Source organism: Streptomyces smaragdinus, assembly GCF_009604385.1.
Classification (GTDB): Bacteria; Actinomycetota; Actinomycetes; order Streptomycetales; family Streptomycetaceae; genus Streptomyces; species Streptomyces smaragdinus.
In genome coordinates this window covers 506,399-563,384 of record NZ_WEGJ01000001.1, presented here as the reverse complement: position 1 = coordinate 563,384, position 56,986 = coordinate 506,399, and the positions used below count along the sequence as shown (strand labels likewise).

At 74.1% G+C, this 56,986-nt stretch carries 52 protein-coding genes (2 of these 52 cut by a window edge); 32 read left to right on the top strand and 20 right to left on the bottom strand.

Going from position 1 to position 56,986, the window contains the following annotated elements; all coding sequences use genetic code 11:
- Positions 1-87 carry the 5' portion of a class I SAM-dependent methyltransferase gene (locus SRB5_RS02715; protein ID WP_153449713.1) on the bottom strand. 642 nt of this gene lie to the left of the window's left edge, so the window shows 87 of its 729 coding nt (coding positions 1-87); it begins with the start codon at positions 85-87; its stop codon lies beyond the left edge, outside the window.
- A 103-nt stretch (positions 88-190) separates the two neighbouring features.
- Here SRB5_RS02715 and SRB5_RS37375 point away from each other — a divergent pair, with 103 nt between their 5' ends.
- Entirely contained in the window at positions 191-1,075 is an 885-nt protein-coding gene (locus tag SRB5_RS37375; RefSeq protein ID WP_153449712.1) for a peptidoglycan-binding domain-containing protein, read from the top strand.
- Here the strand turns inward: SRB5_RS37375 and SRB5_RS02705 are convergent.
- Complete coding sequence (locus SRB5_RS02705) at positions 1,030-2,235, bottom strand: MFS transporter (RefSeq protein ID WP_153449711.1); 1,206 nt, start codon at positions 2,233-2,235, stop codon at positions 1,030-1,032. The genes SRB5_RS37375 and SRB5_RS02705 overlap by 46 nt on opposite strands.
- A gap of 68 nt (positions 2,236-2,303) precedes the next feature.
- Here SRB5_RS02705 and SRB5_RS02700 point away from each other — a divergent pair, with 68 nt between their 5' ends.
- On the top strand, positions 2,304-3,284 hold the full coding sequence (locus SRB5_RS02700; protein ID WP_323376886.1) for an ArsR/SmtB family transcription factor: 981 nt from the start codon (positions 2,304-2,306) through the stop codon (positions 3,282-3,284).
- Positions 3,285-3,385: 101 nt separating this feature from the next.
- Positions 3,386-4,624, top strand: coding sequence for a polysaccharide deacetylase family protein (locus SRB5_RS02695; RefSeq protein ID WP_323376884.1), 1,239 nt, complete (start codon positions 3,386-3,388; stop codon positions 4,622-4,624).
- Between the two features lie 3 nt (positions 4,625-4,627).
- On the opposite strand, the gene SRB5_RS02690 is transcribed toward SRB5_RS02695, so the two are convergent.
- Together SRB5_RS02690 and SRB5_RS02685 are read right to left on the bottom strand one after the other, a co-directional pair.
- Positions 4,628-5,719, bottom strand: a complete 1,092-nt coding sequence (locus SRB5_RS02690; RefSeq protein WP_228389689.1) for a sensor histidine kinase — start codon at positions 5,717-5,719, stop codon at positions 4,628-4,630.
- 37 nt (positions 5,720-5,756) lie between these two features.
- Positions 5,757-6,410 (bottom strand): response regulator transcription factor, encoded by a 654-nt coding sequence (locus SRB5_RS02685; RefSeq protein WP_153449709.1) that lies wholly within the window; start codon positions 6,408-6,410, stop codon positions 5,757-5,759.
- A gap of 87 nt (positions 6,411-6,497) precedes the next feature.
- Here SRB5_RS02685 and SRB5_RS02680 point away from each other — a divergent pair, with 87 nt between their 5' ends.
- Genes SRB5_RS02680 through SRB5_RS02665 form a run of 4 tightly spaced genes read left to right on the top strand, consistent with a single transcriptional unit; the run spans position 6,498 to position 10,058 of the window.
- Entirely contained in the window at positions 6,498-7,046 is a 549-nt protein-coding gene (locus tag SRB5_RS02680) for a hypothetical protein (protein ID WP_153449708.1), read from the top strand.
- Positions 7,043-8,176, top strand: coding sequence for a peptidoglycan-binding protein (locus SRB5_RS37010; RefSeq protein WP_323376881.1), 1,134 nt, complete (start codon positions 7,043-7,045; stop codon positions 8,174-8,176). The genes SRB5_RS02680 and SRB5_RS37010 overlap by 4 nt, the downstream gene beginning before the upstream one ends.
- Positions 8,173-8,859, top strand: coding sequence for an ABC transporter ATP-binding protein (locus SRB5_RS02670; protein WP_323376879.1), 687 nt, complete (start codon positions 8,173-8,175; stop codon positions 8,857-8,859). Before SRB5_RS37010 ends, SRB5_RS02670 begins: the two co-directional genes overlap by 4 nt.
- Entirely contained in the window at positions 8,856-10,058 is a 1,203-nt protein-coding gene (locus SRB5_RS02665) for an ABC transporter permease (protein ID WP_153449707.1), read from the top strand. The genes SRB5_RS02670 and SRB5_RS02665 overlap by 4 nt, the downstream gene beginning before the upstream one ends.
- 39 nt (positions 10,059-10,097) lie before the next feature.
- Here the strand turns inward: SRB5_RS02665 and SRB5_RS02660 are convergent, their stop codons facing one another.
- Positions 10,098-11,177, bottom strand: a complete 1,080-nt coding sequence (locus SRB5_RS02660; RefSeq protein WP_153449706.1) for a glycerophosphodiester phosphodiesterase family protein — start codon at positions 11,175-11,177, stop codon at positions 10,098-10,100.
- A gap of 109 nt (positions 11,178-11,286) precedes the next feature.
- On the bottom strand, positions 11,287-13,659 hold the full coding sequence (locus tag SRB5_RS36210) for a protein kinase domain-containing protein (protein WP_228389688.1): 2,373 nt from the start codon (positions 13,657-13,659) through the stop codon (positions 11,287-11,289).
- Positions 13,660-13,854: 195 nt separating this feature from the next.
- Between SRB5_RS36210 and SRB5_RS02645 the strand changes: the two genes are divergently transcribed.
- From SRB5_RS02645 to egtD, 6 genes are all read left to right on the top strand, one after another.
- Positions 13,855-14,412: an RNA polymerase sigma factor gene (locus SRB5_RS02645; RefSeq protein WP_323376876.1), complete on the top strand. Its 558-nt coding sequence runs from the start codon at positions 13,855-13,857 to the stop codon at positions 14,410-14,412.
- The gene (locus SRB5_RS02640) at positions 14,409-14,687 is read left to right on the top strand and encodes a zf-HC2 domain-containing protein (RefSeq protein ID WP_153449704.1); all 279 of its coding nucleotides are present in this window, start codon (positions 14,409-14,411) and stop codon (positions 14,685-14,687) included. Before SRB5_RS02645 ends, SRB5_RS02640 begins: the two co-directional genes overlap by 4 nt.
- Before the next feature lie 80 nt (positions 14,688-14,767).
- Entirely contained in the window at positions 14,768-15,985 is a 1,218-nt protein-coding gene (gene egtA, locus SRB5_RS02635) for an ergothioneine biosynthesis glutamate--cysteine ligase EgtA (protein ID WP_323376874.1), read from the top strand.
- Positions 15,982-17,283 carry an ergothioneine biosynthesis protein EgtB gene (gene egtB, locus SRB5_RS02630; RefSeq protein ID WP_153449703.1) on the top strand — a complete coding sequence of 434 codons (1,302 nt, stop codon included), beginning with the start codon at positions 15,982-15,984 and terminating at the stop codon, positions 17,281-17,283. The genes egtA and egtB overlap by 4 nt, the downstream gene beginning before the upstream one ends.
- The gene (gene egtC, locus SRB5_RS02625; protein ID WP_153449702.1) at positions 17,283-18,056 is read left to right on the top strand and encodes an ergothioneine biosynthesis protein EgtC; all 774 of its coding nucleotides are present in this window, start codon (positions 17,283-17,285) and stop codon (positions 18,054-18,056) included. Before egtB ends, egtC begins: the two co-directional genes overlap by 1 nt.
- The gene (gene egtD / locus SRB5_RS02620) at positions 18,053-19,054 is read left to right on the top strand and encodes an L-histidine N(alpha)-methyltransferase (protein WP_153449701.1); all 1,002 of its coding nucleotides are present in this window, start codon (positions 18,053-18,055) and stop codon (positions 19,052-19,054) included. The genes egtC and egtD overlap by 4 nt, the downstream gene beginning before the upstream one ends.
- Positions 19,055-19,075: 21 nt before the next feature.
- Here egtD and SRB5_RS02615 read toward each other — a convergent pair whose 3' ends face one another.
- On the bottom strand, positions 19,076-20,857 hold the full coding sequence (locus SRB5_RS02615) for a serine/threonine-protein kinase (RefSeq protein ID WP_153449700.1): 1,782 nt from the start codon (positions 20,855-20,857) through the stop codon (positions 19,076-19,078).
- A gap of 158 nt (positions 20,858-21,015) precedes the next feature.
- Between SRB5_RS02615 and SRB5_RS02610 the strand changes: the two genes are divergently transcribed.
- Positions 21,016-21,870, top strand: coding sequence for a hypothetical protein (locus tag SRB5_RS02610; protein ID WP_153449699.1), 855 nt, complete (start codon positions 21,016-21,018; stop codon positions 21,868-21,870).
- Position 21,871: 1 nt separating this feature from the next.
- Here SRB5_RS02610 and SRB5_RS02605 read toward each other — a convergent pair whose 3' ends face one another.
- Positions 21,872-23,314, bottom strand: a complete 1,443-nt coding sequence (locus SRB5_RS02605; RefSeq protein ID WP_323376870.1) for an IucA/IucC family siderophore biosynthesis protein — start codon at positions 23,312-23,314, stop codon at positions 21,872-21,874.
- Positions 23,315-23,365: 51 nt separating this feature from the next.
- Between SRB5_RS02605 and SRB5_RS02600 the strand changes: the two genes are divergently transcribed.
- The 3 genes from SRB5_RS02600 to SRB5_RS02590 all read left to right on the top strand — a co-directional run bounded on the left by SRB5_RS02600 (position 23,366) and on the right by SRB5_RS02590 (position 28,492).
- Positions 23,366-24,841 (top strand): IucA/IucC family protein, encoded by a 1,476-nt coding sequence (locus SRB5_RS02600; RefSeq protein ID WP_153449698.1) that lies wholly within the window; start codon positions 23,366-23,368, stop codon positions 24,839-24,841.
- 109 nt (positions 24,842-24,950) lie between these two features.
- Entirely contained in the window at positions 24,951-27,641 is a 2,691-nt protein-coding gene (locus tag SRB5_RS02595; protein WP_153449697.1) for an alpha/beta fold hydrolase, read from the top strand.
- A complete protein-coding gene (locus tag SRB5_RS02590; protein ID WP_153449696.1) occupies positions 27,638-28,492 on the top strand; it encodes an ABC transporter permease in 855 nt (284 codons plus the stop codon). The genes SRB5_RS02595 and SRB5_RS02590 overlap by 4 nt, the downstream gene beginning before the upstream one ends.
- Before the next feature lie 10 nt (positions 28,493-28,502).
- Here the strand turns inward: SRB5_RS02590 and SRB5_RS02585 are convergent, their stop codons facing one another.
- Together SRB5_RS02585 and SRB5_RS02580 are read right to left on the bottom strand one after the other, a co-directional pair.
- A complete protein-coding gene (locus SRB5_RS02585) occupies positions 28,503-28,952 on the bottom strand; it encodes an NUDIX domain-containing protein (RefSeq protein WP_323376868.1) in 450 nt (149 codons plus the stop codon).
- Positions 28,953-28,991: 39 nt separating this feature from the next.
- Positions 28,992-31,154: a hypothetical protein gene (locus tag SRB5_RS02580; protein WP_153449695.1), complete on the bottom strand. Its 2,163-nt coding sequence runs from the start codon at positions 31,152-31,154 to the stop codon at positions 28,992-28,994.
- A gap of 164 nt (positions 31,155-31,318) precedes the next feature.
- On the opposite strand from SRB5_RS02580, the gene SRB5_RS02575 reads away from it, so the two are divergent.
- Positions 31,319-32,122 (top strand): VOC family protein, encoded by an 804-nt coding sequence (locus tag SRB5_RS02575; protein WP_153449694.1) that lies wholly within the window; start codon positions 31,319-31,321, stop codon positions 32,120-32,122.
- A 3-nt stretch (positions 32,123-32,125) separates the two neighbouring features.
- On the opposite strand, the gene SRB5_RS02570 is transcribed toward SRB5_RS02575, so the two are convergent.
- Positions 32,126-32,518, bottom strand: coding sequence for an NUDIX domain-containing protein (locus tag SRB5_RS02570; protein WP_153449693.1), 393 nt, complete (start codon positions 32,516-32,518; stop codon positions 32,126-32,128).
- A gap of 47 nt (positions 32,519-32,565) precedes the next feature.
- Between SRB5_RS02570 and SRB5_RS02565 the strand changes: the two genes are divergently transcribed.
- The 6 genes from SRB5_RS02565 to SRB5_RS02540 all read left to right on the top strand — a co-directional run bounded on the left by SRB5_RS02565 (position 32,566) and on the right by SRB5_RS02540 (position 40,076).
- The gene (locus SRB5_RS02565) at positions 32,566-33,747 is read left to right on the top strand and encodes a S1 RNA-binding domain-containing protein (RefSeq protein ID WP_153449692.1); all 1,182 of its coding nucleotides are present in this window, start codon (positions 32,566-32,568) and stop codon (positions 33,745-33,747) included.
- 42 nt (positions 33,748-33,789) lie between these two features.
- Positions 33,790-34,797 (top strand): Gfo/Idh/MocA family protein, encoded by a 1,008-nt coding sequence (locus SRB5_RS02560; protein ID WP_153449691.1) that lies wholly within the window; start codon positions 33,790-33,792, stop codon positions 34,795-34,797.
- A gap of 102 nt (positions 34,798-34,899) precedes the next feature.
- A complete protein-coding gene (locus SRB5_RS02555; protein ID WP_323376866.1) occupies positions 34,900-35,904 on the top strand; it encodes a 2-dehydropantoate 2-reductase in 1,005 nt (334 codons plus the stop codon).
- A 102-nt stretch (positions 35,905-36,006) separates the two neighbouring features.
- Positions 36,007-37,218: an MFS transporter gene (locus tag SRB5_RS02550; protein WP_153449689.1), complete on the top strand. Its 1,212-nt coding sequence runs from the start codon at positions 36,007-36,009 to the stop codon at positions 37,216-37,218.
- Between the two features lie 155 nt (positions 37,219-37,373).
- Positions 37,374-39,617, top strand: coding sequence for a HelD family protein (locus SRB5_RS02545; protein WP_194292810.1), 2,244 nt, complete (start codon positions 37,374-37,376; stop codon positions 39,615-39,617).
- Between the two features lie 174 nt (positions 39,618-39,791).
- Complete coding sequence (locus SRB5_RS02540) at positions 39,792-40,076, top strand: DUF6401 family natural product biosynthesis protein (RefSeq protein WP_228389753.1); 285 nt, start codon at positions 39,792-39,794, stop codon at positions 40,074-40,076.
- 9 nt (positions 40,077-40,085) lie between these two features.
- Here the strand turns inward: SRB5_RS02540 and SRB5_RS02535 are convergent, their stop codons facing one another.
- Positions 40,086-40,883, bottom strand: coding sequence for a mechanosensitive ion channel family protein (locus tag SRB5_RS02535; protein ID WP_323376864.1), 798 nt, complete (start codon positions 40,881-40,883; stop codon positions 40,086-40,088).
- 289 nt (positions 40,884-41,172) lie between these two features.
- Here SRB5_RS02535 and SRB5_RS02530 point away from each other — a divergent pair, with 289 nt between their 5' ends.
- From SRB5_RS02530 to SRB5_RS02520, 3 genes are all read left to right on the top strand, one after another.
- Positions 41,173-42,264, top strand: coding sequence for an LLM class flavin-dependent oxidoreductase (locus SRB5_RS02530; protein WP_323376960.1), 1,092 nt, complete (start codon positions 41,173-41,175; stop codon positions 42,262-42,264).
- Positions 42,261-42,920 (top strand): FMN reductase, encoded by a 660-nt coding sequence (locus SRB5_RS02525; protein WP_153449685.1) that lies wholly within the window; start codon positions 42,261-42,263, stop codon positions 42,918-42,920. Before SRB5_RS02530 ends, SRB5_RS02525 begins: the two co-directional genes overlap by 4 nt.
- Before the next feature lie 76 nt (positions 42,921-42,996).
- Positions 42,997-43,338 carry a tetratricopeptide repeat protein gene (locus SRB5_RS02520; RefSeq protein WP_153449911.1) on the top strand — a complete coding sequence of 114 codons (342 nt, stop codon included), beginning with the start codon at positions 42,997-42,999 and terminating at the stop codon, positions 43,336-43,338.
- On the opposite strand, the gene SRB5_RS02515 is transcribed toward SRB5_RS02520, so the two are convergent.
- Positions 43,339-43,977 carry a LysE/ArgO family amino acid transporter gene (locus tag SRB5_RS02515; RefSeq protein ID WP_153449684.1) on the bottom strand — a complete coding sequence of 213 codons (639 nt, stop codon included), beginning with the start codon at positions 43,975-43,977 and terminating at the stop codon, positions 43,339-43,341.
- Positions 43,978-44,047: 70 nt separating this feature from the next.
- On the opposite strand from SRB5_RS02515, the gene SRB5_RS02510 reads away from it, so the two are divergent.
- Positions 44,048-44,947 carry a LysR family transcriptional regulator ArgP gene (locus tag SRB5_RS02510; RefSeq protein WP_153449910.1) on the top strand — a complete coding sequence of 300 codons (900 nt, stop codon included), beginning with the start codon at positions 44,048-44,050 and terminating at the stop codon, positions 44,945-44,947.
- 1 nt (position 44,948) lies between these two features.
- Here SRB5_RS02510 and SRB5_RS02505 read toward each other — a convergent pair whose 3' ends face one another.
- Entirely contained in the window at positions 44,949-45,536 is a 588-nt protein-coding gene (locus SRB5_RS02505) for a TetR/AcrR family transcriptional regulator (protein WP_153449683.1), read from the bottom strand.
- Between the two features lie 78 nt (positions 45,537-45,614).
- Here SRB5_RS02505 and SRB5_RS02500 point away from each other — a divergent pair, with 78 nt between their 5' ends.
- The 4 genes from SRB5_RS02500 to SRB5_RS02490 all read left to right on the top strand — a co-directional run bounded on the left by SRB5_RS02500 (position 45,615) and on the right by SRB5_RS02490 (position 48,878).
- The gene (locus tag SRB5_RS02500) at positions 45,615-46,790 is read left to right on the top strand and encodes an FAD-dependent monooxygenase (RefSeq protein WP_153449682.1); all 1,176 of its coding nucleotides are present in this window, start codon (positions 45,615-45,617) and stop codon (positions 46,788-46,790) included.
- 57 nt (positions 46,791-46,847) lie between these two features.
- Positions 46,848-47,459 carry a helix-turn-helix domain-containing protein gene (locus tag SRB5_RS02495; protein WP_153449681.1) on the top strand — a complete coding sequence of 204 codons (612 nt, stop codon included), beginning with the start codon at positions 46,848-46,850 and terminating at the stop codon, positions 47,457-47,459.
- Positions 47,456-47,593: a DUF6126 family protein gene (locus SRB5_RS35795; RefSeq protein ID WP_194292809.1), complete on the top strand. Its 138-nt coding sequence runs from the start codon at positions 47,456-47,458 to the stop codon at positions 47,591-47,593. The genes SRB5_RS02495 and SRB5_RS35795 overlap by 4 nt, the downstream gene beginning before the upstream one ends.
- A 208-nt stretch (positions 47,594-47,801) precedes the next feature.
- On the top strand, positions 47,802-48,878 hold the full coding sequence (locus SRB5_RS02490; protein WP_153449680.1) for a mechanosensitive ion channel family protein: 1,077 nt from the start codon (positions 47,802-47,804) through the stop codon (positions 48,876-48,878).
- 75 nt (positions 48,879-48,953) lie between these two features.
- On the opposite strand, the gene SRB5_RS02485 is transcribed toward SRB5_RS02490, so the two are convergent.
- The 6 genes from SRB5_RS02485 to SRB5_RS02460 all read right to left on the bottom strand — a co-directional run.
- Positions 48,954-50,699, bottom strand: a complete 1,746-nt coding sequence (locus tag SRB5_RS02485; protein WP_323376858.1) for a translocation/assembly module TamB domain-containing protein — start codon at positions 50,697-50,699, stop codon at positions 48,954-48,956.
- A 64-nt stretch (positions 50,700-50,763) separates the two neighbouring features.
- Positions 50,764-51,330, bottom strand: coding sequence for a DinB family protein (locus tag SRB5_RS02480; RefSeq protein ID WP_228389687.1), 567 nt, complete (start codon positions 51,328-51,330; stop codon positions 50,764-50,766).
- Entirely contained in the window at positions 51,323-52,525 is a 1,203-nt protein-coding gene (locus tag SRB5_RS02475) for an amidohydrolase (protein WP_153449678.1), read from the bottom strand. Before SRB5_RS02475 ends, SRB5_RS02480 begins: the two co-directional genes overlap by 8 nt.
- Positions 52,526-52,586: 61 nt before the next feature.
- Complete coding sequence (locus SRB5_RS02470; RefSeq protein ID WP_153449677.1) at positions 52,587-53,687, bottom strand: DNA glycosylase AlkZ-like family protein; 1,101 nt, start codon at positions 53,685-53,687, stop codon at positions 52,587-52,589.
- A 36-nt stretch (positions 53,688-53,723) separates the two neighbouring features.
- Positions 53,724-54,896 carry an NAD(P)/FAD-dependent oxidoreductase gene (locus SRB5_RS02465; protein ID WP_153449676.1) on the bottom strand — a complete coding sequence of 391 codons (1,173 nt, stop codon included), beginning with the start codon at positions 54,894-54,896 and terminating at the stop codon, positions 53,724-53,726.
- Positions 54,889-56,986, bottom strand: the 3' end of a protein-coding gene (locus SRB5_RS02460; protein WP_153449675.1) for a non-ribosomal peptide synthetase. Its footprint extends 6,689 nt past the window's final position; only the last 2,098 of its 8,787 coding nucleotides appear in the window; the start codon falls outside the window, past its right edge — the gene reads right to left on this strand; the stop codon is at positions 54,889-54,891. The genes SRB5_RS02465 and SRB5_RS02460 overlap by 8 nt, the downstream gene beginning before the upstream one ends.

The following is a 56,986-nucleotide window of genomic DNA, read 5'->3' as shown; positions in this document are numbered from 1 at the left end:
CGGGGCGAGCAGGTCGTAGCCGTGCTCGACGGACGACAGCGCCTGGACGGCGAGTTCGCGGAAGGTGGGGCCCTGTGGAGTGGACATCGGCGATCACGGTAGCGGGTGAGGGAGTCGTACGGGATTTCCGGAGGCATCCGTGGGTCCCGCGTTTCTCCACTAGAGTCCGATACGAAGGGGGAAAAGCCCGGTGGAGTCTGACATACGACGACCATGTGGCCGATGCCGTGCTATCGGCCCGTGCACCTGTGCCTGGTTCACCGACGAGGAGCGCCCGCCCCTGACCGTCCGCCCCTACGCGCCGCCCGCCGACACCCTCCCGGCCCCGTACGGCTCCTACCCGCCCCCCACTGCCGCCCCACCGCTCCCGTACGACGACGACCCCATCGACCTCGGCCTGTTCGCCCCCGACCGCCCGGATCCCCGCGAGCTCGGGCCGCCGCGCCCGTCCCGCCGCCGCTCGCACCGCGCCCCCACCCGCCGCCGCAATCTGACGGCCGCCCTCTTCGCCCTCGTCACGACCGCCGCCACGGCGGGCGTCGTCACCCTCGGCCTCAAGGCGTTCGACGACACGGACCACCCCACCCGCGTACTGCCCGACCCCACCCGCTCGGCCCCGGACCTGGCCCCGGACGACGAGGAAACCCCGACGCCGAAGCCCTCCGCGAAGAAGCCGAAGGCCTCCCCGAGCACCGAACCCCGCGCCGCGACCGCGACCCCGGCCCCGTCGCGCTCCTACCCGCCCTCCCGCTCCCCGCGCCCGGACCACACCGCCCCCGGCGGAGCCGGACGGCCCGCGCCGACCTCCCCGCCGCCCTCGAGCCCCGCCCCCAGCAGCCCTGCCCCGACCTCGGCCCCGTCCACCCTGCGCCGGGGCGACGAGGGACCGGAGGTGACCGAACTGCAGCACCGGCTGGGGCAGCTGAGGCTGTACGACAAGGACGCCGACGGCGTCTACGACCGCGACACCTACGAGGCCGTCCGCACGTACCAGAACGCCCGCGGCATCACCGCCGACCCGCCCGGCGTCTACGGACCCGCCACCCGTGAGGCCTTGGAGCGCGAGACCTCCTGAGCCGGGACCGGACGCAGCCCCGGCGCCAGCGCCAGCGTGACGGCGGCCGACGCGACGGCCATCACCGTGATCGCGGCGGCCGGCGACAGCAGTTGCGCGACCGTACCGGCCAGCGCCGCGCCCACCCCCTGCATGGTGAGCATCCCCGCCGTCTGCAGCCCCATCGCCTGACCGCTCAGCTCGGTGGGCGTCAGCCGCATCAGCTGCTCCTGCAGCAGCAGCGACGCCGCGAAGCCGGCGGACGCGGTGAAGGCGGCGAGCGCGCCCAGCGGCAGCGCGGGGTCGAGCACGAACACCAGGTACGGCACCGCGAGCAGCAGCCGCAGTGGTGCGGCCAGCCGGTCCCGCAGCCACGGCGGGATGAACCGGCCGACGACCGTGTCCCCGGCGAGCATGCCGGCCGCCGCGGCGGCGAACAGCACGCTCGCGTGGTCCGGGTCGTACGAGACGAACAGCGATTCGCAGCCGACGATCAGCCCGTTGGGCACCCACCCCGCCAGGAAGACGTAGCGGCGGGGCACCGACGACCACAGCAGGGTGTTCACCCGCCAGGTCTCGGCCACCGACGGCCGCCCCGACGCGCGCGGCGGCCGCCGGGTCAGCCCGAACCGGGTCACCCCGGCGGCGACGGCGAACAGCACCGCGCAGATCACCAGCGTCTGGCGGGGTGACAGCAGCTGCAGCAGTGCCCCGCTCAGCGCGAAGCCGCACACCTGCATGGTGCCGTTCGCCATGTTGAGCACCGACCGGCCCAGTACGAAGCCCTCCGGCGGCAGTACGTCGGTGAGCAGCCCGTACCGCACGCCGCCGCCGACCGAACCGACGATCCCCTGTGCCAGGATCACCACGAAGATCGCCCAGATCGGCAGCCCCGGCAGCGCGATGACCGCCGTGCCGAGGGCGAAGCACAGTGAGATTCCCGCCAGCGCCCCGCGCGGCGGCAGCCGGTCCGCCGCCGACATCAGCACCGTCGCGCCGACGACCTGTGCGAACGCGGCGCCGAACATGCTGAGGGCGGCCAGCAGCGGTGATTCGGTGGCCCCGTAGACGTAGGTGCCGAGGGCCAGTCCGCTCATGGTCATGGCCGCGCTCTGCACCACGGCGGTGGCGAAGAGCGAGGTGAACTGCGGTGTTTTGAACAACTCCCCGTAGGTACGCATGCGGGGGAGTCTCCGGCGGTCCGGCGGGCGTGCGTTAGAGTTTCGCGGCTGCGCGAAAGGAGTCCGGGGTGGGGCTGTGGCTGCTGGACACCGACACGCTGGCGGGCAGCCGGTTCAGCGTGTCCGCGCTGGCCGAGACGACGTCGGCGTTCCTGGCCCTCGACTACGGCGCGGGCGGGCATCCGGGCCACCGGGCGTGGCTGGCCCGCCATCTGCCCGCGTACCGCGCCCTGCTCGCCGCCGACCCGGCGCTCGGCCCGCTCACGGACGCGGTCGTGGGCCACCGGAACTGGCTGGCGGACTTCCTCACCCCGGCCTCCGCGTACGAGCCGGGGCGGTCCTTCGAGGAGGAACTGGCGCGCATCAGGGCCACCGCCCCGGACCGGGCCCGCGCCGACCTCGTGGTGTCCCGCCCGGGCCCGCTGCCGCCCGTACTCGACCGCGACGACCTGCCGGAGCTGCTGGCGGGCGTGCTGCGCTGGGTGTGGACCGAGACGGTGCTGCCGTACTGGCCGCGCCGCCGGCGGATCCTCGAGGCCGACATCGTCGCGCGCACCCGGCATCTCACCGAGGGCGGCTGGTCGGCGGCGCTGGACGACATCCGGCCGGGCATGCGGTGGCTCGGCGAGGGGCGGCTGCAGATCAACAAGCAGGACAACCCGCCCCGGGACATCTCCGGCCGGCGGCTGCTCCTCATCCCGGTGACCGCGGCCGAACGCGGCTGGGTGGCCTGGGACGACAGCGATCTGTACGCCCTCACCTACCCGTGCCACGGGGTCCTGGCGGACACCGACCGGACGCAGGCCGCGCCGCGCGCGCTGGGGCGGCTGCTCGGGACGCACCGGGCGGCGGTGCTGGCGCTGCTCGGGACGCCGATGAGCACCACCCAGCTGGTGGCGGTCACCGGGCAGGGGCTCGGTTCGGTGGGGCGTCATCTGAAGCTGCTGTACGACGCCCGGCTGATCGCGCGCCGGCGGTCGGGGCGGTCGGTCCTGTACTACCGCACGACGGCGGGGGACGTCCTCGTACAGGCGCAGTCCGGGGTCTGAGGGAGCGCGACACGCCCTCGCGGCGAACGGGTGAATAAGTCTGATTTGTCCAATTGTCGGGTTATCTCTCCATAGGTTCGGTCGACTGGAGAGGTGGCCCCGTGTACAAATCCCTGCGCCTGACGTTCGCAGCCTGCATCGCCGCGGCACTGACCGCGGCGGCGGGCTGTTCCAGCGGCGGCGACGTCGAGGCGAAGAACGACGCGAAGGCGAATCAGGCGCTTCCCGTCATCAGCAACGGCAAACCCCTGCGGCTCATCGGCGACGGCTCCACCGCCTGGACCGGACTGCAGCCGCACCAGCCGAAGTTCGGGAAGCTGAGGCCCGGTCAGAAGCCCCCGCAGTTCGTCGTCTTCTCCTGGGACGGCGCCGGCGAGGACGGCTCCGGGCTCTTCCGGCACTTCCGCGAGGTCGGCAAGAAGTACGACGCCACCATGACGTACTTCCTCAGCGGCCTGTACGTGCTCCCGGAGTCCAGGCGCGGCGACTACCACGCCCCCGGGCACGAGGCCGGCGCCTCGGACATCGGCTTCCTCAACGACCTGCACGTCAGGCAGACCATCGAACAGGTGCGCGCCGCGTGGCTGGACGGCAGCGAGATCGGCACCCACTTCAACGGCCACTTCTGCGGGCCCACCGGCGGCGACAGCTGGTCGGTGGCCGACTGGAAGAGCGAGATCGACCAGGCCAAGCGGTTCGTGAAGACCTGGAAGACCACCACCGGCCTCACCAGGGCCGCCCCGCTGCCGTTCGACTACGACAAGGAGCTCGTCGGCGCCCGCACCCCGTGTCTGGAGGGCCGCGACAACCTCGTGAAGGCCGCGGGCGAACTCGGCTGGCGCTACGACACCAGCGGCGTCAACCTCCAGGTCTGGCCCCGCAAGGAGCACGGCGTGTGGGACCTGTCCATGCAGACGGTGCCCTTCCCCGGCAGCGACCTGGAGGAGCTCACCATGGACTACAACTACAGCGTCAACCCGCGCGTGACCCCGGCCACCGCGGAGAACCAGATGTACCGCAGCCTGATGATGGGCTTCGACCGCTCCTACGCCGGCAACCGGGCGCCCCTGATCATCGGCAACCACTTCGAGCAGTGGGGCGGCGGCGCGTACATGCGGGCCGTGGAGCACACCATCAAGACCCTCTGCCCGCGCGCCGACGTGCACTGCGTGTCGTTCCGGCAGCTCGCCGACTGGCTGGACGCCCAGGACCCGCAGGTGCTGGACAAGCTCCGCGGCCTGGAGGTCGGCCAGGCGCCGGCGGACGGCTGGGCGAGGTATCTGGCCCCGCCGCCCCCGGCCCGCGACCGGAACGACCGGGGCGACCGGAACAAGGCGTGAGCCTCAGGGGAACCTGACCCGGACGTCGAGGCCGCCCCGCGGGCCGGGGTCGGCCTCGACGTCCGCGTCGTGCGCCGCGGCGATCGCGGCCACGATGGACAGCCCGAGACCGTGTCCCGGCGGGCCGGCCGTGCGCGGGTGCAGCCGCTGGAAGGGCTGGAACAGGCGGTCGATGTCCGCCGCGTTCACCACCGGCCCGCTGTTGACCACCCGCAGTTCGGACCGGCCGTCCCGGACGCCGGTCGTCAGCCGGATCCAGCCGCCGGGGCGGTTGTGGCGGCGGGCGTTGTCGACGAGGTTGCCGACCAGCCGCTCCAGCAGCCGCGGATCGCCGGTGACCGGCGCCGGCCGCAGCACCGCCTCGACCGGCAGCGCGTCCGGCGGCGAGGCGAGCAGCACGTCTCCGGCCGGCCCGGCGAGGTCGGTGGGCTCGCGGTGCTCCGGACCGCGCTGGCTGCTCGACAGGGTGAGCAGCGCCTCGATCAGCCGCTCCTGCTCCTCGCCGGCGGTCAGCAGCCTCTCGCACAGCTCGCGCAGCGTCGCGGCGTCCGCGTCCGGGTCGCCGAGGGTGACCTCGATCATCGCCCGCTGGAAGGTCAGCGGGGTGCGCAGCTCGTGCGAGGCGTTCGCGACGAAGCGCTTCTGCGCGTCGAAGGCGCTGTCCAGCCGGGCCAGCAGACCGTCGAACGTGTCGCCGAGGTCCTTCAGCTCGTCGTCCGGTCCCGTGACCGCCAGCCGTTCGTGGAGGTTGCGTTCGGAGATCCGGCGGGCCTTGTCGGCCATCGTCCGTACGGGCCGCAGCACCCGCCCGGCCATCACCCAGCCCAGGGCCACGGACACGGTGGACATCAGCGCCAGGGCGACCGCCGAGCGGTTGAGCAGTTCGCTGAGCCGGCGCGCCCGGTCCTCGGCGGCGTGGGCCCGGCCCCACGCCTCCAGCGCCTCACGGTCCAGGGCGGGCAGCGGCAGGTCGCCGGGCGCCCGCTGCCGACTGATCACGAACTTCGGCCCGTCGGCCGTGGCGACCAGCAGATACGTGATCCCCAGCAGCGCGACCCCGGAGACCAGGAACAGCCCGCCGTACAGCAGCGTCATCCGCAGCCGGACGGTCCATCGCAGACCGCGGCCCCGGTCAGACGCGGTAGCCCGCATACGGCACCGTCTCGATCACGGGCGGCTCGCCCAGTTTGCGGCGCAGCCGGCTGACCGTCACCTTCACCGTGTTGGTGAACGGGTCCGCCGCCTGGTCCCAGGCCCGTTCCAGCAGCTCCTCCGCCGACACCACCCGGCCCTCGGCCGCCAGCAGCAGCTCCAGTACGGCCAGTTCCTTGGGGGAGAGATCCAGACGCCGCCCGCCGCGGCGGGCGATCCGCTGCCCCGCGTCCAGCACCAGGTCGCGGTGGGTGAGGACGGGCGGTACGGCGGGCCGCGAGCGGCGGGCCAGCGCCCGCAGCCGGGCGATGAGTTCGGCGAACGCGAACGGCTTGGGCAGATAGTCGTCCGCGCCCAGGCCCAAGCCGTCCACCCGGTCGGCGATCGTCGTCGCCGCGGTGAGCATCAGCACCCGGGCCCGCCCGCCGCGCGCGACCAGCGCCCGGCAGACGTCGTCGCCGTGCAGCCGGGGCAGATCGCGGTCCAGCACGATCACGTCGTAGTCGTGCAGGTCCGCCAGATCCAGGGCGTCCTGCCCGTCGAAGGCGAGGTCCACCGCCATCCCGTCCCGGCGCAGCCCGGTGGCCACGGTCCGGGCCAGCTCGCGATGGTCCTCCGCTATCAGCACGCGCATGGGGGACAGTCTGCGGCAGCGGGCATAACAGCGCCGTAACAGCGCGCGTTCCCCTCGTGTAACCGGCGGGCGCGTTGGCTGCGGGGCATGACCCATACGCAGAACGCGGCACGTGTCCGCGCCCTCCTCGCCCTCGCACCGGTCCTGCTGGCCGGGGCCCTCCTCACCGGCTGCTCGGGGGACGGCGACGACACCTCCGGCGACAGCGCCTCCTCCTCGAAGCCGACCGATCCCAAGGACAAGGCCCTCGCCTTCTCCGAATGCATGCGCGAGAACGGGGTGGAGAACTTCCCCGACCCGACCGACGGCGGCATCAAACTCACCCCCGACAGCGGCATCGACATGAACTCCGACACCTTCACCCAGGCCCAGGAGGCCTGCCGCGACCTCTCCCCGCAGGGCGACGCCGGCCCCGGCGGACAGCTCGACCCCGCGAAGGTCGCCGTCTGGGCCGACTGCATCCGCGCCGAGGGCCTGAAGGACTTCCCCGACCCCGAGGTGAAGAACGGGGCGATGGAGATCGACATGAGCAAGCTCGGCGTCGAACCCGACAGCGACGAGTTCCAGGGCGCCATGCAGGCCTGCCGGGACAAGAGCCCGGGCGGCGGCATCATCATGAAGGGCGCGCCCAAGTGACCGAACAGCCCGACACCCCACGGGACGAGCCCCGCCGCCGCAGGCCGGTGCGCGCCCTCCTCATCTCCCTCGCCGCGCTCACCGTCGCCGGTACGGGGGCGGCCGCCGCGACCGGCGTCCTCGGCACCGACAGCGAGGCCACCGCCGGCGCCGCCCCCTCCGGCCCCGCGAAGACCGCGAAGGTCGAACGCACCACGCTCACCCGCACCGAGACCGTCGAGGGCACCCTCGGCTACGGTGAACCGGCGCCCGTCCAGGCGGGATCCCCCGGGCGATCCGGCGCCGGCATCCTCACCCAGCTCCCCGGTGAAGGCGCGGTGATCGAACGCGGCGAGACGGTCTACAGCCTCAACGAGGAACAGGTCCCCCTGCTGTACGGCACCACCCCCCTCTACCGCGCCCTGGACACCGGCGCCGAGGGCAAGGACGTCGCGATGCTGGAGAAGAACCTCGCCGCCCTCGGCTACACCGGCTTCGACCCCGACGACACCTACACCTCGGGCACCGCGACCGCCGTCCGCGCCTGGCAGGACGACCTCGGCCGCGAGGAGACCGGCACCGTCGCCCCCGGCGACGCCGTCGTGGCCGCGGGAGCCCGCCGCGTCGCCGAGGTCACCGCCGCCATCGGCACCGCCCCCGCCGGCGGGATCCTCACCTGGACGGGCACCCACCGCCTGGTCACCGTGGACCTCGAGGTGCGCTACGAGGACCTGGTCCGCGAGGGCACCACCGCCTCCGTAGAGCTGCCCGACGGCACCGAGGCCGCCGCAGAGGTGACCGACGTCGGCAACGCCGCCACCGCCCGCCCCGACGCCGGCGGCGAGGGCTCCGCGGACGCGGCGGACGCCACCGTCCCCGTCGAACTGACGGTCACCGACCGGAAGAAGCTCGGCCGCTACCAGGCCGCCCCCGTCGACGTGACCCTGAGCGCCGACAAGCGCGAGGACGTACTCGCGGTGCCCGTGCAGGCGCTGGTGGCCCGGCCCGACGGCGGCTACGCGGTGCAGGCCGTCGCCGCCGACGGCACGGTGGCGTACCGCCCCGTCGAGCTCGGCATGTTCGCCGGCGGCCGGGTCGAGATCACCGGGGACGGCATCACCGAGGGGCTGACCGTGGGGGTGCCCGCGTGATCCCGCCCGTCGTCGAACTGCGCGGCGTGTCCAAGACGTACGGCGAGGTCACGGCGCTGGCCGGAGCGGACCTGGTCGTCGAACGCGGCGAACTGCTCGCGATCGTCGGCCCGTCCGGGTCCGGCAAGTCCACCCTGCTCAACATCATGGGCACCCTCGGCCGCCCCACCGCGGGCACGGTGCTCGTCGACGGCCATGACATCGACGGCCTCGGCGACCGCCGGCTGTCGGCCCTGCGCGCCGGGCACATCGGCTTCGTCTTCCAGTCCTTCCACCTCGCTCCCGGCGTCCCCGCCCTGGACGCCGTCGCCGACGGACTGCTCTACGGCGGCCGGCCCCGCGCCCGGCGCCGCCGCCTCGCCGAGGAGGCGCTGCGCCGGGTGGGCCTGGGCCACCGGCTGTACAACGAGCCGCACCAGCTCTCCGGCGGCGAGAAGCAGCGCGTCGCCATTGCCCGGGCGGTGGCCGGCGAGCCGGCGCTGCTCCTCGCCGACGAGCCGACGGGGGCGCTCGACTCCCGCTCCGGCGCCGCGGTGATGGAGCTGCTGCGCGAGCTGCACGGCGGCGGCACGGCCGTCGTCGTCATCACCCACGACCGGGACATCGCCGCGTCCCTGCCCCGCGAGGTGCGGATCAAGGACGGCCGCATCGCCCACGACTCACGGCTCGAGGTGGTCGTATGACCGTCGCGGCAGCGCCCCCGCGGCCCGCCCGGCTGAGCCCCGCCGACGTGCTGCGCGTCGGCGGATCGGGGCTCAGGTCGCGCCCGATGCGGGTGTTCCTCTCGGCGCTGGGCATCGCCATCGGCATCGCGGCGATGACCGGCGTGGTGGGCATCTCCACCTCGTCCACGGAGGAGCTGAACCGCCGGCTCGACGAGCTGGGCACCAACCTCCTCACCGTCTCGCCCGGCACGTCGTTCACCGGCGAGGCCGCGCATCTGCCGGCGGAGTCGGTGGAGATGGTGGGCGCGCTGGACGGCGTCACGTCGGTGTCCGCCGTCGGCCTGACCGGGGCCAAGGTCTACCGCAACGACCACATCCCCGTGCAGCAGACCTCCGGCCTCGGCGTCTACGCCGCCCGTACGGACCTGCCGCGCACCGTCGGCGGCGAACTGGTGGCCGGCGGCTGGCTGAACTCCGCCGGCGGGCGCTACCCGACGGTCGTCCTCGGCTCGCGGGCCGCCGCCGAGCTCGGGGTGTACGAGCCGGGGGCGCAGGTGTGGCTCGGCGGCCGGTGGTTCACCGTCGTCGGCCTCCTTGGCGCCAACGCCCTCGCGCCGGAGCTGGACTCCGCCGCCCTCGTCGGCTGGCGGGCGGCCACCGAGGAGCTCGGGTTCGACGGCTACCCGACGACCGTGTACACGCGCGCCGAGCCGGACGCGGTGACCGGGACGCAGCAACTGCTGGGCGCCACCGCCAACCCGGAGAACCCGGGCGAGACGCAGGTGTCGCGGCCGTCGGACGCGCTCGCCGCGAAGGAGGCCACCGACGACGCGCTGTCCGGGCTGCTGCTGGGGCTGGGCGCCGTGGCGCTGCTGGTCGGCGGGGTGGGGGTGGCCAACACCATGGTCATCTCGGTACTGGAGCGGCGCGCGGAGATCGGGCTGCGGCGCTCGCTGGGGGCCACCCGGGGGCAGATCCGTACGCAGTTCCTCTGCGAGTCGCTGCTGCTGTCCGCCCTCGGCGGGGCGGGCGGCGTCGTGCTGGGCATCGGGGTCACCGCCGGGTACGCCGCCTACCAGGGCTGGCCCACGGTCGTACCGCCGTGGGCGATGGCCGGCGGGCTGGCGGCGACGCTCGTCATCGGCGGGCTCGCGGGCTTCTACCCGGCCCTGCGTGCCGCCCGGCTGCCTCCGACGGAGGCCCTGGCGGCGGCGTAGAGCGTCCCCGGGGGACTCGCTCCCCCGGGGACGGCCGGTTTACCTGTACCGCTTGGGCAGGTGGAAGCCGCGGTCCTTCAACACCGTGCGCAGCACGTCGGGGCGGTCGGTGATGAGGCCGTCCACGCCGTCGTCGATGAGCTTGTTCATGGTTGGCACGTCGTCGACCGTCCACGGGATGACCTTGATGCCGCGGGCGTGCGCCGACCGGACCATCTCCGCCGTGGTGTACGGGACGTAGTCCGGGTCGGTGATCTTCCCGGCCTGCGGGTCGCCGTGCACGGGCGACAGCGCGTCGGCGCCGAAGGAGTCGACCGCGGCGATCAGATCGCCGTCGAAGTCGTCGATGTCGATCCCGCCCAGCCACGGCGAGGCGCCCGGCTGCCCCGGCTGGAGGAACTGGTTGCCGTTGGTCAGCGCCACGATCGGCAGCTCGGGGGCCACCTCATGCATCCGCATCAGCGAGCCCCAGTCGAAGCTCTGGATCGTCACGTGCTCGCCCAGCCCCGACGCCCGCACCTGGCGCGCCACGATCCGTACGAAGTCCTCGCGCGGGGCGGTCTCCTGCGGGGCGCCCGCCTCGACCTTCGTCTCGATGTTCATCCAGACCTTCTCGGCGCCCTTGCTCTTCACCAGGTCGAACACCTCGGTGAGCAGCGGGATCCGGGCCCCGGGGCTGGGCCGCTGGCCCGGGAACTGGGCCTGGGGGAGCGAACCGCAGTCGAGCGTACGGACCTGGGCGAGCGTCAGGTTCGTGATGAACTTGCCGACGTACGGATACTCCGGGTCGCCGGGGAAGGCCGGTCCCGTGTCCAGGCACTTGGCGCCGGTGATCTTCCGGTCGTGGGTGACGACCGCCTGCTTGTCCTCGGTGATCTGGACGTCGAGCTCGAGGGTGGTCACGCCCACCGACAGGCCGTTGGCGAAGGACGCCAGGGTGGACTCGACGACCAGCCCGAGCCCGCCCCGGTGGGCCTGCAGGTCGAAGTCCCGGTGGCCCGGCACGGCGGCGGCGGTCGTCGCCGGCGCGAGCACGGCCAGTGCGGCGGACAGGGCGGTCGTCAGGGCGGTCGTCAGGACGGCGAGGCGGGTGCGGTGGACTGGTGCGGTCGCTCTCATGCGTTTCCCTCCGCGGGAATCTCGGTCGAGTCAACGCCCGCAATCTCGGCGACAGTTGTGACCGCGTCAATGCCGCCGGGCGAAAACGGGACCACCCCCCGGTGAACGCTCAGTCGTCGGGCAGCGACGCCTTCATCACGTCACGCGCGATCTGCGCCGCCGGCAGGCTGTCCTTCCCCTCCACGATCACCGCCACCGCGACCTTGCGCCCGTCCTGGTGCTCGGCGTACGAGACGAACCACTGGTACGGCGAGATCTGTGCGCCGTCCGTACGCTCCTGCACGCTCGCCGCGAGCCCGCCGACCTTCATGCCGGGGATCGCGGCGGGTGAGCCGGACTCCTCGACGGCGCCCTCCAGCGCCTCGCGCAGCACGGCGGCCGTGTCGTCGTCGACCGGCGAGTCCAGCTCGCCCGTCTCGAACCGCTTGATCACCGACTCGTCGGCGCGGCGCAGCTCCTGGACGAGATTGGGCTTCGTCATGAAGGTGCCGTCGGCGATCGCCGCGATGACCATCGCCATCTGCAGCGGCGTGGCCCGGGTGTCGCCCTGGCCGATGCCGGCCAGCACGTTCTGCGGCCGTCCGGCGTTGCCGGGGAAGGTGCTGTCCGCGGCGCGGACGGGGACGTTCAGTTCCTTGCCGAAGCCGTAGTCGCTGGCCTTCAGCAGCAGCTCACCGTTGCCCAGCTTGTCGCTGAGGTTCCCGAACACCGTGTTGCAGGAGTACGCGAACGCCGTGGTGAGCGACGCGTTCTCGCACGCGCCCGGCTGCGGGTTCCGCAGCTGGGTGGCGGACAGGGGCAGCGTGTACGGCTCGGGGGAGTCGGTCGCCGAACCGGCGTCCTTCACCAGCCCCTCCCGTACCGCGGACGTCGCGGTGACGAGGGAGAAGGTGAACCCTGGCGGGTAGGTCTCGTGCAGGGCGCGGTTCAGCAGCGGCTTGTCCGGGTCGTCGTTGAGCTCCTTCCACGCCGCCTCGTCCGCCGAGGCGTTGCCCGCGAACCGGGCCGGGTCGTACGACGGGGTGGAGGCCAGCGCCCGGATCTTCCCGGTGAGCGGGTCGAGGGCGACGACGGCCCCCTTGTGGTCGCCGAGGCCCTCGAACGCCGCCTTCTGGACGGCGGGGTCGATGGTGGTCAGCACCTGGTTGCGGCCCGTGGTGAGCTGCTTGCGGTAGACGGCCTCGAGCCCGCTGTCGCCGAAGGCCCGCGAGCGGAACCCGGTGACGGGCGCGTACAGCGGCCCGGCGGTGTAGGTGCGGCGGAACGGTTCGCCCTCGGAGCCGGTGACGGGCTTGTGGTCGACGTAGATGTCGCCGAGCCCCACCACCGCGGCGTGTCCGTCGTCGCCGGGGGGCGTGCCGCCGCCCTGCCCGCCGTCGTCGCCGAAGCGGTCGACGGCGAACACCGTTCCGCCGACCACGATCAGCGCCCCCGCCACGGCGCCCGCGATCCGCCCGGTGCGGCGCCGGCCGCCGGGCGCGGGGACGCGGGTGGGGGCGGCGGGGGAGGCCGGGGCGTGGGTCACCGCGGCCGGGTAGGAGGGCGCCGTGGGCTCCGGGTACACCGGCGGCGGGCCGAAGCCGGTCGACAGGGCGTCGAGGGGTTCGGGCACGGACGGCGGGGTGACCTGCGTACCGGCGAGCCAGCCCGGTCCGCCGAGGTCGAACAGCTCGCCCCCGGCCGCGCGCCGGCACAGGGCGACGACCTCGGCGGGCGCGGGGCGTTCGGCGGGCTCCTTGGCCAGACACCGGCCGACGAGGTCACGCAGCCCCGCCGGGGTGTCCGTGAGGTCGGGGTCCTCGGCGACGATACGATAGAGCATCGCCTCGCTCGCGCCCTCGCCGTACGGGTGCCTGCCCGTCGCCGCGAAGTGCGCCACCAGCCCCAGCGCGAACACGTCGATCGCCGGCCCCGGCTGCCCGCCGCCGCGGATCTGCTCGGGCGCCATGAACCCCGGCGTGCCCAGCCGCACGTCCGCGCCGGTGAGCGCCGTCGCGTCGGAGGCGCGCGCGATCCCGAAGTCGATCACCCGCGGCCCGTCCTCCGCGAGCAGCACGTTGGACGGCTTCAGGTCCCGGTGCACCACGCCCGCGGCGTGGATGGCGGCCAGGGCCTCCGCGACGCCGGCGGCGAGCTGCAGCACCGTCCGCAGCGGCAGCGGCCCGTGCTCGGACACCGCCTGGGACAGCGAGGGTCCCGGCACGTACGCCGACGCCAGCCAGGGCTGGGGGCCCTCGGTGTCGCTGTCGAGCAGCTGCGCGGTGTACAGCCCGTGCACCCGCCGCGCCGCCTCGACCTCCTGCGCGAACCGCCGCCGGAACTCGGGGTCCTGCGCGTACTCCCGCCGGATCACCTTCAGGGCCACCGGCCGCCCGGCCGGGGTGTTCGCCAGATAGACCGCGCCCATACCGCCGGCGCCCAGTCTGCCCCGCAGCAGGTAGCCGCCGATCTCCGTCGGATCGTCCGGTTCCAGCGGCTGCATACGGGCTCCCCCTAGCTGTGGCGACTGCGACAAGCGGGCCTAGCCTAAGGCGAGCACCAAGTGCCCTCGGTCACCGGCCCTGTTCAACCGGACGACGACTCCCGGCCATGTTCAAACGCCTGTGCGGTTTGGGTCGCGGAGAATGGAATCGTCCGGTGGGGTCACCGGGTTTCCGGCGCCGTGGAGGAGCGAGTGGTGTACTCGGCGAAGGACGCGGCACGTGGCGAGGCGTTCGCCAGATTCGTGGTGCCGGAGGTGGAGGTGCTGCTGCGGGCGGCCACCACCCTCACCCCCCAGCCCGCCGACGCAGAGGACCTGGTGCAGGAGACCCTGATCCGGGCCTACCGGTCCGCCGACCGGTTCGACGGCCGGCATCCGCGGGCCTGGCTGCTGACGATCATGCGGCGCGCCGAGCTCAACCGGCACCGGCGTCGCCGCCCTCATCTGCTGGACGACCCGGACGCCGAACTGGACCGGCTGACGCCCGCCCTGGGCGACGCGCAGCCGACGCCCGAGGCGGTGGTGCTCGGCGAGGTCTTCGACGAGGAGGTGGAAACGGCGTACAGCGGACTGCCGGTCAAGCACCGACAGGTGGTACGCCTGGTGGACATCGACGGGTTCAGCTACGGGGAGGCCGCGGAGCTGCTCGGCGTCCCCAAGGGGACGGTGATGAGCCGGCTGCACCGGGCCCGCGCCCGTATCCGCGAACAGCTGGCCGCCGTCGGGCTGGCCCCGAAGGGAGGCGTGTCATGAGGACCCCGCTCGGGCGCCGGCGGCCCATGGGCTGCTCCGAGGTCGCCCTGGTGCTCCAGTCCTACGTGGACGGCCAGACCCGGCCGCGGACCCGGGACCGGGTGACCGAACACCTGGGCTGCTGCGCCTGGTGCGCGTACGAGGCCGCCACCTACCGGGAGATCAAGAACGCGCTGGCCCGCCGCGACCCCGTGGACCGCGAGGCCCTCGCCCGGGTCCGGGCCTTCGCCGAATCCCTGCTGCGCGACGAACCGGACGGCACCCCGACGGCCTGACCCCCTCCGGCCGGGGCGGCGTGGAATACCCGCGCCGCCCCACCGGGTTCCTCTGGTCCCACCCGACCGGAGGAGGACCCGTGGAGGCACAGCTGGGCAAGCAGGACGCCGAGACGCGGATCGGCGGCATCTGCTTCAAGACCGGACCGCCCGGACGCACCGGCGCCGAACTGGAATGGCTCGTCCACGACCGCGCCCACCCCCGCCGCCCGCTCACCGAGCGCCGCCTGACCGAGGCACTCGCCCCCCTCACCGAACCCGGCGCGCTGCCCGGCGGCAGCAGCCTCACCCGGGAACCCGGCGGCCAGGTCGAACTGAGCTCACGCCCCGCCGATTCCGTCGCCGGCTGCGTCGAGGACCTCGCCGCCGACCAGGCGGCCCTCGACGAGGTCCTCGCCCGCTCCGGGCTCCTTGCCACGGGCCGCGGACTCGACCCGTTCCGCGTCCAGCGGCGCATCCTCGACGAGCCCCGCTACCGGGCGATGGAGCGGCACTTCGACCGCATCGGCCCGTGGGGCCGGGTGATGATGCGCTCCACCGCCGCCGTCCAGATCAATCTGGAGGCCGGCGACGACCCCGCCGCCTTCCGCCACCGCTGGATCCTCGCGCACCGCCTGGGCCCCGTCCTGCTGGCGGCCTTCGCCAACTCACCTCTGTGGCGGGGCCGGCCCACCGGCTGGCGCTCCACCCGCCAGGCCGTCTGGGCGCGCGCCGACCCGGACCGTACGAGACCGGCCGCCGCCGACGGCGGCGACCCGCACACGGACTGGGCGCGCTACGCCCTGGACGCACCCGTGATGTGCATCCGCCGCCCGCCGCCCGAGGAATGGACGGCACCGGACGGACTGACCTTCCGCACCTGGCTGGCGGAGCCGGCCGACGGCCGCGGCGCCGAACCCGACGACCTCGACTACCACCTCAGCACCCTCTTCCCGCCCGTCCGCCCGCGCGGCTGGCTCGAGCTGCGCATGATCGACGCCCAGCCCGGCCCCGGCTGGGCCGCCGCCGTCGCGGTGGCCGCCACCCTCCTCGACGACCCGTGCGCCGCCGAGGCCGCGTACGAGGCCACCGAACCCCTCACCGGCGGCGGCGAACTGCCGCCCCCGGAGCTCTGGCTGCACGCCGCCCGGCACGGCCCGGCGGACACAGCCCTCGGCAAGGCCGTACGCGCCTGCGTGAGCGCCGCCGAGGCCGCCCTCACCGGCGAACCGCGCCGCGCGGTCGCCCAGTTCGCCGAACGGTACGCCGAACGCGGCCGCTGCCCCGCAGACGATCTGCTGGAAGGAACCACCCGATGACGACCGACCTGCGGACCGACCTCCGCGACCGGGCCCGCACGGCGCTCGAACGCGCCCGCCGCCGCACCCTGGCCCTCACCGACTGCCTCGACGACGACGGACTCACCGCCCAGCACTCACCGCTGATGTCCCCGCTGGTCTGGGACCTGGCGCACATCGGCAGCCAGGAGGACATCTGGCTGCTGCGGGCCGCCGGCCGCGGCCCCGGCCTGCGCCCGGACCTGGACGACATGTACGACGCGTTCCAGCACCCCCGCGCCGACCGCCCCGCCCTGCCCCTGCTGACGCCCGCCCAGGCGCGGCGCTACCTCGGCGAGGTCCGCGACCGGGCGCTCGCCGTACTGGCCGGATCCGACCCCCACGGCGACGATCCGCTGCTGGCCGACGCGTTCGTCTTCGGCATGGTCGCCCAGCACGAGCAGCAGCACGACGAGACGATGCTCGCCACCCACCAGCTCCGCCGCGGCACCCCCGTCCTGCACGCCCCCGCACCCCCCGGCGGCCACCCGCTGCCCGACGAGGTGCTCGTGCCGGGCGGCCCGTTCACCATGGGCACCTCCACCGACCCCTGGGCACTGGACAACGAACGCCCCGCCCACACCGTCGAAGTCCCCGCCTTCCACCTCGACACCACACCCGTCACCAACGCCGCCTACCAGGAGTTCATCGCCGCCGGCGGCTACGACGAGCCCCGCTGGTGGCACCCCGACGGCTGGGCGCACGTCCGCCGCACCGGCATCCACGCGCCGCTGTTCCGGCGCCGCGACGGCGACGCCTGGCTGCGCCGCCGCTTCGGCCGCACCGAACCCGTACCGCCGGACGAGCCCGTCGTGCACGTCTGCTGGTACGAGGCCGACGCCTACGCCCGCTGGGCCGGCCGGCGGCTGCCCACGGAGGCGGAATGGGAGAAGGCCGCCCGCCACGACCCGGCCACCGGCACCTCCCGCACCTACCCCTGGGGCGAGGCCGAGCCCACCGCGCGGCACGCCAACCTCGGCCAGCGCCACCTCGCTCCCGCCCCCGCCGGCGCCTACCCGGCCGGCGCCGCGCCCAGCGGCGCGCGGCAGCTGATCGGCGACGTGTGGGAGTGGACGTCCTCCGACTTCACCGCCTACCCGGGCTTTGGGGCCTTCCCCTACCGCGAGTACAGCGAGGTGTTCTTCGGCCCCGGGTACAAGGTGCTGCGCGGCGGCTCCTTCGGCGCCGACCAGGTCGCCGTCCGCGGCACGTTCCGCAACTGGGACTACCCGATCCGGCGGCAGATCTTCGCCGGCTTCCGCACCGCCCGGGACGCCTGATGTGCCGTCATATCGCCTGGCTCGGCGAACACCCCCGCGGCGTGGCCGAACTGCTCACCGACCCGCCGCGCGGGCTGTACGAGCAGTCGTGGGCGCCGCGCCGGCAGCGCCACGGCACCGTCAACGCCGACGGCTTCGGCATCGGCTGGTACCCGCCGGCCGGACCGCCCGCCCGCTACCGGCGGGCGGTGCCCGTCTGGGCGGACGGCAATCTGCCGGACCTGGCCCGTACCCTGCGCACCACCGCCCTGCTGGCTGCCGTCCGCGACGCCACCGCGGGCACCAGCCAGGACGAGTCCGCCGCCGCCCCGTACACCTCGGGACCCTGGCTGTTCAGCCACAACGGTGCCGTACCCGACTGGGAACGGCTGCCCGCCGACGCCGGGCTCCCGCTCACCGCCGAGCGGCTGCTGCGGCTGGAGTCCCGCTGCGACGCCGCCCTGCTGTGGGCCGCCGCCGACGGTCAGCTCGCGGCGGGCGCAGAGCCCGACGAGGCGCTCGCCCGGGTCGTACGCGACACGGCGGCCGTACGGCCCACCGCCCGCCTCAACCTGCTCCTCACCGACGGCGACCGGATCGCCGCCACCCGGTGGGGCGACACCCTCTGGTACCGCGCCGGCGCCGGGGAGGTCCTCGTCGCCTCCGAACCCGACGACGCGCCCGGCGCCCCCTGGCAGGAGGTGCCCGACCACTCGGTACTCCTCGCCACCCGCCACTCCGTCACCGTCACCCCGCTGACCGCCCGCGTCCCGGAAGGATCCCTCCGTTCATGACCCGCCGCCCCAGCGCCCTCCACACCCCCGCACGCCCCCGGTTCACCCTCACCCGCCGCCTCGCCGCCGACCACGCCGCCCGTACCCTGCGCGCGGACGTCGCCGCCGGACTGACCGCCACGCCCAAGACCCTTCCGCCGAAATGGTTCTACGACGCCCGCGGCAGCGCCCTGTTCGAGGAGATCACCCGCCTCCCCGAGTACTACCCGACCCGCGCCGAACGCGAGATCCTGCAGGCCCGCGCCCAGGAGATCGCCGCGCTCACCGGCGCCCGAACCCTCGCCGAACTGGGCTCCGGCTCCTCGGAGAAGACCCGCCTGCTCCTCGACGCCCTCGGCCCGGGGCTGCGCTCGTACGCCCCGCTCGACGTCAGCGACAGCGCGCTGCGGGAGGCGGGGGAAGCCCTGATCCGCGACTACCCGCGGCTGGACGTCGCCGCGACCGTCGCCGACTTCGAGTCCGCCCTCACCCTGCCCGACACCCCGGGGCCGCATCTCCTCGCGTTCCTCGGCAGCACGATCGGCAATCTGGACGCCGGACAGCGGGCCGCGTTCCTCACCGCCGTCCGCGCCGCGCTGGGACCGGACGACGCGCTGCTCCTGGGCGCCGACCTGGTCAAGGACGCCGGCGTGCTGCGCCGGGCCTACGACGACGCGCAGGGGGTCACGGCGGAGTTCAACAAGAACGTGCTGCACGTCCTCAACCGCGAACTGGACGCCGACTTCGACCCCGACACCTTCACCCACCGCGCGGTGTGGAACGCCGTCGAGGAGCGCGTCGAGATGCATCTGCGCTCCGACCGGGCCCAGACCGTGAAGGTCAAGGCGCTGGACCTGGCCGTCGACTTCGAACGGGACGAGGATCTGCGGACCGAGATCTCCGTGAAGTTCCGGCGCTCCGCCCTCACCGACGAACTGGCCGCCGCCGGACTCACCGTACGCAGGTGGTGGACGGATCCGCAGGAGCGGTTCGCGCTGCTCCTCGCCTTCGTCCGGTGAACCGTCCCCGGGTCTCCCCGCTCAGCAGACGGGGAGGCCCGGGACGGGGGAGTCGTTCTCCCCGATGTCGATGTACACGTCGGAGATGTACACGTTCGCGTTGCCGCTGTCGTCGTCCGTCTTCGCCCACCAGACGTTCGTCCACTCGCCGTAGGTCTCGCGCCAGCCGGTCTTGACCTGGCAGTAGAAGTAGTTCGTGCCCGTGTACAGGACGCCGACCTTGCGATGCGCGGAGTCGTACGAGTCGGCGGTGCCCCACACCGTGCAGTTGTACTTGCCGCCGCCGATGGAGGTGCAGGAGGGCTTCGGGCTGGAGCCGCCGGTGCTGGAACCGGACGTGCTGCTGCCGTCCGTCGATCCGCCGTTCGTACTGCCCGTCCCGCCCGTGCTGCTCGTCCCGCCGCTGTCGCCGCCGTCGCCGGAGCCGCCGCTGCCGCTCGTACCGCCTGTGTCGCCGGAGCCGCCGTCCGATCCGCCGCCGCTGTCGCCGGACGTGCCGGCCGCGGCTGCGGGGGCCTTCTTCGACGCCTCGGCGGACGGCGATTCGGAACCCTTCGGGCGGTCGTCGGTTCCCTCGCTCGCGGCGCCGCCGCCCGCCGGCTGCTCTCCGGCGGTGGAGGCGCTCGGCGTGTGGGAGGCGGCCACCGGGCCCGTCGGGTCGTCGCCGTCGCGCCCGACGAGGTACGCCGCGCCGCCGCCCGCCAGCAGCACGGCCACCACCCCGGCGGCGATCAGCAGGGGGCGGAGCCGCCGCCCGGGCGAAGGCTCCGGCCCGGGGTGCGGGGGGCCGAACGTGCCGAGCGGGGCGGCGGCGTCGAGCTCGGTCCGCGTGTGCGGGGCCGCCGGGGACGGGGTCGTACGGACGGTCGGGACGTCCGCGACCACCGGGACCGCCGGGGAGGCCGGGGGCGCCGGGGCGCGCAGCCGTGTGGTGTCCGCGGCGGACGGCGGCAGCCCGGCGCCCCCCTCGGCGATCTCCGTGAGCATCCGCGCCGCCCCCGCCGCGTCCGGGCGGGCCGCCGGGTCCTTCGCCATCAGCGCGTGCAGCGCCGGGCCGAGCGCGCCCGCCCGCTTCGGCTCGGGCAGCGGCTCCACCACGATCGCCGTGATCGTCGACCAGGTGGACGTGCGGCGAAACGGCGCCGTGCCCTCGACCGCCGCGTACAGCGTCGCCCCGAGCGCCCAGACGTCCGCGGGCGCGTCCGGCGCGTCGCCGCGGGCCCGTTCCGGCGCCAGGTAGTCCAGCGAGCCGACGATCTCCCCGCTGCCCGTCAGCCGCGTCCCCGCGTCGTCGCCGGGATCGTCCATCGCCGCGATGCCGAAGTCCGTGAGCACCACCCGGCCGCCGCGCTCCAGCAGTACGTTGCCGGGCTTGACGTCCCGGTGCAGCACCCCCGCGGCGTGCGCGGCGGCCAGCGCGTCCATCACCCCGGCCCCGATCCGCGCCGCCGCCACGGGGTCCAGCGGGCCCTCCCGCCGCAGCACGTCGGCCAGCGACGGGCCGTCCACCAGCTCCATCACGATGACCGGCCGGCCCTCGTGCTCCACCACGTCGTGCACCGCGACCACACCGGTGTGCCGCACCCGCGCCGCCGCCCGCGCCTCGCGCTGCATCCGTACGCCCAGCGCCGCCAGTTCCGTGCCGTCCGCGTCGCTGTACGACCGGAGCTCCTTCACCGCGACCTCGCGGCCCAGGACCTCGTCCACGGCCCGCCACACGGTGCCCATGCCGCCGCGGCCCAGCTGTGCCACGATCCGGTACCGCCCGGCGAGCACCCGCCCGCCGCCGTCCCCCGTACCCATTGTCCGCCCCCGTGCCGTTCGTTCCCCGTACTGCCGTAACTGAGGCAGCGTAGTGGGTCCCCGGCCGCCCCTGCCGGACCTTGCGTGCGAACGCATGTCCGCCGGCGCCGCTAGGATCCCCGCACCGACCGCAGGCGCTCCCGAGGGGGGACGAGCAGATGAGTGACTCGCAGCAGGGGTACGGCAGTCCATCGCCGTACGGACAGCCGCCCGTCCCGCAGCAGGACCGGAACCCGTACGCGGCGCACGAGCCGACGCAGGTGAGCTACCAGCCGCCGCCCGCCCCGGCCGACCAGCCACCCACCGTCGCCGCCCAGTTCCCGCCCCTGCCCCCGACGCTCCCGCCCCTGCCCCCGTACGCGCCGCCGGGCCCCTACCCCCAGCCCGGGCCGTACGGCATGCCCCCGGCGCCTCCACGGCGTTCGACGGGCGTGCTGGTGGGGTGGACGCTCGCCGGCTGTCTGGTGGTCGCCGGGGCCGTGGCCGGAGTGCTGCTGCTGACGGACGACGACGGCGGAGGCGGCAGCACGAAGGGTGGCGGCGGAGGTGAGTACAACCTCACCATTCCGCCGGACCTCGAGGGCGGTGACCTCTTCCTCGACAAGGAGCTGACGGACGACGCGAAGAAGGACCACCCGTCGGTGGACACGGTCATGTCCGCCAAGTACGGCGCCGACACCCTCGGCAACGGCTGGGTCCGCTACGAGGGGCTGCAGGACGACGAGGACCTGGACGCCAAGGAATATCTGGCGGACCTGGCCGGCATCGGGGAGGTGAGCATCCAGCCCCGCGACGCCGGGGCGAGCGAGGGCGAGAAGTTCCTCTGCCAGGGCGCCACCGCCCAGGAGCAGGGCAACCCCGTGGTGCAGTACACGTGCGTGTGGTCGGACGGGGGCACGCTCGTGTCGTTCACGCTCACCAAGGCGTCCGTCTACCCCCTGGACTCGGAGATGGACGACTTCGCCGACCGCGCCGCGCTGATGCTGGACGAGGTGCGGCCCGACACCGTGTGAGTCAGCGCAGCGGGTTCGGGAGGACGGCCCACGCGTCGCCCGGCTCGTCCCGCAGCCGCATCAGCGTGAGCGCCTTCACCGGCAGCTCCGCCGAGCGCAGCGCCTCGGTGTCCGCGGACGGCGGGAGGGCGTCGACTACGGGGCCCACAGCAGCTGCCAGCGCCGGGCCGCTGCCCGCCAGCGGGCCGAGGGCGCCGGAGACGAGGGAGCCGAACAGCTTGCGGCGCAGCGCCACCGGGTCGTCCGTGACGATCCGGCCCGTGAGCGGCGGCACCGGGATGCCGTGGGCCGCGAGCCGGGCGGGGCTGATCCGGACGTCCGCGAGATCGCGGTAGACCAGCCGGCGCGGACGGCCGTCGGGCCCGACGACGGCCAGCAGGTTCTGGCCGTGGGCCTCCAGCGCGACGCCCAGCTCGAGCATCCGCAGCCCGACGGGCAGCGCCAGCCGGGCGAACTCCGCCACCCACGCCGGGTCCCGCCGCCCCAGCGCGGCGACCGGGATCGCCTCCTCCCCGGCCGACGCGTCGGCGTGGACGGACGGCGACTCCCGCAGCACCGCCGCCAGATCCGCCGACCCGCCGCTCGCCGCCGCCAGCGTCCGCGTGACGTGCAGCCGCCCGTCGAGCCGCCCCGCGACGTCCGCCAGCAGCCCCGACACGACGGCGGCGCCCCGTACGGAGTACTCCGAGATGTCCCGCACGGAGGACGTCAGCCGCGTACTCAGCGCCGTCTTCACATGCACCCCCGGCCAGGCGTCGGGCTCGAGGGTACGCAGCGCCATCAGCGGGCGCGCGTCGAACCCGCCTTGCAACTCACGCCCCGCCAGCACATGCTCCGCCTGCCACGGATGCACCGGCAGCAGCACCCGCCCGCCGTCCCGCAGCCGCTCGGGCCACTCCCCGGTGACCCGCGCGTCCGCCACCGGGGCCAGCGCGAGGCGGACCACCGGCCGGTGCTCCGGCGCGTACGCCAGCTCCTCGGCGACACTGAACCCCGGCCGGTAACGGCAGCACGGATGGTACGGATGCCCGTCCACCACCCGCTGCTCCCACGGCCCCGGCCCGGCCGGCGCACCCGCCCGCGACAGCGCCAACGACGCCACACTGCCGGCCAGTTCCGCCGCGAACCCCGCGAACCCCAGCGCCCGCATCAGCTCCGCCGGATGCGCGTACACCGACCCGTCCAGCTCCACCGCCTTGACCGGCGCGTCGGTGGCGAACGGATCGCAGACCGGCCCCGAGAGCCGCCGCCCGTCCGTCAACTCCAGCTCGCCGCCCGACCGCCGTGCCACCCACGGCAACGGGTCGTACGTCAATCCCCGCCACAAACGCCGCAGCACGGCCGCCCGCGCGTCCGGCAGCTCCGCCCCGTATCGTCCGGCCAGCTCGGGCCGCACATCGGACAGCTGCTCGGCAACGGCTCGTTCGGCGACGTTTTCCGGCACATTGCCCCCCACGTGTACGTGACGTGACGACGCCACCCATACTGATCTCTAATGGACACCATCTCAGCCGCCGCCGACGAACTGGCCACCGCCCCTCTGCTGGGCTGCCTCCTGCGCGAGGCCGCCGACCCCGCCGGCGACACCCTGCACCGCACCCGCGCGGGCGGACTGCTGCTGCGGGTGCCGCGCGAACACCGCCCCCGCACGGCGGACCTGCGCACCGACCACGGCTGGCAGCGGCTGAGCCACGCCGAGATCGTGAAACTCGTCGTCGACGAACTCACCCTCCTCACCGGCGTCGTCAACGACGCCCTCCCCGCCGAGATGATCGACAGCCGCGACGCGGTCGCCGCGATGCTCACCGCCCGGGCCCGCACCGCACCGCCCGCGGACCTGTGGCTGCGCTCCGAGCAGTCACTGGTCATGGGCCACCCCCACCACCCCGCGCCCAAGTCCCGCGGCGGCGCCCCCGCCGACACCTGGCTGCGCTACGCCCCCGAGGCGTACGCCGCCTTCCCCCTCACCCTGCTCGGCGTACGCGCCGACGCCGTCGCGGAGGAGGGCGACACGAGCGCGCTGGACGCCCTGGGCACCGCGCCCCCCGGGTATGTGCCGCTGGCCGCCCACCCGTGGCAGCTGGCCCTCCTCGAGCAGCACCCCGAGACCCGCCGGGCGTTCACCGACGGCCGCCTGATCACCCTGGACGCGACGACCGGACCGGCCGCCGCCACCGCCTCGGTGCGCACCGTGCATCTGGCGGAGGAGGACCTGTTCCTCAAGTTCAGCCTCGACGTGCGCATCACCAACGACATCCGCCGGCTGTGGCGCCACGACCTGCGCAAACTGCGCGCCACGGATACGCGGGTTGCCGCCGCCTTCGCCGGGGAGGCCGGGGTCTGGCTCTCCGACCGCGGCTACCGGACCGTGTCCGGGCTCCACGAGGAGTTCGCCGTCGTCGTCCGCGACGGACTGCGCCCCCACCTCCTCCCGGGCGCCCGGCCGGTCCTTGCCGCCGCGCTCGCCGAGGGCTTCGACGGCAACCCCCTGGACACCGCGCCGGACCCCCTGGCCTGGTGGACCGCGTATCTGAGCCACGTCCTGCCGCCCGCGCTGCGGGCGTTCGCCGGGCACGGCGTCGCGCTCGAGGCCCATCTGCAGAACTGCCTGATCGCCGTCGACCCCGACGGGATGCCCGTCCAGGCGATCTTCCGCGACGTCGAGGGCGTACGGACGGTGGACGCCGTCGGCCGGGCCAAGGGCTGGGAACGGCTCGTCTACACCCTCCTCGTCAACCACCTCATGGAGATCGCCGGAGCCCTCGCCGACCGGCACCCGTCCTGCGCGGACGCCCTGTGGCCCGCCGCGCGCCGCGAGTTCGCCCGCTGGGCCGGGGACGTACCGGAGGTGCACGCCCTGCTCGCCGCGCCGACCGTCCCCGCGAAGACGAACCTCCTGCTGCGCTGGACCTCCGCCGACGGCGCCGCCGCCCGCTACCGGCCGCTGCCCAACCCCCTGCGCGCTCCCTGAGCTACTCCATCGGGAGTAGGCGCGCGACCGCGGCTACCGCACCGGAAGGACACCCGCTTCCGTCCCGCAGCGGACAGCGCCGCCGCCGGGTGACCGTAGGGTTCACGGCATGGAACTCCGACTGCCCCGCAGGCGCCGCGTTCTCGCGGCCGTCGCGGCGGCCCTCGCCGTGCTGGCCGGTGCCGGCACCTGGACGGCCGTGGCCGACGACAGCGACCCGCCCGTGCACCGGACGGACGGCAGGTTCACCGTCCCCGGCGCGGTCCTCGACACGTCCTTCTTCACCGCCGGCGACGCCGGCCGCCGCCCCGCCGTGCTGCTGGCGCACGGATTCGGCGGCAGCAAGGACGACCTGACGCAGGAGGCGCAGGACCTGGCGCGCGACGGGTACGCCGTCCTGACCTGGTCGGCGCGCGGCTTCGGCCGCTCCACCGGGCGGATCGGCCTCAACGACCCGGACGCCGAGATCGCCGACGTCAGCCGGCTCCTCGACTGGCTCGCCGAGCGCCCGGAGGTACGGCTCGACGCCCCCGGCGACCCGCGCGCCGGGATCGCGGGCGCGTCGTACGGCGGGGCCCTCGCCCTGCTGGCCGCCGGGCACGACCGGCGGGTCGACGCCGTCGCGCCGCAGATCACGTACTGGAATCTGGCCGACGCGCTCTTCCCGGACGGCGTGTTCAAGAAACTCTGGACGGGTCTCTTCTTCACGACGGGCTCCCTCGACGCCGCGTCCCCCCGTCCGCCCGCCGGCGGCTCCTCGAACCAGCCGACCGCCGCCTCCGGCTGCGGACGGTTCACCGCCGAACTGTGCGCGATGTACGAACGCATCGCCGTCAGCGGCACCCCCGACGCCGACGCCCGCGCCCTGCTCGAGGCCCGCAGCCCCGCCGCCGTCGCGAAGGACATCGACGTACCGGCGCTGATCGTGCAGGGCCAGTCGGACTCCCTCTTCCCCCTCGGCCACGCCGACGCCATGGCGAAGGCGATCTCCGCGAACGGCGCGCCCGTCGCCGTCGACTGGATCCAGGGCGGCCACGACGGCGGCGACATGGAGAAGGACCGGATCCGGGCCCGTACCACCGCCTGGTTCGACCACTACCTCAAGGGCGAGAAGAACACCGGCACCGGACCCGCGTTCCGCGTCACCCGCACCGGCGGCGTGGACTCCACCGACGGCGCCGCCCAGCTGCGCGGCGCGACCGCCGACCGCTACCCCGGCCTCACCGCCACCACGCGCACGCTGCCCCTCGCCGGTCCCCCGCAGACCTTCGCCAACCCGCCCGGCGGCGCACCGCCCGGCATCTCCGCCGTCCCCGGACTCGGCGGTGCCCTCGGCGGGCTGTCGTCCTCCCTCGGCGTCGGCATCTCCCTCGACGTCCCCGGCCAGTACGCCCGCTTCGAGTCCGCCCCGCTGCCCGACACCGTGCAGATCACCGGGGCGCCCACCGTGCGCGTACGGGTCGAGGCCGACACCGCCGACGCGGTGCTCTTCGCCAAGCTGTACGACGTCAGCGCCGACGGACGCCAGCAGGTACTGCCCTCGCAGCTCGTCGCCCCGGTCCGGGTGACCGGCGCCGACCGGGGGCGGACGGTGACCCTCACCCTCCCGGCCGTCGACCACACCGCGCAGAAGGGGCACCGCCTGCGCCTGGTGCTGGCCGCCACCGACCTCGGGTACGCCTCGCCGGCCGCCCCCGCCACGTACACCGTCACCCTGGCCGGCGGCCTCGCCGTACCCACCGCCCCCGGCCTCGACACCCAGCCCGCGGCGCTGCCCGCCTGGATCTGGGCGCTGCCGCTGGGCGGCGTCCTGCTCGCCGCCGTCCTGCTGCTCACCGGCCGCCGCCGGGGCGGCACCCCCGCCCCCGACCCGGCGCTCGCGGACGTACCCCTGCAGATCACCGGGCTCGCCAAGAAGTACGCGCGCTCCGCCGACCGCTACGCCGTCCAGGACCTCTCCTTCCGGGTGGAGAAGGGCCAGGTCCTCGGCCTCCTCGGGCCCAACGGCGCCGGCAAGACCACCACCCTGCGCATGCTCATGGGCCTGATCGCACCGGACGCCGGCGAGATCCGCGTCTTCGGCCACGCCGTCCGCGCGGGCGCGCCCGTCCTGTCGCGCGTCGGCTCCTTCGTCGAGGGCGCCGGCTTCCTCCCGCATCTGACCGGACGCGCCAACCTCGAGCTCTACTGGCGCGCCACCGGCCGCCCCGAACAGGACGCGCACCTCGACGAGGCCCTGGAGATCGCCGGACTCGGCACCGCCCTGGAGCGTGCCGTGCGCACGTACTCCCAGGGCATGCGCCAGCGCCTGGCCATCGCCCAGGCCATGCTCGGCCTGCCCGACCTGCTGATCCTCGACGAACCCACCAACGGCCTCGACCCGCCGCAGATCCGCGAGATGCGGGAGGTGATGATCCGGTACGCCGCCGAGGGCCGCACCGTCATCGTCTCCAGCCATCTGCTCGCCGAGGTCGAGCAGTCGTGCACGCATCTGGTGGTCATGGACCGCGGCCGGCTCGTCCAGGCCGGTCCCGTGGCGGAGATCGTCGGTTCCGGAGACACGCTGCTCGTCGGCCACGTCGACACGGTCTCCGGGGAACTGGTCGCCAAGGTCGCCGCGCTGCCCGGCGTCGCCTCGGCGACCGCCGGCGCCGACGGTCTCGTCGTACGGCTCGACGGCACCACGCCCGACCGGCTGCTGGCCGAACTCGTCGGCCTCGGCATCCCGGTGACGTCCTTCGGCCCCAACCGGCGGCTCGAGGACGCCTTCCTGACCCTGATCGGAGGGACGACGCCATGACCGCGCTCGTCGACACCGCCGCCGGCTACCGTCCCGGCCGCACGCTGCCGCTGCGCGTCGAGGCCGTCCGCCAGCTGCGCCGCCGCCGCACGCTGGTGATGGCCGCCCTGCTGGGTGCGCTGCCGCTGGTGCTGGCCGGCGCCTTCGCGATCGCCGGGGGTCCCGGCGGGCGGCGCGGCGAGGTGACGCTGATGGACACCGCCACGGCGTCCGGCGCCAACTTCGCCGCCACGGCGCTGTTTGTGTCCGCCGGGTTCCTGCTGGTGGTGCCGGTGGCGCTGTTCTGCGGGGACACCGTGGCCTCCGAGGCGAGCTGGTCGTCGCTGCGCTATCTGCTCGCCGCCCCGGTGCCGCGGGGGCGGCTGCTGACGGTGAAGCTGGCGGTGGCGCTGGCGTTCAGCGCGGCGGCGATGCTGCTGCTGACCGTGACGGCCCTCGCCGTGGGGCTGGTCGCGTACGGGTGGGGGCCGCTGGAGCTGCCCACCGGCGGCTCCCTCGCGGCCGGGACGGCGCTGGGGCGGCTGGGGATCGCGGTGGCGTACATCTTCGTGTCGCAGCTGGTGACGGCGGCGCTGGCGTTCTGGCTGTCGACGCGCACCGACGCCCCGCTGGGGGCGGTCGGCGGGGCGGTGGGGCTGACGATCGTCGGCAACGTGCTGGACGCGGTCACCGCGCTGGAGGGGTGGCGGGACGTGCTGCCGGCGCACTGGCAGTTCGCGTGGGCCGACGCCCTGCAGCCCCAGCTGGAGTGGGGCGGGATGGCGCAGGGGGCGTCGGTGTCCGTGACGTACGCGGTGGTGCTGCTGGCGCTGGCCTACCGGGGGTTCGGGCGCAAGGACATCGTGTCCTGAGGGGCGCCCGTCACGGCTCGGCGTGGATGAGTTCCCGGTGCGAGGCCAGCAGCCCGTCCGGGAGCTCGTCCGGGGCGCACCAGCGGGCCTCGAGGATCTCGAACGGGTCGATCCTGAGGTCGCCGCCGACCAGCCGGGCCTCGTACGCGACTTCGGCGCGCAGCCGGTAGCCGCTGTTCAGCCGGACGAGCCGGCCGACCGTCACATCGAGGCCGGTCTCCTCCTTGACCTCGCGTATCACGGTCTCGGGGAACGACTCGCCCTTGTTCGCGCACCCCGTGGGCAGCCCCCACGGGGTGTCGCGGCGCCACAGCCGGTGGTGCAGTACGAGCACCCGCCCCTGGTCGTCGCGGACCACGCCGGTCACGCCGATCATGAACTTGGCGTGCGCCAGCCACAGGATCCGCCACTGGAACCGGCCGCGCAGCCGGTGCCACACGGCGGCCACGATTTTCTTCACGGGGCCTCCGATGCGGCGCGGGTGAGGGGTGCGTGAGTTCTACGATGCCGCATCGTCGTCCGCCTTCGCGCCGCGGGGGCGGTCGAACGCCTGGACGAGGGCCCGTACCCGATCCCTGAACCGCTCGTCGAGCACCACGAGATCGACGTCCGCCCCGGAGCGCACGACCCGCCGGTCCCGCTCCGCGAGCGCCGCGAGCCGCCCCAGCCGCTCCCCGTCCAGGGGGCCGAGTGCCTCCAGGGCATCCAGCACGGTCTCCGGCCGCCAGTGCACCTCGACACCGTCCAGCAGACGATCGGCCAGCAGCCCACCGTCCAGCTCCTCCCGGCGCAGCAGCCCGGCGAGACCCACGACAGCCGCCGGCACCTGCTCCGGCTTCTCCAGCAGCCCCTCCAGTACGGGACGCAGCCCGGCGGCCGGAGCCCCGATCCGCGCCACGAGACGGGCGGCGTGCACAGCCGACCAGGGGAGCAGCAGATCGTCCGCCGCCGGAAAGGCGGACCCCAGCAACCGCACCGCCCGCACCTCGTCGCCGTCCAGCTCCCACAACGCCTCGGCGACGGCCACGGCGAGATCCGCCCGCAACGCCGGCGCGGTCAGCTCCCGCCCGCCGTCGTCCGCCAGCCCACGCAGCAACGGCAGCGCGGCGGAACCCAGTTCCCCCGCGACACCGACGGCCGCCCGCAGCCGGTACGGATCCTCGCCCGCCAGCGCCTCCTCAAGGGCCGCAAGCAAAGGGGCGGGGTCGCCGTCGATCCGGTATACCGCCCGGGCGGCGGCCAGCCGCTCGTCCGTCCCGCCCGAACCGGCGGCCGCCCGAAGGGCGTCGACCGCCGCCGTACGAGCGGCCCCCTCGAGCGCCAGACCGGCGAGCACCTTCGGCACCACGAGGGACGCCCGACCGAGCGCGGCGAGCAGCTCCGGCAGCGCGGGGGCCGCCCGTTCGCCCCACTGCCCGAGCAACAGGGCGAGGTGGATGGGCTGGTTGTGCCGCTGGGTCATCGCATACAGCGGCTCGTCCGGGCGTCGCTCCGGCGTGCTCGCCAGCAACTCCCGGACGGCCGCCAGCAACTCCCCGGAGAAGGGGAACGCTCCCTCCAGCCCCGCCGCCGTCCGCAGCGCCCCCGGCCGGTCCGCGAGCCGGGCCGCCAGCAGCGGCGCCGCCCGCTCGGGCGCGGCCCGTACGAGCACCGTCAGCGCCTGGTCCGCGAGGTCGCCCTCGCCGGCCGCCAGTCGTACCAGGGGCTCGACCAGCGAATCGTCCAGCGACTCCGCGAGCCTGAGCAGCAACCGCATGGCAGCCGCGGACGGCGTCGGACCGTCGAGCACCGGAGCCAGCAGCGGCAACAGCACCCCCGGCGCGGAACGCGAAGCGGTGACCGCGTCGTCGGCCGCCCACAGCGCCTCCTCGCGCACGTCCTCCCGCGCGTCGCCCAGAGCCGCCGTCAGCAGGCCGAAAGCAGCGGCGCGATCCTTGTCGGTGTCCCGCTCCAGCAGCGCCGAGCAGACAGCCGCGAGCGGTGCGTCCCGGCCCTCGTCCAGCCCCGGCTCCAGCAGCCCGTTCGCCGGCAGTACGGCCAGCAGGGCCGCGTGCTGCTCCGCCGACCACGGCACTCCCGCCTCGAGCCCCGCGAGCACCGCCGCCAGCCGCAGTTCCGCCGGCTCGCCCGGATCCAGCGCCTCGGCGATCAGCTCCGTCCCGCCCGCGGGGTCCAGCCGGATCAGGGCGGACAGCAGCTCGGCCCGTACGGACCCGTCCGGCTCACCGCGATACCGCCGCCCGACGGCCTCCGCCGCCCCCGCCTCCTCGGTACGCCCCACCGCCCAGATCGCCGCCCGGCGCACCTCCGCCTCCGGCGCCTCCAGCAGCGGCAGCAGCAGCGGCAACTGGGCGCCGACCGCCGCACAGCAGTCGTCGCTGCCCTCCGCCGCCACGGCGAGCATCCCGAGCAGGCTCGTGGTACAGCACCCGGCCGCCGCCAGCCGGGCCAGGAACGGCACGGCCTCCACCGTCGCGGGGTACACCGTGCCCTGGTGCACGATGCTGCTCCACAGCTCCTCCAGGGCCTCCTCCGCCTCCTCCTCGTCCTCTCCGGTGAGCGCGCGCAGCAGGTCCGGGACGTCCTCGGCGGTGCCGTAGGCGTGCTCCAGCCCGGGCCAGGGGCGCTGATCGAGGCCGTCGAGTGCGCGGGTGGAATCCATGCGGAGGATCATGACAGGGGGCACGGACAGGGGCCGGGGGAGGGGGTCGTCACACGTTCGGCCGGGCGCGGGCGGGGAGGTCGCGCTACGGTGAAAACGGACATTTGCCGCGTGTGCCCGAGCTGCCGCGCGCATCCCCCCAGATCGCGAGGAAGTGGAATCCCATGGCCCCCACCCCCGACGGCACCCCCATCTGGGCCGACGCGATGTTCCCGGACCTCGACGGCGCCAAACGGTTCTACGGCGACCTCTTCGGCTGGACCTTCGAGGGCGGCGACCCCCAGTACGGCGGCTACACCCAGGCCCTCTCCGACGGCAAGCGCGTCGCGGCCGTCGTACCGCAGATGCCGGGCATGGAAGGCGTACCGCCGTCCTGGACGCTGTACTTCTCGTCCGCCGACATCAAGGCGACCACCGAGCGGATCCGCACGGCCGGCGGGACGACGGACATGGAGCCGATGCAGGTCGGTGAGTTCGGCAGCATGCTCATCGCCAAGGAGCCGAGCGGTGTGCAGTTCGGCGTCTGGCAGCCCGGCACCCACCCGGGATTCGAGAAGCAGAACGAACCGGGCTCCTTCGCCTGGGCGGAGGTCACCACGCGTGAGGCGGCCAAGGCGGACGCCTTCTTCCCCGCCGTGTTCGACTACAAGGTGCAGCGGATGGAGGACGACAAGATCGACTTCCATCTGTGGTCCCTCCCGGGCGCGAAGGAGCCGGCGCTGGGGCGCTTCAGGATGACGGAGGATGTGCCGGCGGAAGTGCCGCCGTACATCAACGTGTACTTCGCCGTCGACGACTGCGACGAGGCGGTGGGGAAGGTGACCGGGGCCGGTGGCACGGTGCACTTCGGGCCGATGACCTCGCCCTTCGGCCGCTTCGCGACGGTGAGCGATCCGCAGGGCGCGTCGTTCGCGGTGATCGATCTGGCCACGATGGAGGGCGATATGCCCAAGGTATCGCCCGTCTGACGCCTAGAGGGTGGGCAGCACGGTCTCGAAGAACGGATGGTCTCCCCGGAACGTGGGGTGGAGCTCGGCGAACTCCCGCGCGGTCACCCAGCGGACGTCGCTGACCTCCACCGGGTCCGGGACCACCTCGCCCGAGACGATCGACGCGGTCCACCAGTGCAGGACGAACCGCCCGTCGTCCGTGGGGCACTCCCACACCTTCCGCCCCGGGGTGACCTCCAGCCCCACCTCCTCGCGGACCTCACGGACGAGGGCCTCCGCCTGCCCCTCGCCGGGCTCGATCTTCCCGCTGAGCGGCGCCCAGTAACCGCCGTTGTGCGTCCCGGCGCCGCGCTGGATCACCAACACCCGCCCGTCCCGTCGGAGTACGGCCACCACGGCCTCACGCATCGCCATGCGGGCGACCCTATCCTCCGGGGCGGCTCGAGCCGTAGGCTGCGGACGTGATCTTGCGCGTCGGGACGGGGCACGGCACCACGTTTGCCCGTGAGGAGACGGTGGAGGCGTGCGCCGCGCTGGTGGGCGGCATCGCGGAGCGGGCGGGCGTCACGGAGGTCACCGTCGACAACCCGATGCTGGACGGCTTCTTCGGGTACACGAGCGAACCCTGGCGCCCGCACCTCCCGGCGGACCTGCACGGCTTCCACGACGGTGCCCGCGTCCCCCTCGCCACCGGCCTCACCTTCCTGCGCGTCATGCTGCGGCGCCTCGGCCCCTGGTGCCGGCTGCGGGCGGAGGGCTTCCTTGTGCATGTCGGCGACCGGTACGACGTGTACGTCACCGGGACCGAGCGGGACGAGGCCCGTGCCCGGGAGCTGGGCCTGTTCCCCGTACGGGTCGACCGCTCGCCGTACGACCCCGCCCTCGACACCGTGCCCGAACAGCGCCCCGCCGACGAGGCGTTCTGGACGGAGACGGCGGATCTCGTCGCCCGCCGGGGACCCCTCCTGCTGGAGGAGGAGTACGTCCGCAACGGCCGCCGCTGGCACCCCCTCGCCACCCCCACCGACGTGACGGAGGTACGCGCCCGCCTGGGGCCGCGCGCCCGGCTGGCGCTCTGGCCGGGCCTCACGGAGGACCGTGAGGAGCTGCGTGCGGCGATGAGGCGTCACCCGGAGCCGCAGCAGCTGGTGTGGGTACGCCGGGGCCGGTGCGAGGGGATCCGCCTCGCCGAGGAGTGGATGCTCGACGACCGCGACCGCTACCCCATGATCCCCGGCCCCGCCGCCGTCGTCCCCCTGGTGGCCGAGGAGCGCACGCCGATGCTCGCCGCGACCCTCCCCGACGCGGACGGCGTCCTGCGCGCCCGCTGGCGCACCGACGCCACCAGGGCGGACGAACGCCGGGCGTACCTCCGTACGCTCGAACGGGGCGACATCGTCACGGGCGTGGTGGCGACGGGTCTGGACGATGTCGGCGTACACGTGGACCTGGACCATCCGCTGGGCGCAAACGCGGGATTCCTGCGGGTCCCCGAGATGTCCTGGGAACACTGGGACTCCCTCGACGACGTGGCGCCCATCGGCCGGGCGATCCGGGCGCAGGTCATCCACGTCGACTTCGAGTTCGAACGGGCGAGCCTGTCCGTCAAGGCCCTCCAGCCCGGTCCGACGCGATCCCCGTGACCCTCGTTGGCCCCCGCCCCGCCGCCGACGTAGATTCACCGCATGAGCGAAACGATCAGATGGGGCATCCTCGCCACCGGTTGGATAGCCGACCAGTTCGCCCGCGACCTGGCGCGGACCGACGGTGCCGAGGCCGTGGCCGTCGGCTCGCGGACCGAGGAGGGCGCGGCGGGGTTCGCCGGGCGGCACGGGATCGCGCGGGCCCACGGCAGCTGGGCGGAGCTGGCGGCCGATCCCGGGGTGGACATCGTGTACGTGGCGACCCCGCACAGCGCCCACCACGAGGCCACCGCGGCGTGTCTGGCCGCCGGGAAGGCCGTGCTGTGCGAGAAGCCGCTCACCCTCAACGCCGGTCAGGCCCGCGATCTGGTGGACCGGGCGAGGGACGGCGGGCGCTTCCTGATGGAGGCCATGTGGATGTTCACCAACCCGGCCGTCCGCCGCGCGCTGGAACTCGTGAAGGACGGCGCCATCGGCGACGTCCGCCAGGTGCAGGCGGACTTCGGTTTCGCCGCCGGCCCCCTGCACCCCGGTCACCGGCTGCGTGACCCGCGCCAGGGCGGCGGCGCGCTGCTCGACCTCGGCGTGTACCCGGTCTCGCTGGCCCACCTGTTCCTCGGCGCCCCCGATACCGTGCAGGCGAACGCCTCCCTCACCCCCGAGGGCGTGGACGCCACCACCGGGATCCTCCTCGGCCACGAGAACGGTGCCGTCGCCGCGCTGACCTGCAGCATCGAGTCCCTCAGCCCGTGTGTCGCGGTGATCGGCGGCACCGAGGGCACGATCACCCTCGGCACCCCCTTCGCGGCGGGCGGCTTCTACCGCCCCGACGGTCTGACCCTCCACCGCGGGGACGCCGAGCCGGAGCGGATCGACGTCCCGTTCGAGGGACTGGGCTACGTCCACGAGATCGAGGAAGCCGGCCGCTGTCTGCGCGCGGGCCTGCTCGAATCCCCCCTGGTGCCCTGGCAGTCCACCCTGGACGTCCTGACGACCCTGGACACCGTCCGCGACCGGATCGGCGTCCACTACGGCGCCGACACGGTCTGACCGAACAGCCGGCGGGACGACGGCCCTGGTCACCCGGACCGGGGCCGGTCATGCTGGACCCTGCCGGCCCAGCCCCCGTCCCCGCCGGCGCGAGGAGTCACCGTGTCTCAGTCCCGTTTCGCCGTCCTCGGCGCCGGCAGCATCGGCTGCTACCTCGGCGGGCACCTCGCCGCTGCCGGGTACGAGGTGACGCTCGTCGGCCGCCCCGCGGCGATGGACGTCCTGCGCGAAAAGGGCCTCACCCTCAGCAGCTCCGTCCGCCCGCCCCGCCGGATCGAGCCCGGGGACCTCCGCCTCGCCACGGGCCCCGAGGGGGTGGCGGGCGCCGACTACGTGCTGGTCACCGTCAAGACCCATGACACCGAGGCCGCCGCGAAGGACCTCGCCGGCCATCTCGCGCCCGGCGCCGTCGTCGTGAGCTTCCAGAACGGCCTGCACAACGCCGCCACCCTGCGCGCCGCCCTCCCCGGGCACACGGTGCTCGCCGGGATGGTCCCGTACAACGTGCTGCAGTCCGAGCCCGGCACCGTGCACCAGGGCACGGCGGGCAAGCTGATGACCGAGCCCGACGAAGCCCTGGTGACGGCCTTCCGCGCCGCGGGGCTGGCGATCGTGCCGCGGACCGACATGGCCGAGGTCCAGCACGCCAAGCTGCTGATGAACCTCAACAACGCCGTCAACGCCCTCTCCGGCATCCCCCTGCGCGACCAGCTCGGACAGCGCGCGTACCGGCGCTGCCTCGCCCTGTGCCAGCGCGAGGCGCTCGCCGCGTACCGCGCCGCGGGCATCCGCCCCGCCCAGCTGGGACCGACCCGGCCCGGCGTCACGCCGTACGTGCTGGGCCTGCCGGACGCGATCTTCCGCCGGGTCGCCGCGGCCACCCTGCGCGTCGACGCGCACGCGCGCTCGTCGATGTGGGAGGACCTGCAGCGCGGACGCGCCACGGAGATCGACACCCTGCAGGGCGAGATCGTCTCCCTGGCCGCCGCCCACGGCCTGCGCGCCCCGGCGAACGCCCGCCTCGTCGAGCTGGTCCACGAGGCGGAGCGGTCGCCGCGTCAGTGGACGGGTCCGGAGCTGTACGCCGAACTGAAGGCGGCACGCTGACAAGTGGCCCAGCTGTTCCGCCCGTAAGTGGCCCTGTGGCGGGGGCCGGTTCCCCTGATTGGCTGACGGCGTCATCCCGCCCGCAGCCACGAGGAGTCGGCGTTGTCCCGGATCCTGCCCCCGCCCGGCCCGCCCCGCGTCCTCGCGCGGGCCCAGCTCGCCAACTCCCTCGGCGACGGCGCCTTCTACGCCACCTCCGCGCTGTTCTTCACCCGGATCGCCGGCCTGTCCGCCACCCGCGTCGGTCTGGCCCTCACCCTCGGCTGGTGCGTGGGCATGCTGGCCGGCGTACCGCTGGGGCATCTCGCCGACCGCTGGGGTCCGCGGCGCACGGCGCGGCTGCTGGCGGTGTGCACGGCGGCCACGCTGCTGGCCTTCGTCGTGGTCCGTCCGTTCCCGGCGTTCCTGCTGGTGTTCTGCGCCTACGCGTGCTGCCAGGGCGGTCTGACGTCGGCCCGCCAGGCGCTGCTCGCCGGGCTGGTGGAGCCGGCCGAGCGCACCCGGATCCGGGCGCAGCTGCAGTCCACCCTCAACGGCGGGCTCGCCCTCGGCGCGGGCCTGGGCGGAGTCGCGCTCGCCCTGGACAGCGAGCCCGCGTATCTGGCGGTCTTCGTCCTGGACGCCGCCGCGTTCCTCACCGCCGCGTATGTCCTGCGCGAGGCTCCCGAGGTGCCGCCGGCACCCGTCGCCGCCGCGGGCGAGCCGCGGCTGGCGGTGCTGCGTGACCGGCCGTACGCGCTGCTGACCCTGCTGAACGCGGTGCTCTACCTGAACATGCCGCTGCTCAGCCTGGGTCTGCCGCTGTGGATCGTGGAGCGTACGGACGCGCCCGCCGCGACGGCCGCCGGGGTGCTCGTGGTCAACATGCTCTGCGTCGTGCTCTTCCAGGTCCGGGTGGCCCGCCCGGTCACCTCGCTGCCCACGGCCGTCCGCGCCACCGCCCGGGCCGGGCTGCTGATGGCCGCCGCCTGCCTGGTGTACGCGGTCACGGGCGCCTCCCTCGGCGCCGTCGCGGCGGTCGGCGTGCTGCTGGTGGCGGCCGTCGTCCAGGTGTTCGGCGAGATGACCCACGGCTCCGGCGCCTGGGAGATCGGCTTCGGGCTGGCGCCGGACGGGAAGCAGGGCCAGTATCAGGGGTTCTTCGGGATGGGCCCGCAGATCGCCCGGATGCTGGGCCCGCTGGTGATGACGACCCTGCTCATCGGCTGGGGCACGGGGGGCTGGCTGGTGCTCGGCGCGCTGTTCCTGGGCGCGGCGCTGGCCGTGGGCCCGGTCGTCCGCCGCGCGTCGGTGTGGGCCGCCCCCGTGGACTGACCCGCCCGCGAAACAGCGGAAATCCCCCGGCGCAATTGCGCCGGGGGATTTCTTTGCGTATCGTGAATTCTTCGTGACTTCGGCAGTAAAAAATACCTGCACCGAATCACTGAACACAGTATATCTGGGTGGGAGTGGAATTGTCAAACCAGGAATTGCGGAATGAGCAGGAATTCATCGACCGGCTCTACGCACGGGTCGACGTCCTGCGCGGCCGGGCCGCGGAATCCCTGGCCGGAGCGCTGGCCCCGGTGGGCCGGGGGCGTCAGGCACTCCTCGAGCGGGACGTGGCCGTCGCGGAGCGGTCGGGGCTGCTCGCCGCGCTGGACGCCGTCGACGGCTCCCTGTGCTTCGGGCGCATCGACCTCACCGCGGGCGGACACCACCACATCGGCCGGATCGGCATCCGCGCCGACGACCCCGAGCTGACCCCCCTCCTCGTCGACTGGCGCGCCCCCGTCGCCCGCCCCTTCTATCTGGCCACCGGGCACACGCCCATGGGGCTGCGCCGCCGCCGGCACCTCACCACCGAGGGCCGCGAGGTCACCGCGCTGCACGACGAGATCCTCGACCTCGACGACACCGAGCGCACCGGGTACGAGGACCCGAGCGGCGACGCCGTCCTCCTCGCCGCGCTGAACTCCGCCCGTACCGGACGCATGGGCGACATCGTGCAGACCATCCAGGCCGAGCAGGACCGCATCATCCGCGCCCCCCACCGGGGCGTCCTGGTCGTCGAGGGCGGCCCCGGCACCGGCAAGACCGCCGTCGCGCTGCACCGGGCCGCGTATCTGCTGTACGAGCACCGCGAGCTCCTCGCCAAGCGCGCCGTGCTGATCGTCGGACCCAACCCGGCGTTCCTCGGCTACATCGGCGAGGTGCTCCCCGCGCTCGGCGAGACCGGCGTCCTGCTGGCCACCCAGGGCGAGCTCTACCCCGGTATCCGGGCCACCGGCACCGACACCCCGCGGGCCGCCGCGGTGAAGGGGCGCGCCGACCTGGCGGACGTGCTGGCGAAGGCCGTCGCCGACCGCCAGTCCCTGCCCGACCCGGTGATCGCGATCGAGCACGACCGGGACCTGCTCCTCCTCGACGCGGGCCTCGCCCGCGTGGCCCGCGACCGGACCCGCGCCCTGGGCCTGCCGCACAACGTGGCCCGCGAGCACTTCGAGGGACACCTCCTCAACACGCTCACCGACATGGTCGCCGAACGCATCGGCACCGACCCGTACGACGGCTCCAACCTCCTCGACCCCAGCGACATCACCCAGATCCGCGACGAACTCGGCGAGAACCCCGGGGTCTGGGCGGCGATCGACCAGCTCTGGCCGGTCCTCACCCCCCAGCGCCTGATCACGGACTTCCTCGCCGACCCGGCCCATCTGCCCGACGGGGACGCCGCCGCGATCCGCCGCACCGCCGGGGCCTGGACCCCGGCGGACGTACCGCTGCTGGACGAGGCCGCCGAGCTGCTGGGCGAGGACGACCGCGCCGAGCGGGCCGCCGCCGAGGCCGACCGGCAGCAGCGGATCGCCTTCGCGCAGGGCGTGCTGGACGTGTCGTACGCCTCCCGGACCTACGAGTTCGAGGACAAGGAGGAGCTCGACGACGACGCCTCCGAGGTGCTCTCCGCGCACGACATCATGGACGCCGAGCGGATGGCCGAGCGCCAGGAGGAGGACGACCACCGCAGCGCCGCCGAGCGGGCGGCGGCCGACCGGACCTGGGCGTTCGGCCACATCATCGTGGACGAGGCGCAGGAGCTGTCGCCGATGGCGTGGCGGCTGCTGATGCGCCGCTGCCCCACTCGCTCCCTCACCCTGGTCGGCGACCCCGCGCAGACCTCGCAGGAGGGCGCCGTCGGCTCCTGGGCGAAGATCCTCGAGCCGTACGTCCAGGACCGCTGGGAGCACACCCGCCTCGCCGTGAACTACCGCACCCCCGCCGAGATCATGGACGTGGCCGCGGCGGTCCCGCGCGCCGGGGACCCGGGCTTCGAGCCGCCGAAGTCGATCCGCGCGACGGGTGTACGGCCCTGGCTGCGCGCCGCGGACGACCTGCCCGCGGCCGTCGCGCGGGCCGTGGCCGAGGAGCGCCCGGCGGAGGGCCGTGTCGCGGTGATCGCCCCGCGCGAGCTGCACGCGCCCCTCGCGCGCCGGCTGGAGGGCGTACGGGAGGGCGGTGAGCCGGACCTCACCCTGCCGGTCGTCCTGCTGGACCCCCGGCAGGCCAAGGGCCTGGAGTTCGACGTGGTGCTGGTCGTCGAGCCGGCCCGGTTCGGCGCCAGCGACCTGTACGTGGCGCTGACCCGCGCCACCCAGCGCCTGGGCGTCCTGCACCGCGACCCGCTCCCGGCGGCGCTGCGCGAGGTCCCGGCGGGGGAGTGGGCCGAGGGCTGACCGCCGAACACCCCGCGCCCTCCCCGCCGTTGGCCGCGGCCGGGGAGGGCGGGATGTCGGGGTGGCGCGTTTCACAGCGGAACGTCCGGAATGGGCGGTTACTCTCTTCTGGTGAACCAAGCTCCCGACCACGGACCCGTGGACTGCCCCCTGACCAAGGTCACGGCGCAGTTCATGCCGCGTCTGTCCGAGTTCGCGTTCGAGCCGGGGCTGGTCGCCGCCGTCGACCAGCACGCGGCGGCGGTGCGCGATGCACTGGTGCCCGCGCCCCGCCGCCCGGAGCCCGATCCCGCGAGACGGCACGCGCCGCGCCGCGAGGATCTGACCGATTACGTACTCGGCTTCACGGACGTCCTCACCGAGAACGACTGGCGTGAGCCCGTCGGCCACGACTACGCCACGCTCCGGCTGACCGCCGTGTGCTGGCTCGTCCGTGAGTACGACCTGCTCGGCCGCTGACCGGCCGCCTCAGCGCATACCGGTGCTGCCCTCGTCGTCCATCGGCCCCGCGTAGGTGCCCGGGGCCGGCTGACCGGCCGCGGCGTCCGCCCGGCCCGCCTGGTACGCCGAGACGCTGCTGCGGGCGTTCGTCGTCTCCCGCTCGGCGGTGTTCAGCCACCGCTCCCAGCGCGAGCGCATCGGGGTGACCATGCCGCCGCCGACGCCGACGATCAGGACACCGGCCACAGTCGCCAGCACGGCGATGAGCAGCGGACCGGTGATCGCGGTGGCGATGCCCGCCTGGCCGAGGGCCGCGATGACACCGAGCATGGCGATGAAGGCCCAGACGACGGTCGCGACGGTCTTGCCGTACGACATCTGGTTCAGGGCGCTGCCGATGATGTCACGCACCGCCTTGGCGATGGCGAAGGCCACCACGAGGATGACGCAGGCGACCAGTGCGCGCGGGATCCAGGCCACGACGGCCGAGATCATGTCGCTGACCGGGTTCGGCCCGAAGACACCGAGCGCCAGCTGCAGCACGACCAGCATCAGCGCGTAGTAGACGACCTTCATCAGGATGCCGGTGCCGTCGTACTTCGACCCCGACAGCCACCGGTTGATCCCCGCCCGTTCGGTCAGTCTTTCGAGGCCCATCTTGCGCAGCAGCTTGTCCACGGCCTTGACGACGATCTTGACGACGAACCAGCCGATGACCAGGACCGCGAGGAAGCCCAGCAGCTTGGGTATGAACGAGATGACGGCCGATATGGCGTCGGTGAAGCCCTGGCCGAAGTCGACCGAGAGCGCTAGTTCCACGAACACGGTGTGCTCCCTGCTGTTCCGGACCCGGGCCGAAATGCCCAGACCTTCCACTCCGTCGTAACACCGGGATAAAGGGCCCGCGTGCGGGGCGGCCCGAGACGTAGGCCGATCAGGTGTCATTCGGGGATTTCGCTGCTCCGCCCCCATGACGGTCACGTAGGGCTAACATTGTTTACGTTCCGTCACGGCCGCACCGCGGGAGTCCCGGGGAATAGCCGTCCCTCCGTTCCCGTTGAACCGCCCGTATGCAATGGTTGAGCTCTCAATAAGAGCCGAGAGGGTGAGCACGGTGCAGTTCGGGATCTTCACGATCGGCGACGTCACGCAGGACCCCACGACGGGGCGGACTCCGACCGAGCACGAGCGGATCAAGGCGATGACCGCCATGGCCGTCAAGGCGGAGGAGATCGGGCTCGACGTCTTCGCGACCGGTGAGCACCACAACCGGCCCTTCGTGCCCTCGTCGCCCACCACCATGCTGGGCTGGATCGCCGCCCGGACCGAGCGGCTGATCCTCTCCACGGCCACCACGCTGATCACCACCAACGACCCGGTGAAGATCGCCGAGGACTTCGCGATGCTGCAGCATCTCGCCGACGGCCGCGTCGACCTGATGCTCGGGCGCGGCAACACCGGCCCGGTCTACCCGTGGTTCGGCCAGGACATCCGCCAGGGCATCCCGCTCGCGGTGGAGAACTACGCGCTGCTGCACAAGCTGTGGCGCGAGGACGTGGTGAACTGGGCGGGCCGCTTCCGCACCCCGCTGCAGGAGTTCACCTCCACCCCGCGCCCGCTGGACGGCGTGCCGCCGTTCGTCTGGCACGGCTCCATCCGCTCGCCGGAGATCGCCGAGCAGGCGGCGTACTACGGCGACGGGTTCTTCGCGAACAACATCTTCTGGCCCAAGGAGCACTTCCAGCGGCTGATCGGCCTCTACCGGCAGCGCTACGCCCACTACGGGCACGGCACCGAGGAGCAGGCGATGGTCGGTCTGGGCGGACAGCTGTTCATGCGGAAGAACTCGCAGGACGCGATCCGCGAGTTCCGCCCGTACTTCGACAAGGCGCCCGTCTACGGCGGCGGTCCGTCGCTGGAGGAGTTCATGGACGAGACGCCGCTGTCCGTGGGCAGCCCGCAGGAGATCATCGAGAAGACCCTGGCCTTCCGCGAGTCCTTCGGCGACTACCAGCGCCAGCTGTTCCTCGTCGACCACGCCGGACTCCCGCTGAAGACCGTGCTGGAGCAGCTGGACATCCTCGGCGAGGAGGTCCTGCCGGTGCTGCGCGCGGAGTTCGCGAAGAACCGCCCGGCCGGGGTGCCGGACGGTCCCACCCACGAGGCCCGTGTGGCCGAGCAGCTCACCCAGGAGGTGGCCGAATGAGCGCGCTGAAGCTGGCCGTCGTCTCGGCCGGTCTGTCCACCCCGTCCGCGACCCGGCTGCTCGCCGACCGGCTGGCCGAGGCCACCCGCGCCCGGCTGGCCGGGGACGGCCGCGAGGTGACCGTCGAGGTGGTCGAGCTGCGCGAGCTCGCCGTGCCCATCGCCAACAACCTGGTCACCGGCTTCCCGGGCAAGGAGCTGGCCCGGGCGGTGGAGACGGTCACCGGCGCGGACGCCCTCATCGCCGTCACGCCGGTCTTCTCCGCCTCGTACAGCGGGCTGTTCAAGTCCTTCTTCGACGTGCTCTCGGCCGGCGAGAGCACCGCGCTCGCCGGCAAGCCGGTGATCGTCGGCGCCACCGGCGGCACGGCCCGGCACTCGCTGGTCCTGGAGCACGCGATGCGCCCGCTCTTCGCCTATCTGCGGGCCGTGGTGCTGCCGACCGCCGTCTACGCCGCCGCCGAGGACTGGGGCGGTACGGGCGACGCGCTGACCGACACCCTCCCGGCCCGCATCGAGCGGGCCGGCGGGGAGCTGGCCGCGCTGCTGTCCGCCCGCCCGGCCCCCGTTCCCGCCACAGACGACGTCCCCGTCGTCCCGTTCGAACAGCAGCTGGCCGCCCTGCGGCCCCGTCAGGAGGTGCAGCGTGCCCCGTGACCTCGTTTTCGACGTATTCGACTTCAACGCCGAGCGGCCCGACGGCGAGCCCACCACCGAGCGCTGGGCGAACGCCCTGAGCCTGTTCGCGGAGCCCGGCGCCGAGGAGACCACCGCCGACGTCTGGCGGCGGGCCGCGGTGTACTTCGAGGCCAAGGACTACACGACGGCCGCCCGGCTGCTCGGCGGCATCGTCGCCGACCACCCCGAGCTCACCGGCCCGCGGCTGCTCCTGGCGCGCTCCTACTACCACTCGGCGCAGCTCGGCCGGGCGGAGGAGCAGCTCCGCGAGCTCGTCGACCGCAACCCCGTGGAGTCCTACGCCCATCTGATGCTGGCGCGCACCCTGGAGCGCCAGGGCCGCGGCGAGGAGGCCGCGCGCTGGCACCGGCTCGCGGAGGTGCTGGGCGCGGGCTGATCAGCCCGCCACCGACCCCGCGCGGGCCAGCAGCATCGCGCCCATGACCAGCATCGTCGCCGCCACCAGCCCGTCCAGCACCCGCCAGGCCGCCGGACGGGCCAGCGTGGCGCTCAGCAGCCGGGCGCCGTACCCCAGCCCCGTGAACCACAGCACGCTCGCCCCCATCGCGCCGAACGCGAACGCCCAGCGCAGCGAACCCCGGTCGGCGGCGACCGACCCCAGCAGCAGCACCGTGTCCAGGTACACGTGGGGGTTGAGCCACGTCATCGCCAGACACGTGAGCACCGCCGTTCGCACCGACCCCGCCGTGCGCCCCGCCGTCGACAGCCCCGAGGCGTCGGCCGGACGCAGGGCCCGGCGGGCGGCGAGCACGCCGTAGCCGATCAGGAACGCGCCCCCCGCGACCGCGACCACCGTCAGCGCGTCGGGATAGGCGGTGACGACCGCCCCCAGCCCCGCCACCCCGAGGGCGATGAGGACGGCGTCGGACGCGGCGCAGATGCCGACCACGGCGAAGACCGCTTGCCGGCGCACACCCTGCCTCAGCACGAAGGCGTTCTGCGCGCCGATGGCGACGATGAGGGAGAGTCCGGTGCCGAATCCGGCGAGGGCCGTGGGGAGGATGCCGCTGGTCATGGCGTCGACAGTAGAAAACCCACGGCGCATTAGGGAAGCTAATGATTCTTACGTAGCATTAGTGAACGTGATGCCCGAGTTGCCGCTCGACCAGGTACGGACCCTCCTCGCCGTCGTCGACGAGGGCACCTTCGACGCCGCCGCCGCGGCCCTGCACGTGACGCCGTCCGCCGTCAGCCAGCGCGTCAAGGCCCTCGAACAGCGCACCGGCCGGGTGCTGCTGGTGCGCACGAAACCGGTGCGGCCGACGGAGTCCGGGGAGATCGTCGTCCGGCTCGCCCGGCAGCTCTCCGCGCTCGAACGCGACGCCCGGGCGGAGCTCGGCATCGCCGATGGCGGCCCGTCGCCCGCCCGGCTGCCCATCGCGGTGAACGCGGACTCCCTCGCGACCTGGTTCCTGCCGGCGCTGACCCGGGTGCCGCAGGATCCGCCGGTCTGCTTCGAGCTCTACCGGGAGGACGAGTCGCACACGGCGGTGCTGCTGCGCGCCGGCCAGGTGATGGCGGCCGTCACCTCCTCGCCCGACGCCGTCGCCGGCTGCACCGTGCGCCCGCTGGGGCTGGCGCGCTACCTTCCGGCGGCGAGCCCCGCCTTCACGGAGCGGTGGTTCGCCGGCCGGCCGCCCGCGCGGGCGATCGGGGAGGCGCCGGTGATCGTCTTCGACCGGCGGGACGAGCTGCAGGACCGCTTCGTACGGTCGTTCACCGGCGGCCGGTCGGACGCGAGCCCGCTGCGGCACCAGGTGCCGACGTCGGAGGGCTTCACCGACGCCGTGGTCGCGGGGCTCGGCTGGGGTCTCGTACCGGAGCAGCAGGCCGGGCCGCTGCTGCGGCGGGGCGCGCTGGTGGAGCTGGCGCCGGGGCGGGAGCTGGAGGTGCCGCTGTACTGGCAGCAGTGGAAGCTCGACGTCCCGGCACTGGCCGCCGTGGCGGAGGCGGTGGCGGAGACGGCCGCGGCGGCGCTGCGGTGAGCTAGGGCCTCAGCATCCCCGTGAGCAGGTCGCGTACATCGGCCGCCAGTTCCTCGCGGCCCAGGGGCTGCGAGGCGTACGTGCCGGCCGTGCTGCTGAAGAGCATCCCGTCCAGCCAGGCGATCAGCGAACGGGTGTGGCGCTCGGGGTCGGGGGAGCCGGCGGCGGTGAGGAAGGCGCGGAGGGGGTCGGCGAAGGCGCGGCCGGAGCGGTCGTAGACGGCGCGCAGCTCCGGGCGCCGGGTGGCCTCCAGGGCCAGCTCGTAGCGGGCCAGCAGCAGGGTGCGGCGGTGCGTCAGGAAGTCGTGGAGCAGCCCCGCGAGGGGTTCCACCAGCGCGTCCGCCCCGGCCGCCGGGTCGGGCGGGACACCGGCCGGCATGGCGGCCGTGTCGCCCTCGGCGGCCCGCAGCACCGCCAGCTCCAGCAGCGCGGCGCGGGTGCGGGCCACGTTCGACGTCGAGCCGGGCGGCAGACCGGCGGACTCGTCCACGGCGCGGTGCGTGAGCCCGCGCATCCCGCGCTCGGCCAGCAGCCGCAGGGCCGCGTCGCCGACCACGTCCCTGCGGGTCGGAGTCGAGGGGGTGCTCATGGGAGGGATTGTAGCTGCCGTTACTACACCTGTAGTATGGACACTACAGGTGTAGTAACGGCAGGGAGGTCGGCAATCATGAACGCACCGAGCGCCGTCGTGATCGGCGCCGGAGTCGGCGGTCTCACCGCGGCCGTCGCGCTCGGGCGGCGCGGCTGGCAGGTCACCGTGCTGGAGAAGGCCGCGTCCCTCGAGCCGGTCGGCGCGGGCATCGCCCTGGCCCCCAACGCGCAGCGCTGCCTCGACACCGTCGGGCTCGGCGACCGGGTGCGGGCGCTCGCCGCCTGGCAGGGGGCCGGCGGGCTGCGCACGCCCCGCGGCCGGTGGCTGTCGCGGCTGGACGCGGCGGACGCCGAGCGGCGCTTCGGCGGGGCCGTCGTCCTGCTGCACCGGGCCGCCCTCGTCGGGCTGCTGGCCGGCGAACTGCCGCCGGACGCCCTGCGTACCGGCGTCGCCGCCGAGGTCGCCGACCCCGGGACCGCCGGGCGCCCCGCCCGGGTGCGCGCCGGGACGCGGGAGTACGAGGCCGACCTCGTGGTCGGCGCCGACGGCATCGACTCCGGGGTGCGCCGGGTGCTCTTCCCCGCGCATCCGGGGCCCGCGTACTCCGGCTTCACCGCCTGGCGCGCCGTCGTCGAGGTCCCCGGGCTCGACTTCGCGCCGCACGAGACCTGGGGGCGCGGCGCGCTGTGGGGCTCCCAGCCGCTCAAGGACGGCCGGGTCTACGTCTACGGCTCCGCCGTCGCGCCCCGCCACGGCCACGCGCCGGACGACGAGAAGAGCGAACTCCTGCGCCGCTTCGGCGACTGGCACGACCCGGTGCCCCGGCTCATCGCCGCCACGGAGCCCGCGGGGATCCTGCGCAACGACATCAGCTGGCTCGAGGAGCCGCTCCCCGCCTTCCACCACGGACGCACGGCGCTGATCGGCGACGCCGCGCACGCCATGACCCCGCACCTGGCCCAGGGCGGCAACCAGGCCATCGAGGACGCCGTCGTCCTCGCCCACCACGTCCGCCCGGCCGGTGACCCCGCCGCTTCCCTGGAGCGCTACACCCGCGACCGGCTGCCGCGCACCACCGAGGTCGTACGCCGCTCCCGGCGCGCCGGCCGCGTCACCATGCTGCGCAACCCCGTCGCGACAGCCCTGCGCGACACGGCGGCGCGGGCGGCGAGTACCGTCGCCCCGCGGGCCGCCCTGAAGGCCCTGGACGGCATCGCGGACTGGTCTCCGCCGGCTGGTCAGGACGAGTGATGTGCCTCATAGGCAAGGGATTTGCCAACGGGGTGTCGGGCGTGGCTGAATGGTCTCATGAGCCCCGCCGTCGACCTTTCCGCAGCCGTCGCCCCACGGCTGCGTGACCTGCGCCGGCGGCGAGGCCTGACGCTCGAGGAGGCCGCCGGGCGCGCGGGATTGTCCCCCGCCCATCTGTCGCGCCTGGAGACCGGTCAGCGCCAGCCGTCCCTGCCGATGCTGCTGGCCCTGGCCGAGGCGTACCGCACGACCGTCTCGGACCTGCTGGGCGAGACCCCGCCCGCCCCCGAGTCCGTCGTCCGGGCCGGCAGCCAGGAGACCACCGAGGCCCAGGGCTGGCGCTATACCCCGGCCGGCGCGGCCGGCGGCCGGGCCATGCAGGCGCTGCGCGTCGAGGTGCCGTGGGGGACACAGGGCGACCTGGTCCGCATCCACCCCGGCGAGGAGTGGATCTACGTCCTGAACGGGCGGCTGCGGCTCGCCCTCGGGGACAGCGAGGAGATCCTCGACCCGGGCGACGCCGCCCACTACGACTCCCTCACCCCGCACCGGCTCGCGGCGGACTCCACCGCGGGCACGGAACTGCTGTTCGTCCACACCCTGTTGCAGAGCGGCGCCTCCGAGCTGTGCCTCGGCGGCAGACCGGCCCACGGAAAGGCACGACCTTGAAGCGCGAACCCGCCAACACCCGCGAGGAGCGGTTCCCCCGCGGCCTCGTCATCCGGCTCACCGTCTATCTGCTCGTCGGCCATCTCCTCGCCGCCTTCCTGTACCTGCTGTTCGAGGCGGGCGGCGGCAAGTAACCCTTTCCCCGGAGGGGAGGTCCCCCGGACAAACGGGTGCGGAAGGTGCCCGGTTGACGCCAGGGGCCGGTCAACACCGTACGAAACGGCCGGATGACGTACCTCCCCGATGACCGCCCGGCGTGGATGAGGCAGGATGGCCCACCGCGCCGGGCTCGTTCATGTCCCCGACGCGTGCACTGAATTTCGACTCGAGACGGATGGCACGTTGAACCGGGCTCTCACACTGCACGACATCATCCTCGCCGGATCGGCCGTCCTGGGCGGCCTGGTGGCCGGATTCCTGCTCCGGATGCTGCTGGGCTGGCTGGGCAAGGGCGCCCGCCGCACCGCCTGGAGCGGCGACGACCTGATCGTCGCCGCGCTGCGCACCATCATCCCGTGGAGCGCCCTCGCGGGCGGGGTGTCGATCGCCGCCGAGGTGCTGCCCCTGAAGGCCGTCGTACGGCAGAGCACCCAGCAGGTCGTCGTCGCCGTGCTGATCCTCGCGATCACCGTCGCCGTGGCCCGGATCGTCGGCGAACTCGTCGGGTCCCGTTCGGCCGGCATCGGCTCGGCGACCATCCTGGTGAACATCACCCGGATCACCATCCTCGCCATCGGCGTGCTGATCCTGCTGGAGACCCTCGGCATCTCCATCGCCCCGCTGCTCACCGCCCTGGGCGTGGGCGGTCTGGCGGTGGCCCTCGCGCTGCAGGACACCCTCGCCAACCTCTTCGCCGGGGTGCACATCCTCGCCTCCAAGACCGTCCAGGTCGGCCACTACATCAAGCTGAGCAGCGGCGAGGAGGGCTACGTCACCGACATCAACTGGCGCAACACGGTGATCCGCACCCAGTCGGACAACATCGTGATCATCCCCAACGACAAGCTCGCCGGGACGATCATGACCAACTACCACCGGCCCGCCGAGGAGATGTCCGTGATCATCCAGGCCGGCGTCGGTCTGGGCAGCGATCTGGCGCGGGTCGAGAAGGTCACGATCGAGACCGCGGAGAGCGTGATGACGGAGGTGGAGGGCGGCGTGCCGACGTACCAGCCCCTCGTGCGCTTCCACACCTTCGGTGACTCGCGCGTCGGGTTCTCCGTGATCCTGCGGACGACGGAGTACGGCGAGCAGTACCGGATCAAGCACGAGCTCATCAAGCGGCTGCACGCCCGCTACCGCGCCGAGGGCATCGACATCGCGGTCCCCGTCCGCAAGGTGATGCTGCACCAGGACGAGGAGACGCCCTTCCTGCCGCGTCAGCGCGAGACGTCCGACGTGCCGGGCAGAACGCCGTGAGGCCCGTTCCCCCGGGCGGGCCCGGGAGCCGGCCGTTCTCGGACGGCGGGTCTCAGGGCCTGCCCCGAGACCCCGTCACGGACGGTTGAGCGCCCGGGCCACACCGGCGGCGACGGCGGTCGCCAGGATCCATCCCGCGGCGATGAGCAGATAGCCGACCCACAGCCCGTTCCCCTGCGGCACATGCGCCTTCTCCTGCCCGAAGTCGACCACCGGCAGCAGCACGTCCAGGGTGTAGATCACGGCCTCGAACCTCGGCGGTGACGCCGGCTCGCGCGGCGGGTGCAGATGGAAGAACACCGACCCCGCGGCCAGCAGCCCCAGCAGCCAGCCCACCGCCCACGCCGGCCGGTAGCCGTAGCCGACGGTCACGTCCTGCACCAGCCCCCACAGCCGCGCGTACCAGGGCAGATGGGTGCGCCGGGCCCGCTGCCCGGCGAGCTGCACCCGCCGTGCCTCGGGCTCCAGGCCCAGCCGCCGGTACATCCCGGCCAGATGCTCGTACGGCTGCGGGAGATACGCGCCCGCGTCCCGGTTCAGCCACGGCAGCCGCTCCACGGCGGGCAGCGGCGTGTCGAGCATCTGGTACGCCGCGCCGTCCAGCCGGATCCGCGCCGGCCAGGTGCGGGCCTCGTCGTGCAGCACCCCGAGCGTCGCGTACCGCAGATCCACCGTGCCGTCCGGCGGCACGGCGGTACGCATCAGCACCTCCCGCGTGGTCGACTGGCGCAGCGAGAGCGCCAGGCCGTCCCGCCCGCCGCCCACCCGCGCCCCGGTCAGATCCACCCGCCCGGTGATCTGCGCCCCCGATATCCGCAGCGCGCCCGCCGCCCTCACGTCCCGCAGCGCCACATCGCCGCCGACGCGCAGCCCGTACGCCTCGAGCGCCATCCCGTCCGGTACGCGCAGGTCCGCGCCGTCCAGCTGCAGATGCCCGGCCACGGACGCGTCGGTCAGCCGGATCGACCCGACGGAACGGAACCGGCGGTCCAGCACCACGTCCGCCCCGAACTGCGCCCCCGGGGCGCTGAGCGTGCGCCCGCCCTCGTGCAGCAGCACCGCCGCGCGCAGGAACAGCGCCCCGGTGACGGAGGCGCCTCGCAGCCCCAGCTCGCCGCGGGCGGTCATCCGGTACCCGGAGACGTCCCCCTCGACGCGCAGCCGGGCGGCGTCCAGCGCCAGCCCGTCGGTGCCGCGCAGCCGGGCGTCGCGCAGCTGCACGCTGCCGCCGACGCGGGCGCTGCGCAGCTGCACCGTCCGCCCGGCGGTGAAGCCCAGGTTGCACAGGATGTCGCTCTCCACGGCGAGCCGGTTCGCCGACAGCCCGCCGTCCAGGCGGGCGCCGCCCAGATTGAGGTTGCCGCCGATCCTCGCGCCCTCCAGCAGCAGCCGTCCGGTGATCCGGCTGCGCAGCAGACGCAGATTGCCCTCGACCGTCGCGTACGAGGCGAGGACGCCCGGCAGCACCGAGTCCTGCACCGTGAGATTGCGCAGCCGCGCCGCGTAGACCTTGATCTCCCCGTCGAACGCGCAGCCACGGATCCGCAGATGGCAGTCCACGTCCGCGTTGTCCAGCTCCAGCGTCCCGGTGATCCGCGCGCCCAGCAGATGCACCGCCGCGACATGCCCGGCGACGGACTCCCGCGCCCCCAGCAGCAGGGCCGCCACGACCTCGGCCCGCACGGTGCGCTCCGGCCCCCACCCGGCGGCGCCCGCCGGATCGTCCGCCGCGGCGTCCCCGGTGCGCAGATCGACCCGCCGCCCCTCGGGGAAGGCCTCCCACAACAGCCGTTCGGCGCCGGTCAGTTCCTCCGGCAACACGTCCCGTCCCCCTTCCGCAGCCGCGCCCCGGCGATCTTACCGGCGGGGGGCGGCTGCGGCGGGGCTACTGACCCACCCGGCCGTCGATCCGCTCGCGGAGGAAGTCCGCGTGGCCGAGGTGGCGGGCGTACTCCTCGATCATGTGGACCAGCACCTCCCGCAGCTCGATGGGCTTGCCGTGGACGGTGCCGAGCAGGTCCATGTCCGGCGCCCCGTCGACGACCCGCTCCGCGAAGCCGACCTCCGCCCGCCATGTCGCCCAGGCCTCCGCGACCATCGCGGGGTCCGGGGCGGCGTCCTCGAAGTCGCCGTTCGGGTTGTCGTCGGTGCGGTAGTGACGGCTGATCGTCTCTCCCGCCATCACCTTGCGGAACCAGTGCTGTTCCACGCCGGCCAGATGCCGGACCAGGCCCAGCAGCGACAGGTTCGACGGCTCGACGGAGCGGCGGGCCATCGCCTCCGCGTCCAGGCCCTCGCACTTGAGGGTGAGGGTGAGGCGGTAGTCGCGCAGATAGCCCGTCAGGACGGCGCGTTCACCCGTCAGCCCGCCGTCGCTGCGCGGATCCTCGTCGGGCGCCACCCACACGTCCCGCCATCCGAACTTCCGTTCGATCTTCGGGTAGTCAGTCATGTGCGCGAGCATCCGCCGCACCGGCCCGCCCCGCCACCCGTTTCCCCGCTTTGAGGACGATTTCCCGGGGCGGTCGCGTCACCACGGCCTCGGCAAAGGATCCGGCGTCCACCAGCACGAGATCCGCCGGCGCCCCCGGGACCAGCCCGTACGCCTCGAGGCCGAGGAGCGCGGCGCCGCCGTACGTGGCGGCGTGCAGGGCCAGCTCGATGTCGTCGTCGCGGCGGAAGGTGCTGCGGTACGCCAGATGCATGGCGCGCTCCAGCATGTCGCCGCTGCCGTACGGGCCCCACAGGTCCCGGATGCCGTCGTGGCCGCAGGCCACGGTGACACCGGCGGCGCGCAGCGTCTTCACCGGCGGCACCGGGAAGTCGTACACCGCGGCGGTCACCACGGCCACGCCCGCCTCCGCGAGGAGACCGGCGATCCGGGTCTGCGTGGCGGGATCGGCCTGCCCGAGGGCGTACGCGTGGCTGACCGCGACCTTGCCCGAGAGGCCGGTGACGCGGGCGCGTTCGGCGATCAGCTCCAGCTGCCACACGCCCAGGGTGCCGCCGTCGTGGAGGTGGATGTCCACCCCGGCCCCGTACCGCTCGGCCAGGCCGAAGACCACGTCGAGATGGCGCACCGGGTCGCGGTCGAAGCCCGCCGGGTCGATGCCGCCGATCGTCCCGACGCCGCTCTGCAGCGCCTCCTCCAGGAGCGCGGCGGTCCCGGGATTGGTGAGCAGCCCGTACTGCGGGAACGCGACCTGCGCCACGTCGATCCGCCCGGCCACCGCCTCCGCCGCGGCCCGCACCGCCTCGACCCCCGCCAGGCCGAACTCGGGGGAGACGTCGGTGTGCGTGCGCACGTACGACGTGCCCGCGGCGATCATCGTCTCGAGCAGCGCCGTGATCCGGCCGGTGTCGGGGACACCGAGCCCGGCGCGCCGGCGCCGTTCCGTGCCGATGCGGTCGGCGAGGGCGTCGCCGGCGGTGTGCGGGACCCAGGGCCCGCCGTACAGCGTCTTGTCGAGATGACAGTGGGCCTCGACGAGGCCGGGCAGCACGAGCAGCCCGCGCACGTCCACCACCTCGGCGTCCCCGGCCGTCACCTCCGGTCCGATCGCGCGGATCACCCCGTCCCGGACGAGGATGTCACTCCTCCCGTCCCGGCCCCGGACCCGTCCTCCCCGCAGCAGCATCGCGCCCATGAAGCCCCCTCCCGGGGCACGTTCTACCCGACCGGGGGAGCGGCGGCAACGGGCGAACGCGTCAGCCGGCCGGAAGCAGCAGGTCGAGCTCCAGCCAGTCGGCCAGCGCGCGTATCTCGGCCTCGACGGCCGCCGTCGTGGCCGCGTCGAAGGGCGTGTCCTGATGCAGCGCGTGGACCCGGAACACGCCCGCCTTCCGGTCGGCGGCCGCGTCCAGCTTTCCGACGAGCCGGTCGCCGTACAGGACCGGCAGCGCGAAGTACCCCCAGCGGCGCTTCGCGACCGGCTTGTACATCTCCAGCTGGTACTCGAAGTCGAACAGCTCGAGCGCCCGCTCCCGGTCGTGCACCAGCCGGTCGAACGGAGACAGCAGCGCCGTCCGCCCGGCGAACGGCCGCCCCACCTGCGCCAGCCGCACCGGGTCCACGCGCCACTCACCCTTGACGCCCTCGACGACGGCCGGCTCCCCGGCCGTGCCGACGTCCGCCTGCTCGACGGGCACCTGCGTCCTGCGGGCCCGGGCGATGCCCAGCGCCGCCAGGCGCCGCTCGTTGCGCCGCTGTTCGGCCTCCGCGGCCGGCACCACCGGGTCGTCCGGGTAGACCCGTGCGGCCAGGTCCCACAGCCGCTCGCCGCCCTCGGTGCGCCCGGCGACGGCCACCTCGCCCTTGCTGGACAGGAACTCCAGCATCCGCGTCATGTTGCGGTTGTTCGTCCACCCCGTCGACTTCCACGGCACCGCACAGGTGTCGGGCAGCTCCCGCGACTGCAGCGGTCCGGAGGCCTCGAGCCGGGCGAGGACGTCGCGCCGGCAGGCGTCGTTGGCCGTCATCCAGTCCCCGGCGGCCTTGAAGCCGTTGGGCCACCGGGCCATCTCGGCCCGGTAGAGCGCTATGTCCTCCGCGGGCCGGACCAGCGCCCGCAGCTCCACCAGCGACCGCTTCTCCAGCTCGGCCCGCAGCTCGTCCCGCCGGTACGCTGCCCCGAGCCTGCTCCACGCGACGAGATGGGCGTTGGGCGCGACGGCGGCCGTCGGGTCGAGCTGCAGCAGCGTCAGCCGCCGCACCACGTCGAGCAGGCCCGCCGGCCGGGTCCGCTCGAGCAGCTGCGCCCGCACGGCGATCCGCCGCGCGTCGGTCCGGGAGAGGTGGTGGACGTCCATCCCGCGAGCGTAGGGGACGGGTCCGACAACCCGGCCTCAGCCGTACAGCGCCTCGAGCAGCTCCGGCGTGTACAGCTCCTCGACCGGGATGACACCGGCCACCGACGAGAAGTACCGCTCGAGCAGTTCCGCGCTGCCCGCCACCGCGCGGAGCATCGCCAGCCGGTCCCGGTGGATCTCCAGCGCCGCCACGGTCAGGGTGCTGTGGTAGTCGTCGATCAGCATCTCCTTCTGTCCCTCGGCGTACGAGTCCAGCGCGGCGTTCAGCCGCCCGGGCGCGTGCAGTTCCGTGCCGATCGCGTCCGCCAGCGCCTGCGCCTGACGGAACGAGTCGGTGATCCCGCGGGCGGTGATCGAGTCCTTGTGGTGGGCGGCGTCCCCGACCAGCGCCCAGCCGGGGCCGGACGCCCGGCGGAAGAAGTTCCGCTGGGTCCCCGTCCCGTACAGCCGCTCCAGCGGGCTCAGCCCCGCCAGCCGGCCGGCCAGCGCCGGAGCCGCGGAACGCACCGCGTCCAGATACGCGGCGCGCGCGTCCGCCCGTACCCGGGGGAACTCCGACTGCGGGAAGTACGCCCCGATCAGCGTCGACCCGTCGTGCGTGGGGATCGCGCCGATCCAGCGGCCGGGCGCCTCGTACAGCTCGAAGTGGTCCGCCACGCCCTCCCAGTACGTGTAGTACGCGCAGGTCAGCTCCGGATCCTCGATCAGCGTCGCCGCCCGCGCCTGCGCCGCGACGAGTGACCGCATCCCGTCCGCGCCGACCACGAGCACGGCCCGCTCCTCCCGCCCGCCGCAGCGCACCCCGGTGACCCGGTCGCCGTCGAAGAGCAGCTCCTCCACCGCGCACCCGTCGCGGAACTCCGCGCCCGCCGCCACCGCCGCGTCCACGAGCAGCGGGTCGAGCACCGTCCGGCGCGGCGCGTACGCCTCCCGCCGGCCGTCCACCGGCCGCGAACAGCCCTCCAGCCGTACGTCCGCCACCTGGTACGTCACCCGGTCGACCGGCGGGCAGCCGCTCGCCGCCACCGCGTCCAGCACGCCCCAGCGGCCGAGGAGGGCCACTCCCGGCTGGTGGATGTACAGCGTGGAGAGCGTGTCCTTCGGGAACGCCGACCGCTCGAGCAGCAGCACCCGGTATCCCGCCCGGGCGAGCAGCAGCGCGGTGGACGCGCCCGCCACCCGGGCGCCGACCACGATCACGTCATGCATGGCTGACCTCCGGCGCGAGCGCGGCGAAGGACGGGTGGCGGGCGGCGACGAGGGCGGCGAGCTCACGGGCCTGATGCTTGACGAAGTAGTGCCCGGCCCCCGCCAGCACCTCGAGCTCCATCGACCCCGGGGCCCAGCCGGCGTACCCCTCGGTCAGCGGATCCTCGTCACCGACCACGACACACACCGGCAGCTGCCGGCGCGGCGCCGGATCCCGCAGGGAGCGCCCGTACATGGCCGTCGCCTGCACCATGTCGTGCCGCACGAGCCGGACGGCCCCCGCCGTGTCGTCCGGGTCCAGCGCGCCGTCGAAGCCGCCCAGCGAGCGCAGGAACTCCTCCAGCTGCTCGTCCGACCCCGGCAGCCCCCCGTCCGGCGCGGCGTCCTCCTCGGGCAGCGCCGCCCCGAGGTAGACGGCGGCCGGGACGATGCCCCGCAGGGTGAGCCGGTGCGCCAGCTCCATCGTGAGGACGGTGCCCGCGCAGTGCCCGTACAGGGCGAGCGGGCCGGTCACCGTCGCCGCGATCTGCGCGGCCAGCTCCTCCACGGCCTCGCCCCAGTCGGCGGGCGGGACGTCGTGGTCGGCCGGGTCGTGCCCCGGCAGCGTGACGCCCCACAGCGCCAGATGCGCGGGCAGCTCCCGGGCCAGCGGCTGGTACGCGAGGGCGCTGCCGCCGCCGTACGGGACGCACACCAGGCTCAGCTCGGTCTCACCGCGGTCGGGGGTCAGCCGGTGCAGCCAGCTGTCGCGCCGCGGATGCCCGTCCGCCCCGCGCAGATGGGCGGCGAGTGCCCGCGGCGTCGGATGCTTGAACAGCTCGATCACCGGCAGCCGCGGATCGATGCGCCGCGCGACCGCCACGGCCTTGAACGAGTCGCCGCCCAGGTCGAAGAAGTCGTCGTCGATGCCCACGTCCGGCACGTCGAGCAGCGTCCGCCAGACGTCGGTGACCCGCTGCTCCAGCTCGTCCCGCGCCGTGGTGACCTCCCGCCCCGGCCGCACCGCGTGGTCGGGCAGCGCGGCCCGGTCCAGCTTGCCGTTCGCCGTCAGCGGGATCGCCGGCACCGTCACGTACGCCTGCGGCAGCATCCACGCCGGCAGCAGCTCCCCGAGCGCCCTGCGCAGCCCGGCGGCCTCGGGCGCCGCGCCGTCGCGCGGCACGACGTACGCCACCAGCCGGGCGTCGCCCACCGCGTCCTCGCGCACCAGCACCGCCGCGTCCAGCACCCCGGCGCACGTCCGCAGCGCCGCCTCCACCTCACCCGGCTCGATCCGGAACCCCCGCACCTTCACCTGGTCGTCACCGCGCCCGAGATAGTCGAGCGTCCCGTCGGCCCGCCACCGCGCCAGATCACCCGTCCGGTACATCCGCGCGCCCGGCTCCCCGTACGGGTCGGCCACGAACCGCCCGGCGGTCAGCGCCGGCTGACGCAGATAGCCGCGGGCGAGTCCGGCCCCGGACACGTACATCTCGCCCGGCACACCCGGCGGTACGGGCTTCAGCCACCGGTCCAGGACCCGGACGCGCAGATCGGGGACGGCCTGCCCGATGGGGCTGCCGGCCGGGTCGCCGGCGGCGTCCAGCGCGAGGTGGGTGACGTGCACGGTGGTCTCGGTGATGCCGTACATGTTCACCAGCGCGGGGGCGCCGTCGGGATGGCGGGCGTACCAGTCGGTGAGCCGGGCGGGGTCCAGCGCCTCGCCGCCGAACACGACCAGGCGCAGGGAGAGTTCCCGGCCGAGCTCCGGGTGGTCCCGGTCGGCGCGCGCCAGCTGGTGGAAGGCGGACGGGGTCTGGTTGAGCACCGTCACGCCCTCGCGTACCAGCAGCTCCAGCAGATCGACGGGGGAGCGGCTGATCTCCTGGTCGACGACGACCAGCCTGCCGCCGTGCAGCAGCGGCCCCCACAGCTCCCAGACGGAGAAGTCGAACGCGTAGGAGTGGAAGAGAGTCCACACGTCCTTCTCCCCGAACCCGAACCAGTGGTCCGTGGCCGAGAACAGCCGCGTCACGTTGGAGTGCGGGATCACGACTCCCTTCGGCCTGCCCGTCGACCCGGAGGTGTAGATGACGTACGCCGGATGCGCG

Coding starts and splice junctions, on each gene's coding strand:
- SRB5_RS36210 (WP_228389688.1), bottom strand. CDS start 13,659: ATGCAGCCGCTGGAACCGGACGATCCGACGGAGATCGGCGGCTACCTG.
- SRB5_RS02510 (WP_153449910.1), top strand. CDS start 44,048: ATGCCCGAGTTGCCGCTCGACCAGGTACGGACCCTCCTCGCCGTCGTC.
- SRB5_RS02500 (WP_153449682.1), top strand. CDS start 45,615: ATGAACGCACCGAGCGCCGTCGTGATCGGCGCCGGAGTCGGCGGTCTC.
- SRB5_RS02495 (WP_153449681.1), top strand. CDS start 46,848: ATGAGCCCCGCCGTCGACCTTTCCGCAGCCGTCGCCCCACGGCTGCGT.
- SRB5_RS02660 (WP_153449706.1), bottom strand. CDS start 11,177: ATGAGAGCGACCGCACCAGTCCACCGCACCCGCCTCGCCGTCCTGACG.
- SRB5_RS02560 (WP_153449691.1), top strand. CDS start 33,790: ATGAGCGAAACGATCAGATGGGGCATCCTCGCCACCGGTTGGATAGCC.
- SRB5_RS02540 (WP_228389753.1), top strand. CDS start 39,792: ATGCCGCGTCTGTCCGAGTTCGCGTTCGAGCCGGGGCTGGTCGCCGCC.
- SRB5_RS02580 (WP_153449695.1), bottom strand. CDS start 31,154: ATGGATTCCACCCGCGCACTCGACGGCCTCGATCAGCGCCCCTGGCCC.
- egtD (WP_153449701.1), top strand. CDS start 18,053: ATGACCCGCCGCCCCAGCGCCCTCCACACCCCCGCACGCCCCCGGTTC.
- SRB5_RS02685 (WP_153449709.1), bottom strand. CDS start 6,410: ATGCGCGTGCTGATAGCGGAGGACCATCGCGAGCTGGCCCGGACCGTG.
- egtC (WP_153449702.1), top strand. CDS start 17,283: ATGTGCCGTCATATCGCCTGGCTCGGCGAACACCCCCGCGGCGTGGCC.
- SRB5_RS02595 (WP_153449697.1), top strand. CDS start 24,951: ATGGAACTCCGACTGCCCCGCAGGCGCCGCGTTCTCGCGGCCGTCGCG.
- SRB5_RS02475 (WP_153449678.1), bottom strand. CDS start 52,525: ATGGGCGCGATGCTGCTGCGGGGAGGACGGGTCCGGGGCCGGGACGGG.
- SRB5_RS02525 (WP_153449685.1), top strand. CDS start 42,261: ATGAGCGCGCTGAAGCTGGCCGTCGTCTCGGCCGGTCTGTCCACCCCG.
- SRB5_RS02480 (WP_228389687.1), bottom strand. CDS start 51,330: ATGACTGACTACCCGAAGATCGAACGGAAGTTCGGATGGCGGGACGTG.
- SRB5_RS02610 (WP_153449699.1), top strand. CDS start 21,016: ATGAGTGACTCGCAGCAGGGGTACGGCAGTCCATCGCCGTACGGACAG.
- SRB5_RS02515 (WP_153449684.1), bottom strand. CDS start 43,977: ATGACCAGCGGCATCCTCCCCACGGCCCTCGCCGGATTCGGCACCGGA.
- SRB5_RS02570 (WP_153449693.1), bottom strand. CDS start 32,518: ATGGCGATGCGTGAGGCCGTGGTGGCCGTACTCCGACGGGACGGGCGG.
- SRB5_RS02470 (WP_153449677.1), bottom strand. CDS start 53,687: ATGGACGTCCACCACCTCTCCCGGACCGACGCGCGGCGGATCGCCGTG.
- SRB5_RS02590 (WP_153449696.1), top strand. CDS start 27,638: ATGACCGCGCTCGTCGACACCGCCGCCGGCTACCGTCCCGGCCGCACG.
- SRB5_RS02575 (WP_153449694.1), top strand. CDS start 31,319: ATGGCCCCCACCCCCGACGGCACCCCCATCTGGGCCGACGCGATGTTC.
- SRB5_RS02680 (WP_153449708.1), top strand. CDS start 6,498: ATGACCCATACGCAGAACGCGGCACGTGTCCGCGCCCTCCTCGCCCTC.
- egtB (WP_153449703.1), top strand. CDS start 15,982: ATGACGACCGACCTGCGGACCGACCTCCGCGACCGGGCCCGCACGGCG.
- SRB5_RS02465 (WP_153449676.1), bottom strand. CDS start 54,896: ATGCATGACGTGATCGTGGTCGGCGCCCGGGTGGCGGGCGCGTCCACC.
- SRB5_RS02640 (WP_153449704.1), top strand. CDS start 14,409: ATGAGGACCCCGCTCGGGCGCCGGCGGCCCATGGGCTGCTCCGAGGTC.
- SRB5_RS02615 (WP_153449700.1), bottom strand. CDS start 20,857: ATGGGTACGGGGGACGGCGGCGGGCGGGTGCTCGCCGGGCGGTACCGG.
- SRB5_RS02665 (WP_153449707.1), top strand. CDS start 8,856: ATGACCGTCGCGGCAGCGCCCCCGCGGCCCGCCCGGCTGAGCCCCGCC.
- SRB5_RS02690 (WP_228389689.1), bottom strand. CDS start 5,719: ATGACGCTGCTGTACGGCGGGCTGTTCCTGGTCTCCGGGGTCGCGCTG.
- SRB5_RS02505 (WP_153449683.1), bottom strand. CDS start 45,536: ATGAGCACCCCCTCGACTCCGACCCGCAGGGACGTGGTCGGCGACGCG.
- SRB5_RS02600 (WP_153449698.1), top strand. CDS start 23,366: ATGGACACCATCTCAGCCGCCGCCGACGAACTGGCCACCGCCCCTCTG.
- SRB5_RS02705 (WP_153449711.1), bottom strand. CDS start 2,235: ATGCGTACCTACGGGGAGTTGTTCAAAACACCGCAGTTCACCTCGCTC.